Source organism: Trinickia dabaoshanensis, assembly GCF_002879885.1.
GTDB classification, from domain to species: domain Bacteria; phylum Pseudomonadota; class Gammaproteobacteria; order Burkholderiales; family Burkholderiaceae; genus Trinickia; species Trinickia dabaoshanensis.
Genome location: NZ_PNYA01000040.1, coordinates 1 through 57671 on the forward strand (window position 1 = coordinate 1; position 57671 = coordinate 57671).

Here is a 57671-nt window from a genome sequence, read left to right on the forward strand (position 1 = left end):
GCGGGGCACTGGGCGGGGTCTTGTTGCTCGTGACCCCATCGTCGGTATTCGCCCGGCTCGTTCCGTGGCTCGTGCTGTTCGCCACCGCCGTGTTCGCTTGGGGCAGCTTCGTTCGCCGCGCGCAGGAAGCCAAGACGCATCTTTCGCCCGCGGTCGCGGCCTTCGTTCAATTTCTGATCGCCATTTACGGCGGCTACTTCGGCGGAGGGATCGGGTTCCTGATGATGGCGGCGCTGACGATGGCGGGACTGCCCACGCGCAACGCGGGTGCCACCAAGAACGCATTGGCCGGCGTGATGAACGCCGCGGCTGTCGCGATTTTCGTCACATCCTCGATGTTGCATTGGCGGGAAGCCATCGTCCTGGGGACAGGTGCCATCGCCGGCGGTCTCGCCGGAGTATGGGCGCTGCGCCGCGTCAACGAGCGCGTCCTGCGCATCGCGATCGTCTGCATCGGCGTTGCGTTGACGGTCGGTCTGTTCCTCAAACCGATCGGCTAAACGATCGTGCTCGAGGCGCCTCGTTCGCGAGCATGGCGGCGACGCTCGTCGGGGGCCCTACCACGATGCGTCCGATCAAGGTCTTGCCTGCCCAGCATAGCGCCCGGCCCCAACGCGGCAGACGAGTCCATGCAACCGCGTGCACGTGATTCGTCTCGGGATCGATGCTCGGGATAGTCAGTGACTCGTCACGCACGCGTGTTCTGGCGCGCGCTTGGGATTCCAGCGTCGCGGCCGACGGCCTACAATGCGCCGATGGACCGATGGATTGCCGCCCTACCGATGTACAACGTCACGCAGCAGCACGAACGCCTGTGGCGCGCGCTGCTGACCGACGCCTTGGCGGCGTTCTCGCGTGCCGGCGGCCCAAGAAACGTCTCGTTACCCAACGCGCCGTACGGTGAACTGGCACAGCTTTGGCGCCGTAGGGATGTGTTGCTGACGCAAACTTGCGGCTTCCCGTATCGCGTGCTCGGGCTGCATGAAGCGGTTCACCTGGTCGCGACCCCGGTGTTCGACGTCGAAGGCTGCGACGGGCCGCGCTACCGCAGCGTGTTGGTCGTCTCGACCGCCGCCTGGGAACGCGGCGCGAAAGCGTTGACGTCCTGCTTCGGATTACGCGCTGCCTGCAACGGCGCGGATTCGCACAGCGGCATGAATGCGCTGCGCCACGCCGTTGCCGAATACGCGCGCGACGGGCGCTTCTTCTCCTCGGTCCTGTGGACCGGTTCTCATTCGGAATCACTGAAGGCCGTAAGCGACGCGCGCGCGGACATCGCCGCCATCGACTGCATCACGCTCGCTTTGTTGCGCGACGCTCGCCCCGATTTGCTCGACGACATCCGCGTGATCGGAATGAGCGCCAGTGCGCCGGGCCTACCGTTGATCGCGTCCCGCGCACTCGGAAAAAATCATCTCGAGCCGTTGCGCGACGCCCTGAGCCACGCGGTCGAAGGCGATCCGGACCGTGCGCGCGCCTTGCGGCTGCGTGGTTTCGTTGCGCTATCCACCGAAGACTACGCGGACATCGAGCGCATGGCGAACGAAGCCATCGCGCTCGGATACCCCACCTTGCGCTAAACGATTCACCGCATTCATTGCGTCTCTTTCCAGAGCGCGCAAGGCAAGGCGACGCTCGCGGTCGTCGGCGCAATTCATTCGATTCGAATGACCTGAAGGCGATCGAGCGTCACGCAGGCTGTTACCGTGCGCTCGATCGGAACCGGCTTTGGAACGTTAAAACGTCACGCCCGCCACCAGCATCAGGTTGGCGTAGGGCGTGCATTCGCCCGTGCGCACCACGGCGCGGGCACGGTGCGAAAGGCGCTTCAGTTCTTCGTGCGTCACGACTTGGCGCGAACCGATCCGGCCGGCCCATTCGCTCGAGAGCCAAGCGTCGTTGCGTGCGAGCGTTTCGCTGGCGACGATATGAGACTCGACCTGCATCTCGCTCAGCAAAACGCGAATCGTCGTGGCGAGATCGGGCACACCCGGCGTCAGCGCAAGGTCGATGATCTCGGGCCCGGCCCCATGCGGCGCGGGCATCCCCGCGTCGGCGACGAGCACCATGTCGCCGTGGCCGAGCGTGGCGACGAGGCGCGAGAGCGCGCTATTGAGCAAATCGGTCTTTTTCATATTCGTCAGTCGGCCCAGCGGGGCACTTCGTGCAAAGCAGGAATCGAGGTCTGCGCGCCCGCACGCGTCACCGACAGCGCGGCGGCGGCCTGGCCGAACCGCACGGCCTCGTCGAGCGAGCGCTTCGCGGCAAGCGCGGCGCACAGGCCGCCCACGAACGTATCGCCCGCCGCCGTCGTATCGACCGCGGCGACCTTCGGGGCCGGGTAGTGCTTGCCGGCTTCGCCTTCAGCGAGTACCAGCACGCCGCGCTCGCCGAGCGTGACTATGACGTTGCGCGCACCCTGCTCGCGCAGCTCCGCCGCGGCAGCAAGCGCGCTCTCGGGCGAATCCACCGTCACCCCCGACAAGACGGACGCCTCGCCTTCATTCGGAATCAAATAATCGGCGCATTCGAGCCAGTCGCGCGGCAGCGGTCCGGTTGCGGGCGCCGGATTGAGCACGACGATGCGACCGTGCCGGCGCGCGGCCCGCATCGCGGCAAACACCGTCTCGCCCGGCACCTCGAGCTGACAGACGAGCACGTCGGCCTGCTCGATCGTTTTCTCGTGCGCGGCGATCGCGCTCGTCGTCAACGCGCCGTTACTGCCGGCCACGATGACGATCGCGTTCTGCCCGGCATCGTCGACGACGATCATCGCGACGCCCGTCGGCAACGCCGCATCGGTCGCGACGGCGCTGCAGTCGATACCGTCCCGGCGCAACCCGGCGACCAATTGCGCGCCGTTCTCGTCGTTGCCTACGCAGCCGATCATCGCGACGTGCGCGCCCAAGCGTGCCGCGGCCACCGCCTGATTGCCGCCCTTGCCGCCCGCGACGTTGGCGAACGTCCGGCCGGCCAGTGTCTCGCCGGCGCTCGGCAAGCGCGGCGCGCGAATCACGAGATCCATGTTGAGGCTGCCGACCACGGTGACGCGGCCCGCATCTCGCTCTCCTGCTGTTGTGCTCATCAATGTCATGGGGCAATGTGATTGGATTTATATCCCGCCGGCGCACGCAAGCGCGTACTCGACTCGCGCACGATCAAGCGCGGCTCGATCATGAGCGTGCGGGCGGGACCCGTAACCGTACCGTTGATGCGTTCGAGCAACGTATTCGCGGCCGCGTCGCCCAGACGCAAGATCGCCTGGCCCACGGTGGAGAGCGCCGGATACACGTAGCGGCTCATCTCCACGTCGTCGAATCCGACGATCGAGCAATCGGCCGGAATGCGCAACCCGCGCTCGGCGGCCGCGCGCAGCGCGCCCATCGCCATGAGGTCGTTGCTCGCGAAAATCGCCGTCGGCGCGAGCGAATCGAACAGCTCGCAGGCCGCCGCGTAACCGCCCGGGGCCGTGAAGTTACCTTCGACGATCGCACCGGGCAAAACCTGCACGCCGCGCTCGGCCATCGCGCGCCTGAACCCCGCTACCCGGATCGCGCTGACCGCCGTATCGCTGGCCCCCGCGATACAACCGATCCGCGTGTGGCCGAGATCGAGCAAATGTTGCGTAGCCATCATCGCGCCCGCCTCATGATCGATCTGCACGAGATCGGCATCGAGCCCGGCAATGGGCCGATCGACGATCACGACGGGCACGCGCACCGCTCTCAAGTCGTCGGCGACCGATTCGTCGTCGTCGACGGACGCGACGATCACGCCGTCGATACGGTTTTGGTGCAGCGCCCGCAGACATTCGCGCTGCGTGACGAGGTTATTGTCCGAATTGCACAGAAAGACGCAGTAACCGCGCCGCCGCAGCGATCCCTCGATCCCGCGCGCGAACTCGGCGAAGTACGGGTTCGTGTTGTTCGGTACGACGAGCCCGATCGTCGAGGTGGTCTTCGCCTTCAGCGAGCGTGCCGGCGCCGAGGGCACGTAGTTCATTTCGGCAATCGCCGCCAGCACGCGCTCGCGCTTTTCGTCGCTGACGGGCCGTGTGTTGTTCAGGACGTGCGACACCGTGGTGTACGACACCCCCGCTCGCTTGGCTACGTCTCGGATAGTCCACATGATGAGCTCGCGCGCGCCGTCCTGCTTAGGCCCGGCTCGCGCCGCGCCGGCTCCGGTAGGTATCGAGCACCACCGCGATCACGATCACCATGCCGGTGATGATCCGCTTGGTGGGCTCGTTCGCGCCGATCTGCGCGAGGCCCGCCGCGAGCACGGAGATGATTAGGACACCGAAGAACGTGCTGATGACCGAACCGCGCCCGCCCATGAGACTCGTCCCGCCGATCACGACCGCCGCGATCACTTGCAACTCGATACCCACACCCGCGTTCGGGTCGGCCGCCTCCAGGCGCGAGACCTGAAACAGCGAGGCGAGCCCGGCGAGCGCGCCCATCAACGCGAACACGATGACCTTGTAGGGACGCGGATCGATGCCGGCCAACCGCACCGCGGTTTCGTTCGTGCCGATACCGATGAGGCAGCGGCCGAACACGGTACGGCGCAACACCAACTGGGCAACCACCATGACGATCATCGCGATGACGAAGGCAGGCGAGATGCCGGCGGCGAACGGATTGGCCAACCAATCGAAGGTACTGCCGATATACGAGGTGCGAGAGTTCGTCAGTTGATACGCGAGCCCGCGCGCCATTTCGAGCACGCCGAGCGACACGATGAACGACGGGATGCGCCACGCAACGGTCACGAACCCGGTCAAGCTGCCGGCCAGCGCCGCCACGACGAGCCCGGCGAACGCGGCCGGCAGCGCGCTCCAATGCCATTGCAGCGCCACGACGCTCACGGCCGACGCGGCGAGCGCGAGCACGGAGCCGACCGATAGATCGATCCCGGCGATGATGAGCACGAACGTCATACCGACCGACATGACGACGAGATCCGGAATCTGATTGGCGATCGTCACGAACGTTTCGTACGTGAAGAAATGCGAACTCAGCGTGGAGAAGAGCGCGATCATCGCGGCGAGCGCGCCGACGAGGCCGAGGTAGCTCGTCAGTTCGACGCGGGCCGCGCCCTTGAGTTTGGGCGCCGCGGTCTCGAGGGGCGTGTTGGAGGAAATCGTCATGATGCTTCTCTCGTCAATAGTGCGTCACGTTTCGCGTAGCCCGAAAATGCGGCGGCCAGCAAATCGTCTTGAGTCCATTCGTCGCGTTCGAAAATACGAACCAGCTTGCCCGCCGACATGACGCCGATTCGATCGCAAATGAGCATCAGCTCGCGCAACTCGCTCGAGACGACGACGAGCGCCTTACCCTTTTTCGCTTCTTCCCCGAGCAGGCTGTAGATCTCGAACTTCGCGCCGACGTCGATGCCGCGCGTGGGTTCGTCGAACAGCAAGACGTCCGCGTCGCGTTCGAGCCAGCGCCCGATCACGACCTTCTGCTGATTGCCGCCCGAGAGTTCGCCCACGGCCTGCTGCTCATCGGCGCAGCGTATTCGCATCGCGTCGATGTGGCGTTGTGCGAGCGCTCGTTCGCGCCGCCCGTCGATCCAACCGAGGCGCGAGACGGCGCTGAAATTATTGAGGGCGATGTTCGAGGCGATCGACTGCGTGAGCATCAGCCCTTCGCTCTTGCGATCCTCGGTGATGAGGGCCATGCCCCGCTTCACCGCATCGGCCGGGGAGCCGATCGACACGCGCTTGGGCGGAATCCCGATCGACACCTCGCCGCTATCCTTGGCATCGGCGCCGAAGATCGCGCGCAACAGCTCCGTGCGCCCCGACCCGATCAAACCGCTGATGCCGAAAATCTCCCCGCTCTTGACCTCGAACGAGACATCCTGAACCAGCGTGCCGCGCGTGAGCTTCTCGACGCGCAGCATGGGCGCGCCGATCTTGCGTTCGCCGAACTCGATCGTCTCGCCGATATCGCGGCCGACCATCTGCGTGACGAGCCGGTCGGTGGTGTACTCGGCGATCGGCCCGACGCTCACGAGCTTGCCGTCGCGCAAGACGGCAACACGCTCGGAAATACGCGCGAGCTCCTCGAGCCGATGCGAGATATAGACGATCGACACGCCGTCTCGCTTGAGCCGTTCGATCTGATGAAACAGCAAATCGACCTCGCGGCCCGTCAGCATCGCCGTGGGCTCGTCGAGAATCAGCACGCGGCAATCGCCGATCAAGTTACGCGCGATCTCGACGAGTTGCTGGAAGCCGATCCCGAGTTCGCTAACGGGCGTATCGGGGTCGAGCGCTTCGAGCCCGACCCGAGCCATCGCTACACGAGCGTCTTCGCGCAGTCGCTTGCGCGAGATCCATCCGATTCCCTTGACGGCCGGAAGACGGTTCAAGAACAGGTTCTCGGCGATGGTGAGCGTGGGCAGCAGGTTGAGCTCCTGCATCACCATCCTCACCCCGAGCGCCTCGGCTTCGCTGCGGCTCGCGGGCGCATACGGCTGCCCGCGATAATGCATGACGCCTTCGGTCGGCTCGACGAGGCCGCTGATGATCTTCGACAGCGTACTCTTGCCCGCGCCGTTCTCCCCCGTGAGCGCGAGCACTTCGCCCGCGTTCAAGGTGAGATCGATGCCCGTCAGGACGGGCACCGCGTACGTCTTGCCCACCCCGCCGACCGTGAGCACGGGGCCGCCGTGCGGCACGGCGGCCGTTGAAACTGCTTTCATGCACCCTCCTTCGCAAGCGCACCAGCGCGAAGGCCGACTCCCGTGTTCCGGCCTGACGATACGTCGAACTTACTTCTTGACGATCAGTTCGACCGGCGTTTCGACGAGGCTCGACAGCTCGCTTTGCTTCTTGTGTCCCTTGATCGCCTTAAGCGCCGTATCGATGCCGAACACGGCCTGCTTCGCGGCGAACTGATCGACGGTGGCCAAGACGCGGCCGTCGGCCAGCATCGGCTTGACGGCGGCGATGTTATCGTAGCCCACCACCGCCACCTTGCCCGCGCGGCCCGCCGCACGCACCGCCGCAACCGCGCCGAGCGCCATGTTGTCGTTGCCGCACAGGAGCGCCTTCAGGTTCGGATCGGCGTTGAGCATCGAGGACGCCACCGCGTTGCCCTTATCGATTTCCCAGTCGCCCGACTGCACGGAGGCGACCTTGATGCCCGCCGCCGCCATGGCGTCCTTGAAGCCGGCCGTGCGCTGCTGCGCATTCGTCGTCGTCGACACACCCTCGATGATGCCGACCTCGTCGCCCTTGTTCAGCTTCTTCGCGAGATAGTCGCCGGCCAGGCGCGCGCCCTTACGATTGTCGGGGCCGACGAACGGCACCGTGAGGCTCTTGGACTTCAGCACGTCCGGATCGAGCCGGTTGTCGATGTTCACGACGATGATGCCGGCGTCGATCGCTTTCTTGATCACGGGTACCATCGCCTTCGAATCGGCGGGCGCGATCACGATGGCATCGACCTTCGATACGATCATTTGATCGACGATCCGGATCTGCGCGGCCGTATCGGTTTCATCCTTGATGCCGTTCGAAATCAGATCGAAATCGGCGGCGTGATGCTTTTGGTAATCCTTCGCGCCGTCTTCCATCGTCAGGAAGAACTCGTTGGCCAGCGATTTCATGACCAAGGCGACTTTCGGCTTGTGCGCGGCATCTTGCGCGTGCGCGCCAACCGGCAGCACGACGGCGGCAGCCAACCCGATGCATGCAGCCAGCACGCGGCGACGGACGGGGGTCTTCATACGGTGTCTCCTGAAATCGTTCGATTTGGTTGTTCGTTGCGGCTGCCTTGCTGTTAACCCGCAACCGGTTGCGCAACCGGTTGCGCAACAAAAATCGTCGAAATGACGAGAAAATGATGCGCGCAACCGGTTGCGGATCGAATGTTCGGGGAGACGTTTCGCAAAGTCAACCGTTCGTTGTTGTGCGGTGCGCCATCGCGCCGGTTGACGTGGGTCATCGAGCGCGCCCGATATCGGCCGATGATGGGAGGACGAGAAATCCGGCGCCTTGTGCGCCGTACAGAGGCGCGCAATGACCGAGCACCCGGATTACGAAGATCAAGCCGACGACGCGCAGGCGTCGGAGCGAGTCGACAAGCTCATCGCGAGCGCGAGCTACCGGCAAGCCGACGAGGACAGAGCGTTTCTCATGCGGCCCGAGATGTGCGGCGTGCGCCTGCAACTGGACTTTTGGAAAACCGAAGAGAGCTTGCTGCGTCACGGCATCGAGCACACCGTGGTCGTCTACGGCAGCACGCGCCTCGTCGAGCCGCGCGCCGCCCGGCAACGGCTCGAGCTTGCGCAACGCTCGCTGGCGGAGGCGCCCTCCGACGTTGGCCGCGCGCGCGCCGTCGATGCGGCGAAGCGTCTGCTCGACAAAAGCCGCTTCTATTCGATCGCCCGGCGCTTCGGCCGGCTCGTCGGCAGCCGGCGCGCCACCGCCCTGCTACCGAAGCTCGCCGTCGTGACGGGCGGCGGCCCCGGCATCATGGAGGCGGCCAACCGCGGCGCGTTCGAATCCGGCGCGCCCAGTATCGGGTTGAATATCTCCTTGCCGAACGAGCAACGGCCCAATCCCTATATCAGCCCAGACTTGTGCTTCAGGCTGCACTATTTCGCGATCCGGAAAATGCACTTGCTCGAGCGCGCCAAGGCCGCCGTGTTTTTTCCCGGCGGCTACGGCACGTGCGACGAACTGTTCGAAGTGCTGACGCTCTTGCAGACGGGCAAAATCACGCCGCTGCCCGTCGTGCTGGTGGGTGAACGCTATTGGCGCCGGGCGATCGATTTCGACTTCCTCGTCGATGAAGGAACGATCGCCAAGCATGACTTGGACTGGTTCGCGTTCGCCGAATCGGCCGATGAGATCTGGGAGTCGATTTCCCGCTGGCATTGCGCGAGGCATTGCCTGGACGAGGTGTGACCGGCGGCGCGCCGCCGCCATTCGCGCGGCGCAGGTTCTCTTAATGGCCTCAATGGCTGCGATGGTCGGTCGGCTCGTCATCCATCCCGGCGCGGGGATTCAAGAGCATCACGAATCCGGCCACGCCCGCGATCACCGCGGCCGCGCCGTAGCGCAAAAAACTCTCCTGATCGAATACCAAGCCGCGAATTGCAGCGAAGATGCCCGCGATCGCAACGAAGATCGAGACCGTAGCAAATGAAACTCGGTATCTCGCTCGCATCATCGCACTCCCTCATCCGGCAAAGCGCGCCGATTTCATCGGCGCCGTTGGCCACTGCGGGCCGCCTCGTTCGTGCCGCGCATCGGCGTTCGAACGACAGTGTCTATCGTCCCCTTCTGCAGGGCCGAGCGGTTGATATGCGTCAACCGATAGGCGCTTCGCCGTTCGTATGATGACGAACGTGCACGCCGCGCCGCCCAGCCCGAGAACAAAGACGAAGCACGATCGCGTGCCGAGGCGCGCGCAGTTCGAATGCAACCGACGAAACCGAGATCGAACCATGGAAAACGCGGACGAAAACCTGTTGCGCGACCGCCTCATCGACAAGTTGGCCGGTGCCGACTCGGCGACCCACCATCACGACCGCTACGAAGCTTTCATTCGCGACGCGCGGCGCCACCCGGCGCTGCGCACCGCGATCGTCCATCCTTGCTCGACCGAGGCGATCCGGGCCGCGGTGGAAGCGCGCGAGGCGAATTTACTCGACCCCATCTTGATCGGCCCCGAAGCGAAAATCCGCGCGGCGGCCGACGCCGCCGGGCTTAGTCTCGACGGCATCGCGATCGAGCCGGTCGAGCATAGCCATGCCGCTGCCGCTCGGGCAGTCGAATTGGGGGCCGCGGGCAAAGTCGCGGCGCTGATGAAAGGCAGCCTGCATACCGACGAGTTGCTCGCCGCCGTGGTGGCGCCTGGCTCAGGTCTGCGCACGGAACGCCGCATCAGCCACGTGTATGCGATGGACGTTCCCGCCTATCCGAAGCCGCTCGTCATTACGGATGCCGCCATCAACATCGCGCCCACGCTCGAGCAAAAGCGCGATATTTGCCAAAACGCCATCGACTTCTTGCGCGCGATGGGCGTCGATAAGCCGCGCGTCGCGGTGTTGGCCGCCGTCGAAACGGTCAATCCCAAGATGCCCTCCACGCTCGATGCGGCGGCGCTGACCGTCATGGCCACACGTGGACAAATCACGGGCGGACTCGTGGACGGCCCGCTTGCGTTCGACAACGCGGTCAATCTCGCGGCCGCGAGGACGAAGGGCATCGTCTCGCCCGTCGCGGGCCAAGCCGACATCCTGCTGATGCCCGATTTGGAAGCGGGCAACATGCTGGCCAAACAATTGATGTATTTCGCGGGCGCCGATGGAGCGGGCCTCGTGCTCGGCGCGCGCTTGCCGATCATTCTCACCAGCCGTGCCGATTCGCTGCGCGTTCGCCTGGCATCGGCCGCGCTCGCCAAGCTGCTCGCGGAACGCACGGCGAAATCGAATTTAGACGAGGCGGCCGGCGCGCCGTTGTAAGCATCGCTTCGCCTATCCCCGAGACACTGAGCGTAAGCCGTCGCTCATTGCAATTCGACCCCGTGCCAATCCGTGCCACCCGGTGCCACCCGTGCCATTAACCGCTTCGCATCGCTATCCGATTCCGAATCGCTGATCGGCTTTAGCGCGATCGCCGGCGGATTTTTGCGCGCCGTGCGTCGTCTTCCAAATCGCGAGTGCTTGACTATACTTCCTACAATACGATGAGTCCGGTCAATCCGGGCGAGTTGCCGGCGCAATCGAGTCATTGCGTTTGAACCAACCATCGGCCTGCCACCACCCGGGTCGCCGATCGCCGCGCGGCGACCGCCGCCGCGCTTCGCTCTCGAAGGACACGTCGATATGGCGCTGCTGACAATCCGATGAACGCTATCGCTGAGTTTTTCGCCACGGCGGGATTCATGCCGCATGGTTATTGTTTTCTGTGGTCGCCGGGCCTGCTTTGGACTTACGTCGGCGCGGACGCGGTCATCGCGTTGTCGTACTACTCGATTCCGATTGCACTTTGGACTTTCGCGAAACGCCGTACCGAATTGCCGTTCAGTTGGCTGTTTTTTATGTTCGCGTTATTCATCCTTGCATGCGGCACGACGCATCTAACGGCAATTTTGGATATATGGCAGCCTGCGTATTGGCTCGACGCGAGCATCAAAACCATCACCGCAGCCGCCTCGCTCGCCACCGCGATCGTCATCTGGCCACTTATTCCGAAGGCGCTCGCGCTGCCTAGCCCTGCGCAACTGAAAGCGGCTAACGACAAATTGCTTGCCGAGATTGCGGCGCGGCGCGAGACCGAGGCCCAATTGCAAACCCTGAATCGCGAATTGGAGCAGCGCGTCGCGCAGCGCACGGCCGAACTCGAGCACGCACTCCAATCGCTTCGCGACAGCGAGACGCGTTTTCGCACCACGTTCGAGCAAGCGGCCGTCGGTATCGCGCATGTCGATACAAGTGGACGCTGGATGCGCGTCAATCAAAAGCTGTGCGACATCGTCGGCTACACGCGCGAGGAATTACTGACACAGACCTTCCAAGACATCACGCACCCGGACGATCTCGACACCGACCTCGCGCAGATGCGGCAGATTCTCGATGGGCACCTCGACACTTACACCCTGGAAAAGCGCTACCTGAGCAAGGATGGGCGCGAGTTGTGGATCGCGCTGACCGTGGCATTGGTTCATGACGAGGCGGGTTTGCCCGACTATTTCATCTCCGTCGTAGCGGACATCGCCGAAAGAAAGCGCGCCGAAGAAGCACTGCGCGTCTCGCGCGAACAGCTACGGCACCTTTCCGCGCATATTTTGCAGATCCGCGAGGAGGAGAACAGGCGCATCGCCCGCGAACTGCACGACGATTTCGCGCAGACATTGAGCGCGCTAAAAATGACGATCGCCATGATGGAGAACGGATTGCCCGACGAGGAAGCGGCCCCGTCGGCCACGCGTAATCCGAACGCGGCATCTACGCTCGTCGACAAACTGATCGATTCCGTCAGGCAAATCGCGGCGGAACTGCGCCCCGCCATGCTCGACGACCTCGGGCTCATTGCCGCGATCGATTGGCTGACCAACGAATTTTCACGGCGCCACAACGTGCGCGTCGTCCGCCATATCGACGCGCAAGCGGTCACCTTCAACCGGGCGGGCCGGATCGAACTGTTCCGTATCATTCAGGAAGCGTTGGCGAACGTCGCGCGGCATTCGGGCGCGACCGAAGTCGCGCTCGATCTCGCGTGCGACGACGCGCATTGCATCGTCCGTATCGCCGATAACGGACGGGGTGCCGAGTTCGACGTGCATAGGAGCGCGCGTGCGTTCGGGCTGCTCGGCATACACGAGCGTGCGTCTCTTTTAGGCGGAGATATCCAGATCAGCACCTCGCCGGGAGCAGGCTTCGTTTTGACGGCCACCTTGCCGCTTTCCTTCATCGAGGCCGAGGAAGTCGAATAGCCTTCGCACTCGCCGACCGCGACGTTTCATTCTTGCGACGCTTTCGTGCGCGCTCGCACGTAGAAACGCGGCGCCCGCGTCCGCATGAAATCGTGCGCCAGGGCCGACGCCCATTGCTATCGAGAGAAGAACGACCGTCGCCGTTCGACGCCGCCATCGATTTGCCCGCATTGAAAACGCGCCCACGATCGCCTCATGTTTCGAGCGCGAAACGTCTAGCCGGCCGATTCGCGGGCCGGCGCCGGTTGCTCGCCCCCAACAGCGCGTCACGCTTGAAATCCGCGCCAATGGCATGGTGCCTGCTCTACTCCGGCCACTGAACCTCACGCGATCCCCCGTTTGTGAGGAGGCCGATATGAAGTACTTTTTAATCGCTCTGTTGAGCTGTCCGGTGTTGCTCGCCTACGAGCTCAGACCCGTGCAGATGCACGAGGCGTTCGTTCAGGCGCTGCAATTCGTGCTCTCGCATATTACGAGTTGATATCGAGGAGCGGGACCGCGGCTGCCTCCATGCGCCTCGCCCCAATTTCATATACGAATTGCGTTGGGGCCAATGAGCGGACAAGCCGCGCGCTTACCAAACGCCATAAAACACCCCGGCATTTTTATACTGGTGCGTGCCGCGTTGGACGTCGTCGAGCGTAACCGTCGAGCGATTTTTCAGGCCGAGCGTCCAGCCGAGCAACCGCTCGCGCATCGCCTGGCGCACGGCGTCGAATGCCGGGTCGGCGCCCAGGTCGACAAACTCGTCGGGGTCCGTTTTTAAATCGAAAAGCTGGGGCGCGTATCCGTCCCAGTGGATGTACTTCCATCGATCGGTACGCACCATCCAGCCACGGCATGCATCGGGCCGGCGCCCCAAGATCAGGCGCGCCTGCCGATAGCTGTAATCGAGTTCCGAGAAGACGGCGTCACGCCATGCCGCGCCCGTTTCCGTAGCGCGGGTCAGCGCCAACAGTGAACGTCCTTCGATGCGATGCTCGGCCATCGGCATATCGAGCGCATCGAGGATCGTCGGCACGGTATCGATCGCCTCGACGAAGCGCGGATCCGATCGGCCGCGCGTCGCATCGGCTGCGGGCGACGGATCGTGGAGGATATAGGGCACCCGCTGCACGGTGTCGTAAAACAGCTCCTTTTCTCCGAGCCAGTGATCGCCTAAGAAATCGCCGTGGTCGGCGGTGAAAACGATCAACGTATCTTTCCAGCGCCCAAGCTTGTCCAACGTTTCCCAGAGCCTGCCGAGATGATCGTCGAGTTGGCTGACGAGCCCTTGGTAGGCGGGACGCACGTTCGCGATCACGTCGTCGCGCATGAAATTGGCGCATTCTTCCTGCTGAAAATAAGCGCCCGTGACCGGATGCGGCGCGCGGCGCTCTCGTTGCGCGCGGCGCACGGGCAAGCATTGATCGAGCGTGTACTTCCGGTGGTACGGCGCCGGCGCCATATACGGCCAATGCGGCTTCACGTAAGACAAGTGCATCGCCCAAGGCGCGTCCCCTTGCTGCTCGATGAAGCGAATGGCTTGGCCGGTGCTATAGGCCGTCTCCGAATCGGCTTCGCGCACGCGCGCCGGCAAGTGCACGTTGCGCATCTTCCAGCCGCTCACGATACGCCCCTCGTGGTCCTGCGCAGAGATGACGAACTCGGTCCACGGATCGTCGCTCACGTAACCCCGCTCGCGCAGATAGTCCGCGTAACCGCCCGCCGGTTCCGCGTGATGCCCGTCGTAGCGATCGACAAGCGTGAAGTGCCCCTCGCGTAGCAACGCACTCAATGCATTGCCGCCGTCCAGCCCGAGGCGTTTCAACCCTCGGTCATCGGGCATCACGTGCGTTTTGCCGACCAGTGCGAGCTTCATATCGCGCTCGGCAAGATATTCGCCGAGCGTAAGCTCGTCGATCGACAGCGGGACGCGGTTCCACGTCGCCCCATGGCTCGCGACGTAACGGCCCGTATAGAACGACATGCGCGACGGGCCGCACACGCCCGACTGCACGAACGCGCGATCGAACTTCACGCCGCGTTGCGCCAAACGGTCGATATTCGGTGTGGCGAGATAAGGGTGGCCATAGCAAGACAGATGATCCGCTCGCAGTTGGTCGCACATGATGAAAAGCACATTGCGTATCGACGACATCGTAGGCATTCGAATCGAGAGCTTCGGAGAGAGTCAGCGCGAAACCGCGCCATCGCTTGCCGTTATGCGTGCAGCCACCGAGCGGCGCGCGAGATCGGGCATCGGCCGCAGCGCGACGAGGCCAACGAGCATCGCCGCCGTGACGAAGTACGCCGGCATCATCTTGTTGCCGGTCGCGTCGATGAGCCAGGTGACGAGAAACGGCGAAAAACCGCCGAACAGCGTGGTGGCCACGTTGTACGAGATCGACAACCCGGTTGCGCGCACTTGGGCCGGGAACAACTCGGCGAGCGCAGTCGAGGCCGGTCCCAGCGCGGCGGCCATTAATACGGCGAACACGAGTTCGACCGAGAGCAGCCGCGGCAAACTCGGCCCGGCAACGAGCCAGACGAACAAAGGGTAGATGGTCAGCACGTACAGCGTCATCGATGCCCCCATCACCGGCTTGCGCCCGATACGGTCCGATAGCAGACCGAAAAACGGCGTCAAGATCATCCGCAACGTGCCCGTCGCCACCAGCACCGTGAACGGCGCGGACACGGGCAGCCCGAGTTGCCGTACCGAGTACGCGGGCAAATAGACGTTGAGCACGTATTGCGCGACCGAACTGGCCACGACGAGCCCGAACGCAATCCACAGCGCGCCTCGGTGTTCGCGCCAGACTATCGCGAGCGTCGAGGCGCGCTTGCCGAACACGGACGCGGCACCGGGCCCACGCGCGTTCTCGCCGGCCTCAACGGCAGGCGGCTCGTGCAACCGCGTACGAATATAAAAGCCGACGGGACCGATCAAGAGGCCGAACAGAAACGGAATACGCCATCCCCACGCATCGAGGGCACCGGCGCTGAGGCCGCGCGTGACGAGCGCGCCCATCAGCGCCGCGCTCACCGCCGCGACGAACTGGCCGAAGTTCTGCCAACTTCCGTAGAAACCGCGCCGGTGCGCCGGTGCGTATTCGATCAACATCGACGTGGCGCTGCCGAACTCGCCTCCCGCCGATAGCCCCTGCAGCAGGCGCGCCAAGACGACGATGATCGGCGCGGCAATACCGATCGTCGCATAGCCGGGCGTGAAGGCCATCATCGCCGAGGACAGCGTCATAAGCGCAATCACGAGCGAGAGCGCCGCTTTGCGCCCGGCACGATCGGCATAGATGCCGAGCAAGATTCCGCCGATCGGGCGCATCAAAAACGCGCTGCCGAACGTAGCCGTGGTCATCAGCATGGAGACCGTCGGATCGGAGGACGGAAAGAACTGCCGCGCGATCACAACCGACAAAAAGCCGAAGACGATGAAGTCGTACCACTCGAAGGCGTTGCCGATCGTGCTGGCAACGATGGCGTGGCGGTTCGCGCGGGGCAGCGCGGGGGGATTCGGCATGTCTGTCTCCGGTTGGCGGCCGTTCTCGCGGTTGAGCGCGGCGGCGTCTCGTGTTTGGGTTGTCTCTTTGCGCGTGTCCCTCGCGGACCGACGAGCCGCATGGCGAGGTGGGCACGCATCGTCGATTCTCCGGATTTACATCACGACGGTCCAATGAGATATTCCCGTCGATTCATGAGATAAAGGTTATGGATTGTGATTTCCGGATCGACTGTTTCTCCGGCGGCGCCGCTCGATCGGACCGCGATCGAAAGCTACTTCTCTCGTCAACTCAAGCTGCGCCATTTGCAATTGTTGGTGGCGCTCGCCGAGCGGCAGACGGTCGGCAAAGTCGCAAGCGTGCTGAACGTGACGCAGCCCGCGGTCTCGAAGATGCTCGGCGAAATGGAGAAAGGCATCGGGGTCGCCCTATTCGAGCGCGACGGCCGCCGGATACGGCCCACGGCTCATGGAGAATGCCTCGTTCGCCATGCGCGCGAACTGCTGCTGCTCGCACAGCGCGCCAGCGAGGAGCTTCATGCAATGTCCGGCGGCACGGACGGCCGCGTCGAGGTGGGTGTGCTGTCGGTGGCCGCGCCAATCCTCATACCTGCGGCTGTGGCGCTGTTCAAGCAGCGCGCGCCCACCGCGACGGTTTGTCTGCACGAAGGTACGCTCGATCAACTCGTGCCGGCGCTGCGCGCGGGCCAGCTCGACATGATCGTGGGGCGGCGCGCGCGCGGGCTTGCCGCGCCGGAATTCATGACCGAATCGCTGTTCGACGACCCCACTGTCATCGTCGTCGCGCGCACGCACCCGCTTGCGCGCCGCAAACGCGTCAAATGGGCTGACTTGGCCGGCTTGGCGTGGATCGTACCGAGCGCCGGCGCGCCGATGCACCGGCACTTGCTCTCCGTGCTCGAAGCCCATGGGGTCGGCACGCCGATCAATACGGTCGAGTCGGTGGTGATCGACGCCAACGTGGGCATGCTGCAAGCGTGCCCGATGCTCGGCCTGCTGCCGCGTTCGCTTGCCCGGCATCACGAGGAGAGCGGCGTGCTGAAGATCCTTCCACTGAGTCTGGGCGCGGCGCTCGGACCGGTCAGCACCACCTGGTACGCCGATGCGCAAGACACGCCGGCGTGCGCGCTCTTTCGCTTGTGTTTGGCCGACGCAGCCAAACAAACACGCATTTGAGCCGGGTACGCATCGCCCTTATCATCCAAGTACGCAGCGCCGTTTCGATTCTCGATCAACGTTAGGAGTGAGCATGCCGAGCCGCACCCCGGCCGCCCTATGGGCCCAGCAATTCACGCGGTCGTCGGCATCGAAGACGAGTCTGCAAGACCAAATCCGGCAGATGCTCGTCGCCGCCATCCTCGACGGCCAACTGCCGCCCGACGTCGCCCTGCCCTCGAGCCGCGAGCTGGCCGACCAACTCGGCGTCGCGCGCAATACGGTCGTGCTCGCTTATCAAATGCTCGTCGAGGAAGGCTATCTAATCTCCCGCGAACGCAGCGGGCACTTCGTCCACCCGGAAATGCTGCGCGGCGCGGCCGCCTCGCGTTCCGCGGCGCCCGCACCGGCGCCTCGCGACGACGACATGGCGGCACGTCCCGTGTGGCGGCAACGTATCTCGAATCCGCCGTCCCAGCAGCGCAATATCGTCAAGCCCGCCAACTGGCAGCACTACGAATTCCCCTTCATCTATGGGCAATTCGATCAATCGCTCTTTCCGACCAACGACTGGCGAGAGTGCTGCATGAAAGCGCTGTCGATCATGGAGATCCGCAACTGGGCGCCCGATTTGATCGAGCGCGACGACGAATCGCTGATTCAACAGATCCGCACGCGCGTCTTGCCTCGCCGCGGCGTATTCGCGATGCCCGACGAAATCATCATCACGAACGGCTGTCAGCAGGCCCTGTACCTCATTGCCGATTTGCTCTGCGACGAAGACACGACCGTCGGTTTCGAAAACCCGGGCTACCCCGACGCGCGCAACATCTTCGAAAATCGCAATGCACGGCTGCTGCCGCTGCGCGTGGACAGCAACGGCATCGCGCCGGAGGCGCTCGGCGATTCGCTCGCTCGATGCGACTACGTCTACGTGACGCCGAGCCACCAGTGCCCCACGACCGCGACGATGCCGCTCGAGCGACGCCGCGCGCTGCTCGATTGCGCGCAAAAGCACGATTTCGTCATCGTGGAGGACGACTACGAAAGCGAGAACACTTTTTCCGGCACGCCGCATCCGGCGTTGAAGAGTCTGGACACCGCAGATCGCGTGATTTACGTGGGTAGTCTCTCGAAGACGTTCGCGCCGGGTCTGCGTCTGGGCTATGTCGTGGGCCCGCGCGAACTCATTCGCGAGTTGCGCGCATTGCGGCGGCTGATGGTGCGCCATCCCGTGGGCTACGTGCAGCGCGCATTCGCCACGTTCCTTGCGTTGGGACATCACGATGCGTTGTTGCGGCGGCTCGCGCACGCCTACCGCGATCGCTCGCAGGCTCTGATGGCGGCGCTCGACGCGTATCTGCCGCAAGCACGCTATGTACCGATCACGGGCGGTGCATCGTCGTGGGTCGAAGGCCCCGAATGGCTCGATGCCGAGCGTCTTGCCGCCGACGCGCAAGCCGTCGGCGTGCTGATCGAGCCCGGCAACGTGTTTTTCATGAACGACGACAAAGAGGCACGCCGCTATTTCCGCATGGGCTTCTCGGCTATCGCGCCGGAGAAGATCGAAGCGGGCGTGCGCGCCCTCGCGCAATGCGTGGGCGCGCAGCTAACGGGGATCTGATTCAGCGGACGTAAGCGACGGTCAAGATGCGCGCTGGTAGTAAATGTTCTGCGGATGGCGCGCATCGGCGAAGAAGAACCAGCGTTCGGCGAGCAGTCCCGCGTATTGAATGACGAATGCGCCGGCGAGCGCCGCGGCCGCCACGCCCGGCCGCACCGCCCACACGCCCGCCCCGATCAGTACGATCGGCACCGCGAAGGCACCCAGCAAAAAACCGATCTTGACGACGTGCAGCGTACCGGCGCCGCGCCCGTGGAAAAACTCGCGCGTATTGAACGCGCTCGCCGTGAAGCCGCGCGAGGTTTGCGTCACCTTGCCGTTGCGAATGCCGGTCGCGCTTTGAACGGTGGACTTCGGTTTCAACCGTGCGTTGCGCGCAAGCGAAGCGAGCCGTGTCGCACAGCCCGCGAGCGTCAGCACGCCCGCGCACGAAGCGAGGCCACCCACGAGCGTCGGCGCGAGCCATGCGGCGCAGGCCGTTGCCAGCGTGCAGCCCGATGCGCAGCCGAGCAGCACGAAATTCACGAGCGTGAGCGGGCTCGCCCACTCCTGCAGGAAACGCAGACACGCATAGATCATCCCCGTACAGACGAACAGCGCGAAGCTGGCCAAGGCGGCGAGCGCGCCGATCGTCAACTCGAGCGCAACGCTCGCACCTACCCAATGCGCCGCGCCGTACGCCGCCGCGAGCGCCAAGAACACCGGCAGCGCAATGCATTCGCGCGATAGCCACGACGTCCGCCACATCGCGATCGCCCGCCAGGCGCGTTCGGGATGCCCCAGGTGGAAGAACGACGCCAAGAGGCCGAGCATGCCGAGCACGACCGTCAAGGCGGCGCCGAAAACGTAGAACCCGGAAGGCACATCGAGCCCCAACACGCCCGATGCGACTTGCACGCCGACGAGCGCGAGCAACAGCCCCTGCGCCGCGCCGCACAGCGTCGTGAGAAAAATGACCGAGAAAGCAGGCCGCATGAGTCAACTCCATCAATACCGATAAGGGGCGTTCGCTGCGAACCAGCCGTTACCGATGCACGGCCAAGGCCGCGAGATCGACCTCGCCGCGCTCGAACCGCGCTTCGAACGACTCGTCCTTCGCGCCCGCGCTCGCACCGCTGCCGCACCCGCCGCTTTTACCGCAACCGCACGACGATTCCGTCTTTACGCGCGGCAGGTAATGGTTCGAGGGCTTCGTGTCCCACTCGGGCATCAGTTGATAACCACCGCGTTCGCGAATCGCGCGCGACACGTCCGATTCCGGGTCGTGGATATCGCCGAAGATCCGCGCCGACGTCGGACACGCGAGCACGCACGCGGGCTTGCGATCGCGTTCGGGCAGCGCCGGGTTGTCGATCCGGTCGGCGCATAGCGTGCACTTGGTCATCTCCTTGCGGCCTTCGTCGAGCTCCCGCGCGCCGTAGGGACAGGCCCACGCGCAGTACTTGCAGCCGATGCACTTGTCGTAGTCCACCAACACGATGCCGTCCGACTTGCGCTTGTAGCTCGCGCCGGTCGGACAAACGGGTACGCACGGCGGGTCCTCGCAATGCAGACACGATTTCGGGAAATGGATCGTGTCCGTCATCGGAAACACACCGGCCTCGTACGTCTGCACCCGGTTGAAGAACGTGCCCGACGGGTCGTCGTCGTAAGGCCGAGCGTCGGTCAGGCTGCCCGCCTCACCCGACGTATTCCATTCCTTGCAACTCGTCACGCACGCATGGCACCCCACGCATACGTTCAGGTCGATGACCAGCGCCATCTGCGTCATTGCTCGTCTCCTTGTTCGCGACCTACGTCGCCGTGCGCCACGCCGAACGAAGCGGCCCGGCGCAACCGCGCCGCGAATTCGCCCTTACCCGCGAAATAGGCCTGCACACGTTGCACGACGCTAGTCGACCCGGGCATCGGCCGCATCGGCGCGAATTGCGGCAGCGTCGTGGACGCCTCGGCCTCGGCGAGATAAATGCGCACACGCACGTCATACCAGCCGGCTTGACCCGTGATCGGGTCGGAGTTGGACATGCGCTCGCCGCCACGCGTATCGCTCGGCAATTCGTCGGCAATGACGTGGTTCAGCAAAAAGCCGCGCTGCGATTCCCCGGCATTGGGACTCAAATTCCACGCGCCGGCGGCCTTGCCGATCGCATTCCACGTCCAAACGGTCCCGGGCTCCACCGCTTCGCTATAGCGCGCCCGGCAACGCACCTTGCCCCAAGGCGACTCGACATAGATCCATCCTCCATCGTCTATGCCGGCGCTCGACGCCGTCGCCGGATTGACGAACAAGTGGTTCTCGCCATGAATTTGGCGCAGCCACGCGTTTTGCGAATCCCAGGAGTGATACATCGCCATCGGCCGCTGCGTAATCGCCGCCAGCGGGTAGCGATCGAGATCGGTCACGCCCTGCTCGAGCGGCGGATACCAGAACGGCAGCGGGTCGAAGTAGCGTTCGATGCGCGCGCGCAAGTGCTCCGGAGGCTGCCGCCCTTGCGTCTTGCCTTGCGCGGCGAGGCGAAACGTCTGCATCACCTCGGAATAGAGTTGGATCACGATCGGCACGCCGAACTTGCGCATCCCGTTATCGACGGCCCATTGCATATACGGCCCGTTCCAGTTGCGCATGTACTGCAGCGATTCAGGCAATCGATGGTGGTAGACGCAATTATTCTTCGCGTACTGCTCCCACTGATTCGGGTTCGGCTCGCCCACCACGGCTTTCGTCCCGTCCTTGCCGCGCCATCCGATCAGAAAGCCCGTGCCGGAATCGGGCGCCGTCTGAAAGTTGACGACGAAGTCCGGATAGTCGCGAAACTTGCGCTTGCCGTCGCCGGTCGTGAAAGCCGGCAGCTTCAAACGGCCGGCCAGCTCGATCAGCACTTCTTGGAACGGCTTGCATTCGCCCGTCGGCGGCACCACGGGAACGCGCACCGAATCCACGGGGCCGTCGAACTCGGAGATCGGCCGGTCGAGCACCGACATCACGTCGTGCCGTTCGAGGTAAGTCGTATCGGGCAGGATCAAATCGGCGAAGGCGGTCATCTCCGATTCGAATGCATCGCACACGACGAGGAACGGAATCTTGTATTCGCCGTCCTCGCGTTTGTCGACGAGCATCTTGCGCGCTTGCCCCGGATTCATCGACGAATTCCAGGCCATGTTCGCCATGAAGATCATCAGCGTGTCGATCGGATACGGATCGCCGCGCCATGCGTTCGTAATGACCGAATGCATGAGCCCATGCACGGCGAGCGGGTACTCCCATGAAAACGCTTTGTCGATGCGCGCGGGCGAGCCGTCTTCGTAGACGAAGAGATCGGACGGCGCGGCGGGCCAGCCGAGCGGCCCCGTCGCGAGTGGCGTATTGGGCTTGATGACAGCGGGATCGTTCGGCGGTTTCGCCGAAGGCGGCGCCGCGCGTGGGTACGGCGCCTTGTGGCGGAAGCCGCCCGGACGATCGATCGTGCCGAGCAGCGACATCAACACAGCCATGGCGCGAATCGTCTGGAAGCCGTTCGAGTGGGCGGCCAGTCCGCGCATCGCGTGGAACGCGATCGGCGCGCCTTCGACGGTATCGTGGGTCTTTCCCCACGAATCGGTCCATTGAATCGGCAGCACGATGCGCTGCTCGCGCGCGGCCGTGGCCATCTCGCGCGCGATCCGCTCGATCGTCTCCGCGGCGATGCCGGTGATATCGGCCGCCCACTGCGGCGTACAGTGCGCCACTTGTTCGCGCAACAACGCAAACGACGGCGCAACGGGCGTGCCGTCATCGAGCACATAGCGGCCCTCGAGCGCCGGGCTCGCATCGGCCGCGTGATTCGGCACGGCGCGGTTCGTTACCGAATCCCACCATAGATGATTCTGCGGAAAAAGCGCATTGACCTCGGGCACGCCACGATCTCGCACGAACAGCCCGAACGTGTCGCTCTCTTCGCGTAGATCGACCAGTTCACCGGCATTCGTAAAGCGCTCCACGAACGCTCGATCGTAGGTGCCCCGCTCGATCAACTCACGGATCAGCGCCATAAAAAGCGCGCCGTCGGTACCTGGACGAATCGCGATCCATTCGTCCGCGATCGCGGCGTAACCGGTGCGCACAGGATTGATCGCAACGAAGCGCCCACCGGCACGCTTGAATTTCGACAACGCGATTTTTAGCGGATTGGAGTGATGGTCTTCCGCCGTGCCGATCATGAAGAACAGTTTGGCGTTGTCGAGATCGGGACCGCCGAACTCCCAGAACGAGCCGCCGATCGTATAGATCATGCCGGCCGCCATGTTCGCCGAACAAAAACCGCCGTGCGCCGCATAGTTCGGTGTGCCGAACTGCTTGGCGAACAAGCCCGTCAGCGCCTGCATCTGATCGCGGCCCGTGAAAAGCGCGAACCGCTTCGGATCGGTTGCCCGCAGATGCGCGAGGCGCTCGCCCAGCATGTCGAACGCCGCGTCCCACGAGATCGGTTCGAACTGGGCGTCGCCGCGCTCGGTACCCGCTTTGCGCAACAGCGGCCGCGTGAGCCGCGCCGGCGAATACTGCTTCATGATCCCCGAGGAGCCTTTCGCGCAAATCACGCCCTGGTTCAACGGATGATCGGGGTTACCGTCGATATAGCGCACCTCGCCGTCGCGCACGTGCACGCGTATGCCGCAGCGGCATGCGCACATGTAGCAGGTCGTCGTCTTGACCTCGAGCTTCTCGTTTTGCGTGCGCGCATGATGGTCCATCGTGACTCCTCTTTCGGGGACACTACCGCCGCTCGCATCGAGGGCGGTAATTCGGTAGGTCTATGCTACGTGCGAGCGGTGCCGACAAAAAGTCGTATTCGATGATCGAAACTATCGGCTGGCGCGATAGATCATTGCTGCCAATTCGAAACGAGTTCGTGTTCGTCGATACGCCGTGCCCGCCGCCGAATGCAGATCCAATAAGCCGCGAACACGATCGCGAGGCTCACCACGCCGAGCCACAGCGGCTTGCGCTGCTCGGGAATGAACGCCATGGCGACCAAGATACCGAGCATCCCGGCAATCGATAGCCACGTCAGATACGGAAAGCCCCACATCTTCACGCGCAGCCTGGCGGTGGCGGATTCGTCCAGCCGGTTGCGCAAGCGCAGTTGCGAAAAGGCGATCAGCACGTACACGAAAATGGCGACCGTACCGTACGAATCGACGAGAAAGGCGAACACCGTGTCCGGCGAGATATACGACATCACCACGGAGCCGTATCCGAATAGCGTGCCGAGCAAGATCGCGCGCACCGGCACGCCGCGAGCGTTGACCATAGCCAGCGAGGCCGGCGCATCGCCGTTGCGCGTCAATGCGAACAGCATGCGCGACGCGGCGTACAAGCCGGAATTGAGGGCCGAGAGCACGGCCGTCAGCACGATCGCGTTCATGATGTTCGCGGCGGCGGGCAGGCCCATCGCCGTGAGCGCGCTGACGTAAGGCGTGGCCATGGCCGGCGAATTCCACGGCACGAGCGCGACGACGAGCGCGACCGAGCCGACGTAGAACACGAGCACGCGTGTAATGACGGAATTCGTCGCCTTGGCCACCGCTTTCGCCGGTTCGCGAGCTTCGGCCGCCGCGATCGTGACGATTTCCGCGCCGAAGTAAAAGCCCGTCGCCGCGACCGCGCCGCTCATGACCGGCCCGAAGCCGAGCGGCATGAACCCGCCGTGACCCAGCAGTGTCGGCAGAACCGAACCGGTATGCATGGACGACGGCCAAAGTCCGCACACGTAAAGGCCGCCGAGGAACAAGAAGACGATGATCGCGCCGACCTTGATCGACGAGAACCAAAACTCGAACTCGCCGTAGCTGCCGACCGAGATCAAGTTCGTCGCCGTCAGGACGATCAACAGACCGAGGCTAATCAGCCAAGCGGGCGCATCGGGCAACCAGAACTGAATGAGCTTGGCGCCGGCCACCGCTTCCAAAGCGACCACGATGACCCAAAAGTACCAGTACATCCACCCCGTCAAGAATCCCGCGAGCCGTCCCGGCCCGCGCCGGGTCGAGAACGCGAGGCGCGCGTATTCGTAGAACGAACCGACGGCCGGCATCGCGCACGCCATCTCGCCGAGCATGCGCATCACGAGGACGACGAGTCCGCCCGTGATCAGAAACGAAAGAATGGCCGCGGGGCCCGTCTGCCGAATCACGACGCCGCTGCCGACGAACAGGCCCGCTCCGATCACGCCGCCAAGCGCGATCATCGTCATATGGCGCTGCTTCAGTCCGCACTTCAAATTGCCATCGTCCGTCGAATGCATGTCTTCTCCATATCGTAATGAATGTCTACCACGGCCAAGCGGCTGCCCCGGGGCGTATGCACGCCCCGTCGCAACGATCGGCTCACCGGTTTTTATGGTCTGCGGCGCGACGGCCGGCCGTTATGCGGCCGACGTCGCTTGCATGAATGGATCGATCGCCGCCGTAACGGCAATCGACGAAAGTGGCGCTAAGGCGTAATGCGCAAGCCCGTCAGGGCCGTTCGTCGCGCCTGAAGTATTGGAGGTAAAGCAAACGCTGTCCGATCCGCCGAAACGGCGCGAACGGATGGCCCGGCAACGGGCTCGTGAAGATCGGCAGCGTCAGATGCGCGCTCTTGCCCGCGATACGCTCTGCGAGCCGGCGGCCCGCTTGCTGCGAGTACGACACGCCGTTGCCGCCGTAGCCGAGCGCGTAGTAGACCGATTGCTTGGGATCGGGCTGGCAGATGCGCGGCATCATGTCGTGACTGACATCCACCCATCCCCACCACGAATAATCGATTTGCACGCCGCGCAAAGCCGGGAACTTGCGAGCCATGCCTTCCTTGAGCAAATCCAGATGGCGCGGATGCGGCGCATCGCGGCCGGTGATCGCGCTGCGGCTGCCGATCTGCAAACGCCGGTCCGGCAAAAAGCGATAGTAAAAGCGCAGCGTGCGGGTATCGGTCAGCACTTGCGTCGTGCGGAAGTTGCACGCGCGGATTTCCTCGTCGGTCAGCACGCGCGTGACCATCGAGTTCGAGAGAATCGGCATCACCTTGCTGCGCAACGACGGATGCAACGTCTGGGCCGTATAGGCTCCCGTCGCGATACCCACGGCTCGGGCGCGCACGATCCCGCCGGGCGTATGAAGGTGGTGAATACCGTTGATCGTTTCCCAGCCGAGCACCGGGCTGCTCGTATGCACCTTCGCGCCGGCCTCGCGTGCCAGACGCAGATAGCCGAATGCAAGCTTGGCCGCATGAATGCCGATGCCTTCGGGTTCGTGCAGCGCACCGGCCGCCTCGTGATCGTTCAAAAATTCCCGGCGGAACGTCTCGGCGCCGAGCAGCTCGGACGGGTAGCCGAATACGTCCTTCCAGACCTTCGCTTCGGCCGCGAGCTTTTCCATGATGCGCGGTCGATGCGCGATCAGGAAGTGGCCGCCCGGCTGCGGATCGCAATCGATCTCGGCCACGAACGATTTGAAATGATCGAAGCCTTCCAGGATCTCTTCGTGCAACTTGAGGGCGACACCTTTGCCCCAGCGCTCGACCCATTGCGAACGCGATAAGCGGCCCGATGCGTTTTGCGCCTGTCCGCCGTTACGGCTGCTGCAGCCCCAGCTCGTCCGGTTCGCTTCGAGCACCACCGCTTTGATACCGTGCTCGCGCGCAAGACATAGGGCCGTGGCGAGCCCCGTGTAGCCGGAACCTACGATCGCCACGTCGACATCCATGTCCTTCGTGACCGGGCCGTCGTCGGGCGGCGGACTGCCGGCGGTCGCGATCCAGTACGTCGGCGCATAGTCTCGTCCTTGCCCCGGCCCCGGCGATACGAGCGGGTCGTAGGTCGGATCGTAGCGCCGATCGGCGGTATCGCCCTGCGCGAAACCGCTCGTGGCCCGCTCGACTGAGGTGTATTCCATGTACCTATCTCCTGATTGTTCTATTCGATCGACCTCGTGTCGATGCATCGACGCGGCGATCCGTCGAGGAAAGTGTAGGTAGGCAGATATCGGCGAGGTAGAACCAGTGGCGGGTATTCACTTGGACCAGCGCGCGCCGAATGGAAACGTAGCGCGATCGGCACGGAATGTTCCGCCGGCGCTCATCAGCAAAAACGAGCATAGGCGCAGCGCGCTTCTTGGCTCACGCTACGAACTGAAACAAAATGGTTCATTGGCGATCGACGGCGAGCGCTCCGTATGTGCCGACACACGCCGACACACGCCGCACGCGCCACTACCCGCCGTCCTCGCAGGAGACTCATGTCCGCCACCGTCACCGAACCCGTGTCCGCGCCGGCCGAGGATGCGCGCGTACTGCGTGCGCTCGCGGTCCTCGAAGCGCTGGCGTCGGCCGGTCAACCGTACACGCTGTCGCAGTTGGCCGTGCGTCTGCGTATCCCCAAAGCCACCTTGTTGCGGATGATCGAATCGCTCGAATCGCGCGGCTACGTCATGCACGTTCCCGATTCGCGCGGGCACGATCGGGCCATCACGCTCGGGCCGCACGCGGCGCAATTCGCGCTCTCCGCGCTCGCGAACAATACGTTCACGCGCGCGTGCAGGTCGGTGTTGCGCGCGCTCGTCGAGATCTTGGGGGAGACGTGCAACCTCACCGCGCTCGATAACGATGCGGTGCTGTACGTGGAGCGTGTGGAGACGACCGAGCCGTTGCGGCTCGAGATGCGTCCCGGTATGCGGGTGCCGTTGCATTGCACCGCGAGCGGCAAGCTATTCCTTTCGCAAATGACGACGCTGGAACGCAATGCGATGCTCGAACGGCTGACGTTGAAGAAGATGACCTATCGAACGTTGATCGACCCGCGGCAACTCGTTGCCGAACTCGAGCGCTTGGGCCCACGCGGTGTCGGCATCGACAATGAGGAATTCGTGCGGGGCATGGTGGCCGTGGCGGTGCCCGTTCGCGCCGCCGACGACGGACGCGTGCTCGCTTCGCTGGCCGTGCACGCGCCGACCGCGCGCGCGACGCTGGACGACTTGCTGGAGGCCGTGCCGCGAATGCGCGAAGCAGCGGCGCGGCTCGCCCCGCTGCTATCGGTCGCCGAAGCCTAGCCGAGGGCAGCAGGAAGCCGGCGAGCGAGGCCGGCCTCGCCGTTCATTGCATTGCGGCTGCATTCCGGCTACATGCCCGCTCAATGCGCGAGAATGCCCATCGCCTGCTTCTTCAACTCGAGAAAATGCGGCTCGAAAGCCACTTGCGGCGTGCGCGGCCGCTCGAGTTCGATCGGTACATCCAAGGCGACGCGCCCCGGCCGGGACGACAGCACGACGAGACGCGTGCCGAGAAAAATCGCTTCGTCGATATCGTGCGTGATGAAGACGATCGTGCATCGCAGTTGATCCCACAGCGCGGTGAGGAACGTTTGCATTGCACTGCGCGTTTGAGCGTCGAGCGCACCGAACGGCTCATCCATCAGCAGCACCTTCGGTTTCATGACCAGCGCCCGCGCAATCGCCACGCGCTGCTGCATGCCGCCCGACAGTTGATAGGGCCTGTGCTGCGCGAAGTTTTCAAGTCCGATCGTCCGTAGGATGTCGTTCGATGCCCGGCGGCGTTCGTCCTTCGGTACCGAATGCAGCGACAAGCCGAACTCGATGTTTTCCTGCACGCTGAGCCATGGAAACAACCCGGCCTGCTGAAACACGACCACCCTATCCTCTCCAGGCTGCGCCTTCACCTCGCCGTCGATGAAGATGTTGCCCTTCGAGGGCAGCGTCAAACCGGCCAGCAGATGCAGCAATGTCGTCTTGCCGCAACCGGAAGACCCCAGCACGGTGACGAACTCGCCGCCCTGGAATTGCAGATTGATGTTTTCGAGCGCCGACACGGCGCCGAACGTCTTGTACAGGGAATCGATGACGATATTCAAGTGCGTCTCCTGCTGACCGGGTAAGCGCGTGCATCGAATTCGATGCGCGATTCAATGGGCGAGCGACTGCGAATACTGCGGTGCGACATTGCTTTCGAAGCTCGCCGGCTCGCTTTGAATGCGTCCGATCGAATGCAATACCTTGGCCGTGTTGACGAGCGTTTCATAGGTGGCCGACGTCTTCACGCCCGCGCCCGATCCCATGACCTTGGGCGTCGTTTGATCGGCACCGGAAAAGAGCTCGTAGCCGGCCAACTCGCTTTGCGCGACGGGCACCGTCACGCCGGTTTGACGGGCCATCTCGGCGAGCGCTTTGTCGCGATCCTTTTGCGTGACCTGATAGCCCGCATCGAGCGCCGCCACGAAGCCGCGCACGAGATCGGGGTGCGCTTTCGCCCAGTCGGCATTGGCAATGCAAACGTTATAGCTCGACGCGCCGCGCGGTAAGTCCCCATCGGTTTTGATCGCCTTGCCGCCCGCCGTGCGCAACGCGCTGAATACGGGGTCCCAGACGATCGCCGCGTCGATCGCGCCCGTGACCCAAGATGTACGCATTTGCGGCGGCGCCATGTTGATTTGCGTGACCGACGAATACGGCACGTGCGCCTGGGCGAGAAACGTCGCCAATTCGAACGAGGCCTGCGAGCCGGCCACGATGGCGATCTTCTTGCCTTGCAGGCCCGCTACGTCGTGAATCCCGCTTTCCGGCTTGACGACGATGCCGGCCGCGTTCGTGTAGCGCTCCTGGTTGTAGACGATCGTCATCGGCAAGCCTTGCGCGATCGCGGTGACGAGCGGCGGCACGCCGAGGCCGCACATGAACGACAAGCTATTGGACGCAAGCGCGCTCATCGCCGCGGGCCCCGAGCTGAACAGCTTGTACTCGACGTCGGCATTCATATGACGTTCGAAAAGATGCTCGGCCATCGACACCATGTACGGATCGGCGCCGTTGTCTTCGTAGCCGATGATGACCTGCGGCTTGCTTTGCGCGTGGATCGAGCCGGCGCTCATCGCACAGCCGAGAAGCGTGGCCGCCATGGCGGTGCGGATCGCAAATTTCGTTTTCATGCTTCGTCTCCTCAGATGGTTCGAATCACTCGTGGCCGCGCCAGGGCACGATCCAGTTCTCGAGCTTGCGTATCACCAACTCCATGGCATAGCCGATCACCCCGATGATGACGATGCCCACGATGACCACGGCCACTTGCAGTGCTTGTCCCGCGAATTGCACGAGCCAGCCGAGCCCGCTGCTGGCCGCGATCAGTTCCGCCGCCACCAAGCAGGTCCAGGCGACGCCGATCCCCACGCGCATCGCCGTGAAGATCTCCGGCATCGCGGACGGCAGCACGATCCTGCGAAAGATTTGCGCGTTGGTCGCGCCCAAGGTGCGCGCCACGGCAATGCGCAGCGGCGGTGTGCTCTTCACGCCCGACATCGTGCCGATGATGATGACCGGGATCGTGCCGACGAGGATCAGGATGGCCTTGGGCAACTCGCCGATGCCGAACCAGACCACGAGCAGCGGAATATAGGCGAGCGGCGGCACCGGCCGCACGAACTGCAAGAGCGGATCGATGATGTCGAAGACGACCTTGTTGCGCGACATGAGCAGACCGACGGGCACGCCGATCAAGACGGCCCCGACGAACCCGATCACGATGCGAAAGCAACTGATCAGGATGTCGTCGAGCAGCGACTGTCCGCCGTAGCCGTTGCGCACGATCTCGACGAACGCTTGCCAGACTGCCACCGGAGAAGGCAGCGCGAACGCCGGAAACACGCCGGCCATCGACACCGCCTGCCAGATCACGACGCAAATCGCAATGACCGCCGCGGTCAACCAATACGAACTCATGCCGGCCCGCACGCGGCGCAATTTGGGCTTCGGCTCGCCGGACGCCTCTCGGCGTTCCATCGTTTTGCCGTGTTCGGGAAGGGCTCTTACTCTCACTGACGTCTCCTGAAGTTCTCGATGCGATGCCCAAGACAACCACTAAAAGTATAGTCAGCGCGACCGTGCATCCCTGTCGGTCCGGAGCCCTTCGCTCGCTTGCCGGCGCGTTGGTTTAGTGAAGGATTGTCAATCAATAAGGTACCCGGTAGTGCCACGTGAAAGGTTCCGATGGGTCCAGCGCGGAGGGCCGCCCGTAGCCGTCGTCCGAGCGCCGCGCCGCGCGCTGGCCCCACTGAAATACGCGAACTGGCGCTACCTTCGTATACCCGCACCCTTTAACGTCTCCCTATCCGCAACTCGGGCAACTCGGTAACTCGGGCATCGCCCGTATCGCGCATTCGACAGGAGACATGTATGACCGACACATCCCTCGCCCCATCCCAGGTGACGGCCGAGACGCTCGCGGCGTTTTCCGACGCCTTCAACCGCCATGACGCAAACGCGCTGATGGGCTTCATGACCGAGGATTGCGTGTTCGACGCCGCCGCGGGTCCCGACGTGCACGGCATACGCTTCGTAGGCCGTGACGCGGTGCGCGTCGCGTTCGAAGCCGTTTTCGCGAGTTTCCCCGACGCCCACTGGGGCCAGGGGCGCCATTACGTCATCGGCGAGCGCGGCGTCTCCGAATGGGTCTTCACCGGCACGCACACGCAGGGCTGGCGGATCGAAGCGGAAGGCTGTGACTTGTTCGAGTTTCGCGACGGGCTCATCGCGCGCAAGCGTGCGTTCCGCAAGGAGCGCCCGAAGCAGCCTGCTTGACGGGCGCGACTTCCCATCGCCCCGCTCGAACCGAGCGTTTTGAAACGAATCATTTCATTTCATTCCGAATTCGCGTGGGTCTTCAGGGAATGACTTGACCCGAGTTCGGCACTGCCTAGTATCTGGAACGACCTAGTTCCGTCAAATGACCATCGGAGACACCCTATGAGCGAGCAATCCACCTCCCAGCGCGCGACGGCCAGCGGCCCGCAAGACATGACGCCGTCCGAAGCCTTCGTCGAAACGCTCGCGGCCAATGGCGTGACCGACATGTTCGGCATCATGGGCTCGGCGTTCATGGACGCCATGGACATCTTCGCGCCCGCGGGCATCCGCCTGATCCCGGTCGTGCATGAACAAGGCGCCGGGCACATGGCCGACGGCTATGCGCGCGTATCGGGCCGCCACGGCGTCGTAATCGGGCAAAACGGCCCCGGCATCAGCAACTGCGTCACGGCGATCGCGGCTGCTTATTGGGCCCACAGCCCCGTCGTGATCGTCACGCCCGAGGCCGGGACCATGGGCATCGGCCTGGGCGGCTTCCAAGAAGCGAATCAATTGCCGATGTTCCAGGAATTCACGAAGTATCAGGGCCACGTCACGCACCCCGCGCGCATGGCCGAATTCACGGCGCGCTGTTTCGATCGCGCGCAGGCCGAGATGGGCCCCACGCAGTTGAACATTCCGCGCGACTACTTCTACGGCAAGGTCAAAGTCGAGATTCCGCAACCGCGCAAACTCGATCGCGGCCCCGGCGGCGAGCAAAGCCTGAACGAAGCCGCCGAATTGATCGCGCAAGCGAAGTTCCCCGTCATCATCGCGGGCGGTGGCGTGGTCATGGCCGATGCCGTCGACGAATGCAAGGCCTTGGCCGAGCGCTTGGGCGCCCCGGTCGTCAACAGCTACTTGCACAACGACTCGTTCCCCGCGAGCCACCCGCTCTGGTGCGGGCCGCTCGGCTATCAGGGCTCGAAAGCGGCGATGAAGTTGCTCTCGCGCGCCGACGTCGTGATTGCGCTCGGCTCGCGTCTGGGGCCGTTCGGCACCCTGCCCCAGCATGGCCTCGATTATTGGCCGAAGGACGCGAAGATCATCCAAATCGATGCCGATCACAAGATGCTCGGCTTGGTGAAGAAGATCTCGGTCGGCATCTGCGGCGACGCCAAGGCGGCCGCCGGCGCGCTTACGCAGCGGCTGGCCGAACGCGTGCTGGCAAGCGATGCGACGCGCGGCGAGCGGGCCGACCAGATCGCCGGAGAAAAAGCCGCTTGGGAGAAGGAGCTCGACGGCTGGACGCACGAACTCGACGGCTACAGTCTCGACATGATCGAGGAGCAAAAGCACGAGCGCACGTTCAACGGCGGCCGCTATCTGCATCCGCGCCAAGTGCTGCGCGAACTCGAGAAGGCGATGCCGGCGGACGTCATGGTCTCGACCGATATCGGCAACATCAACTCGGTCGCCAACAGCTACCTGCGCTTCGAGAAGCCGCGCAGCTTCTTCGCGGCGATGAGCTGGGGCAACTGCGGCTACGCGTTCCCGACCATCATCGGCGCGAAAGTGGCGGCGCCGCATCGTCCGGCCGTCTCCTATGCGGGCGACGGCGCGTGGGGCATGAGCCTCATGGAGACGATGACGTGCGTGCGGCACGGCATTCCCGTGACGGCCGTCGTGTTCCACAACCGGCAATGGGGCGCGGAAAAGAAGAACCAAGTCGACTTCTACAACCGCCGTTTCGTGGCCGGCGAGCTCGATAACCAAAGCTTCGCAGCAATTGCGCGGGCGATGGGGGCCGAAGGCATCGTCGTCGATCAGTTGGAGGACGTCGGGCCGGCGCTCAAGCGTGCCATCGATATGCAGATGAACGAAGGCAAAACGACGATCATCGAAATCATGTGTACGCGCGAACTCGGCGACCCGTTCCGCCGCGACGCGTTGTCCAAGCCGGTACGCCTGCTCGAGAAGTACAAGGATTACGTCTGAGGATCGCCGTGAAAGCTCTGAACCGCATCATCGAAGCCGCGCGCATGTCGCCGATGCGCATCGTGCTCAGCGAGGCCGAAGATCCGCGTGTGCTCACGGCCGCCGTTCGGGCGAGCCGCGAGGGCATCGCGCGGATCGTCTTGGCCGGCAATCCGGACGCGATCCGCGCGGCGGCCGCGCGCGAGGGCCTCGCCTTGGAGGACATCGCGCTCGTCGATCCGGCCGAATCGGAATGGCGAGCGCCGTTCGTCGATGAGCTCGTCGCATTGCGCGGCAGCAAAGGCATGACGCGCGAGCGAGCGGAAAGCGAGGTACTCAATCCGCTCGTTTTCGCGGCGTTGATGGTGCGGCGCGGCTATGCGGACGGGTCCGTGGCGGGGGCCGTCCACACGACGGCCGACGTCGTGCGCACGGCGATTCAGTTGATCGGCATCGAGCCTTCGTTCAAGCTCGTGTCGAGCTTCTTTCTGATGATGCTGTGCGAGCCGTTCCATCGCTACAAGGGCGGTCTCGTGTTCTCCGATTGCGCGCTCGTGGTCGATCCCGACGCGCAGCAGCTTGCCGAAATCGCGATGGCCGCCGCCGACAGCGCGCGCAGTCTCTTGATGGAAGAGCCGCGCGTGGCGATGCTCTCGTTTTCGACGAGCGGCAGCGCGCATCACGCGCACGTCGACAAGGTGATCGAGGCCACGCAGCGCGTCAAAGCGCTGCGCCCCGGCCTTGCCATCGACGGCGACGTGCAACTCGATGCCGCGATCGTCGCCGAGATCGCCGAGCGCAAGATCGAACACTCGCAAGTGGGCGGGCATGCGAACGTGCTCGTCTTCCCGAATTTGGACGCCGGCAACATCGGCTACAAGCTTGCCGAGCGAATCGGCGGCGCGAAGGCGATCGGACCGCTGCTGCAGGGACTGAACTACCCCGCCAACGATCTTTCGCGCGGCTGCAGCGCGGAAGACGTCTTCCACGTGATCGCCGTCACGGCCGTGCAAGCCCAGGCCGCGCACGAACGTCAAGCCCATCGGTCCACGGAGCCGCATGCGGCTTGAAGTACCGGCAGCGGCGCGCTAACGGCGCGCCGCGATCCATTGCGCCAGCCCCACCAAGCGGGCCATATCGATCGGCACGGTGGGATCGAGCGCCGCGCAGTGACGATAAAAGTATCGCGGGTTTTGCCCCAGCCCGAGCCCGATCACTTCCACCTCGCCCGATCGCGCTTGCCGATCCAGCACGTCTTTCAGATGCGCGTCGAGGTACGACCCACCGTTCGCCTGCGCGGTTGCCGCATCCATCGGACTGCCGTCCGAAATCACGACCAAGATCCGGCGCGCGCTAGCGTGCGCGGCGAGCCGCGAGCACGCCCATTGCACCGCTTCGCCGTCCACCCCTTCGCGGAACAAATCCGGCTTGAAGAGCGCCGCGATCGACGCGCGCGCGCGCCGCCAACTGTCCTCAGCGTCCTTGAACACCATATGGCAAAGCTCGGTGAGCCGCCCGGGCCGCGGCGGGCGGCCGCGTGAGAGCCATTGCATCCGCGCGCGGCCGCCGTTCCATGCGCCGGTCGTGTAGCCGAACACTTCCGTCGAAACGCCGGCCTGCTCGCAGGCACGCACCAAGACGTCGATGAGCATCGCTACCGGTTCGACGTGCGCCTTCATCGAGGCCGAGCAGTCGGTTAGAAAACCCACGACGCAATCTCCGCGCGGACGCATCCGCTCCCTCATGAATACGCGCCGCTCGGCCGGCGAGGTGACGATTTGTGCGAGACGTCTGCCGTCGATCCGCCCATCGTCCTCGCCGAACGACCACCCGTCGCGCTCGGGAATGGCAAGCGCCGCGCGCAGGACGCGCGCGATCCGCGCGACGTTGATACGCTGCGTGGCAATGCGTTCATCGAGCCGTTCACGGTATTCGCGCAGCAAGGCTTCTCTGACCAAGGTGCTCGCGCGCACCTCTCGATCGAATTGCGTCGTATACGCGCGATAGGTAGGCGCACCGGCGGCGGCATGCCCGCTCTCGTGCTCGCCCGAACCGCCCGGCGCCGGCTCGCCCTGCTCATCGACGTCGAAATCGAAATCGACCCACAACGAAAACGACGTCAACGCGTCGAGGGGTTCACGCGCGCCGGTTTCGGTATCGGCCGCGAACATCTTACGTTCGTGCTCGAGCATCGAAGCAATGCGCTGAGCCAAGGCGCGGGCATGCGCCGCGAACTCGCGTTGATCCTCGCGATGGCGGCGCAACGCAGCAAGCTGTGCGCCGATCGCGGGCACGATGGCCGCGCGCGTCGCCTCGATCAAGTCTTTCGTTTCCTCGAGTACGGGCCATCCCGTCACTCGCGACCAAGCGATCTGTAAGACGGTGTAGACGAGGATACCTAGCTGGCCATCGACGAGTCCCGAACGGCTGTATGCACGCAGCCAACCCTCGAAGCGATGTCGAAGGTTTTCTGCGAGGCCGACCAGCGCCGGCGGCGCGAGCGCCTCGCAACGCATCTGCTCGAACAATTCGAACAGTATTCGCTCGACAGGGGCTTCGGGCAACATCGATCGATGCAACGCGGCGTCGGAAAAGACGAGCCGCATGGCAGCGCCGTCAGCCGCGCCGCGCAGGGCCGATAGACGTTCCTCGAACGCATCGGCGCGCACGTGCGGCGCGTGAAGCGGCAACGGTCGAGACTGGCGGCAAAGACGGCCGTCCCGATAGTGCAATGCGCGATCGCCCGAGAAGGCGCGCACGACCGCCGCGCACAGCGCCTCGTTGCGCAGGGCGACGGATAAGGCATCCACTGTCTCGCTCATGCGCCAGGCGACGGTGCGCCGCCCTCCGATTCGCTTTCCACCGCTTCCGGCTCCAACTCGACGCCGAAGCACCGTTGATAGAGTTCGGCGACGATCGGCCACTCGGATTCGTCGCATTTGTTCAAAAAGGTCAGGCGAAACGCGAGCATCGGATCGCGGAAGATTTGGCAATTCTCCGCCCAATCGATCACCGTGCGCGGCGACATCAGCGTGGAAAGATCGCCCGTGGCAAAGCCCTTGCGCGTCAGCGCGGCCATACCGACCATCGCTTCGACGAGCGCGCGGCCCTCGCTGTCCGCCATCTCGGGCACGCGCGCCAGCACGATCCCGGCCTCTTCCGCCGGATCGAGATAGTTGAGCGTCGCCACCACGTTCCAACGGTCCATCTGCGCATGATTGAGCATCTGTGTGCCGTGATACAGACCGTTCAAATTGCCGAGGCCGACCGTGTTCGTCGTGGCGAACAAGCGGAAATACGGATGCGGCCGGATCACCCGGTTTTGATCGAGCAGCGTGAAGCTGCCGTCGCGCTCGAGCACCCGCTGAATCACGAACATCACGTCGGGACGCCCCGCGTCGTATTCGTCGAAAATCAGCGCGACGGGCCGTTGCAGCGCCCACGGCACGATGCCCTCCTGAAACTCCGTGACCTGGCGCTCGTCGCGCACGACGATCGCGTCCTTGCCGACGAGATCGAGCCGGCTGATATGACCGTCGAGGTTGACGCGCACGCAAGGCCAGTTCAAACGCGCGGCGACCTGCTCGATATGTGTCGACTTGCCCGTACCGTGCAGCCCTTGAACCATTACGCGGCGATTGCGCGTGAAGCCGGCCAAGATCGCCAACGTCACCTCGGCGTTGAAGCGATAAGCCGCGTCGATATCGGGCACGTGCTCGTCACGCTCGCCGAACGCCGGCACCCTCAGATCGACGTCGATGCCGAATCGCTCGCGAACCGACACCGTGCAATCGGGCGTCCCCTGCATAAAATCCTGCGTCACGCTCTCTCCTCGCGATCGTTCGATCGCCCAGCCGCTCCAGTCCGCTCCACGCCCACTCTCGCAGCGAAGTCTATCGGCACGCGGCCCCCGCCGATAGGACCAGTGGGCCGGTTTCGGCTGGTACAGCCCCGAGTGGGGGCCTTTTGATCCCGATTCGATACTTTCCGTTTCAGTTTGGCCGCGCGCGGCGCTTGCGCGCTTGCGTGCGCCGCCGTCATCCACGACATTGAAGCGAAAACCGGGAGAGGCCGTTCATGGAACTGGAAGTCGACTACTTGATCGTCGGCGCGGGATCGGCGGGCTGCGTGCTTGCCAATCGCCTGAGCGCGGACCCGCGCAATACGGTGTTGCTGCTCGAAGCGGGCGGTGCCGATACGAATCCTTGGATTCACGTGCCGGTGGGCTACTTCAAGACGATGCACGACCCCGACCTCGATTGGTGCTATCGCACGGAGCCCGACGAGAACGTCGACGGCCGCCGCATCGATTGGCCGCGCGGGAAAGTGTTGGGCGGATCGAGTTCGCTGAACGGCTTGCTGTACGTGCGCGGGCAGCGCGAAGACTACGACCGATGGGCCGCACTCGGCAACCGGGGTTGGGGCTATGCCGACGTGTTGCCGTACTTCAAGAAGTCGGAGGACCAGGAGCGCGGGGCCGATGCTTATCACGGCGTGGGCGGCCCGCTCAAAGTCTCCGACCTGCGCCTGCGCCGGCCGATCGCCGATCGCTTCATCGCGGCCGCGCAGGAGATCGGCATTCCGTTCAATCCCGATTACAACGGCGCGAGCCAGGAAGGCGTCGGCTACTTCCAGCAAACCGCGCACAAAGGCTTTCGCTGGAGCACCGCCAAGGGATTCTTGAAGCCGGCGCGCAGCCGCGCCAACCTGCACGTCGCCACGCGCGCCCAAGCCTGTCGCGTGCTGATCGAAGGCAATACGGCGGTTGGCGTCGAGTTCATCCGCGACGGCCGGCGCACGATCGCGCGCGCACGTTGCGAGGTGATCCTCGCGGCGGGCGCCATCGGCTCGCCGCAGCTTCTTCAGCAATCGGGCATCGGGCCGGCGAACCTGCTGCACCGTGTCGGCGTCACCGTCCATCGCGATCTGCCCGGCGTAGGCGCGAATCTGCAAGACCATCTGCAAGTTCGCCTCGTCTTCCGCACGCGCGAACGAACGCTGAACGACGAAGTCAATCATCCGCTGCGCAAAGCTTGGATCGGCGTGCAATACGCGCTGTGGCGCACCGGGCCGCTGACGCTCGCCGCCAGTCAGGTCGCGATCTTCACGCGCTCGAGCCCGAACGTCGAGCGGCCCGACATCCAATTTCACATGCAGCCGCTCAGCGCCGACAAACCCGGCCAAGGCGCACATCCGTTTTCCGCGTTCACGGCGTCGGTGTGTCAACTGCGCCCGTTCAGCCGCGGCCGCATCGAGATCCGCTCGGCCGATCCGCTCGAGTATCCGCTCATCCATGCCAACTATTTGTCGGACGAGCGCGATCATCCGGTCGTCGTCGGCGCGATCAAGGTCGCGCGCCGCATCGCCGCCGCGCCGTCGCTCGCGCCGCATATCGTCTCCGAATACGTACCGGGCACCGAGTACGCGAGTGACGCCGATTTGCTCGACGCCGCCCGGCGATTCAGTCAGTCCATCTATCACCCCGCCGGCACCTGCAAAATGGGACACGATCGTCTCGCCGTCGTGGACGACCGGCTGCGCGTGCATGGCGTCGCGCGGTTGCGCGTGGCGGATGCGTCGATCATGCCCGAGCTCGTCTCGGGCAACACCAACGCGCCCGTCATCATGATCGCCGAGAAGGCCGCCGATATGATCCTCGAGGATCATGACGGCCGTGTCGTAGCGAAACCCGAACATATCGAAGCCGGCGTTTGAGCGCTTTTCGAGCGCCTAACGACGCCAGCGCAGCGGCCGGCGCAACGTGTGCCTCTCCATCCGCACGGCGGGCACCGCGTCGAGGAACGCGAAAGCGCCGCGCTCGGCCGGGCCTTCGCTGCGCTCGCGCTCCTCGTCGGCATCCACGGTTCGACTCGTATCGATAAAGAGCGCCGCCACGGCTCCGATCGCAAGCAATCCCGCGGAAACGGCGAACGGTACGTTATAGCTGCCGGTGTGCTCGATGAGATAGCCGAAGACGACCGGCGAGAGCATCCCGGCCACGCCGAAGCCGGTGTTCATCATCCCGCCGGCGGTCCCGGCGTACTTGCCGGCGATGTCGAGCGGCAACGTCCACAAAACCGGATTGGTGATTTCGAGGAAGAAGAACGACCCGCTCAGCAACCATACGGCCGTCAACGGATCGGCCACCGAAATCATCGGCAACAAGAACGCGAGCGAGCCTCCCAAGCCGACGACGAGCACGGAACATCGCGCAAACCGAAGCCGCCCCGTTGCCTTGAAGATACGGTCCGACACCACACCGCCGAGCGTGTCGCCCACGACACCGGCCAGCAGCGGCAATGCGGTGAATAACGCGAGATGCTTGAGGTCGAAACCGCGCGACTCCTTGAGATAGGACGGCAGCCACGTCAGGTAAACCCATAGCAGCCAGCCGTAGCAGAAATCGACGAAGGTCACGAGCCACATGCGGCGAATCAACTTGCGCCACGGCGTGACGCAGCGCTTCGCGCGTTCGCAATCGCCCATGCGATAGCCGATTTCGGCCGTTTCCTCAGACGTAATGCGCCGGTTCTGCTCGGGCGAGTTCGTGAAGACGAACAGATAGAGCACCGTCCAAGCGAGGCTGGCGATACCGAGCAAGATGAAAGCATCGCGCCAGCCGCCCGCCACGACGACCGCCAAGACGAGCGGCGGCGTCACCGCGCCGCCCAAGCGCGCGAAGCTATGCGTGATGCCTTGAGCGAAACCGCGTTCGCACACCGGCATCCAATAGGTGAACGCACGCGTGGCCGTCGGAAACGCCCCGCCCTCGCCGATCCCGAGCGTGAAGCGTAGTGCCACGAGCATGGCGACGCTGCCCGCAAAACCCGTGGCGAGCGTGGCCGCGCCCCAAATCAGCGAAAGCACGGTCAGCACGAGCTTAGGGCCGAATTTGTCCGACAGCCACCCGCCCACGATCTGCATGACCGCATACGGATACGCGAACGCGGAAAAGACCAGGCCGAGTTGGACGGTCGTGAGCCCCATTTCATGACGGATCAGTGGTCCCGCAACCGCGATGTTGACGCGGTCGATGTAAGAGATGAAATACATGAGGCACATCACCGCCAAGATGATGTGGCGCGTTTTGACGCGCTGTGCACGCTGTTTCATACGGTTGTCTCCTACCGTCTCTATCGTTGAGTTTCGTGCGTGGCGGCTCACGCGTCGATGCGTGGCCACCCCAAGCGCCCACCGGTATCAGTCGGGTGCCGGTTCGACCAACTTCAAGCGCTGCACCTTGCCCGACGGCCCGCGCGGCAATTCGCTGACGAATCGGATCTCCTTGGGCGTCTTGTAGCGGCCCAATTCGCGCAAGCAGTGGGCGAGCAGTTCCTCGGTACCGGGCGCGCCCGTTCCGTTCGCCGCACGCCGCACGACGAACGCCACGATCTCCTGGCCATAGGCCGAATCGGGCACGCCCACCGCCGCGGCATCGAGTACGCCGGGGTGACGCAACAACGCCTCGTCGATCTCGCGCGGCGCGATGTTTTCGCCCCCTTTGATGATCAGCTCCTTGGAACGCCCGTTGATGTAGAAGTAGCCGTCTTCGTCGCGATAGCCGAGGTCGCCCGTGCGCAGCCAGCCGTCTTTTGTAAAGGCCTTGGCCGTCTCGTCGGGGCGCTTGTAGTAGCCCCGCATGACTTGTTCGCCTCTGAGCACGATCTCGCCCGGTTCATTGGCCGCGCACTCGCGGCCGTCGCGATCGATCACCTTCGCCTCGCCGCCCGAGGGCAGCCCGATACTGCCGATGCGCCGCCGTGCCGGTTCGTAAGGATTGCTAAATACCGGGGCCGCCGTTTCGGTCATGCCCATCGTTTCGATGATGCCGATCCCGAAGCGCGATTCGAACGCACGGTGGTGATCGCTCGGGAGCGCGGCCGACGCGCTGCGGCAAAACTTGAGCGCGGACAGGTCCAGCCCGCTCGGTTCGTCGCCGCCCAGCAGATAAGCGACGATCGTCGGCACGACGTTGATCCACGTACAGCCGTGGCGGGCCACGTCGCGCCAGAACGTGCGCGCGGAGAAGCGCGGCGTCATGACGACCGATCCCGCGTGAAAAAGCGGCGCGAGCAGCGTCACGACCAAACCATTGATGTGATACAGGGGCAGCGACGCCAGAACGCGATCCTCGGTACCCAGCCGATGCTCCGCGCTGATGTTGCGCGCGTTGGCGATCAGGTTCCCGTGACTGAGCAGCACCCCTTTCGGTGCGCCCGTCGTGCCGGAGGTGTACATCAACAGCGCGATGTCGCTCGGCCCGCAACGAGGGCCCGATACGTCGGCCAGACCGTCGTCGCCGCCCTCGTGAACGGCACATGCGGGCAAAGCGGGCAACTCGAGCGCATCGGGCGCCGTATGGACGATCGCGACCCGCCGGCGCGATTCGGCGCATGCCGCAGCCAAGGCGTCCTTCGTTTCGTCGCAATCGAAGATCATGCGGGTGTCCGAATGCTCGACGATGTAGCGAAGCTGCGACGGTTGGCACAGCAAGTTCAGCGGATGCACCACGAGGCCGCTGTACATGGCGCCGAGCAAGAGCGCGGCAGTCTGAATGCCGTTCGGCATGAACACCGACACGACATCGCCGGGACGCAGCCCCGCCAGATGAAATTCCGATTCGAGCGCCCTACAACGTTCGCGCAGCACGGCAAAGGTGACAGCGGCACCGCTTGCTTCACGGCGATCGCCATCGTCCGTGCAGTTCAGCAAGAACGGTTTGTCGGGATACTGCTCGGCACGTGCGTCGATCAGCGCCCGCACCGTCATAGGCATGCTCATCGACCGACCCTCCCGAAATACTCACCGAGCAATTCATCGACGTCCGGCACTTGCTCCTCGATCGGATACGCCACGCGCGTCACGTTCAAGTACTGGCGGAAAGTCAGATTGCTCGAGAAATTGTTTCGGCCCCACGTCCCGCAACCCATCGACAGTGAAAACGGCAACCCGTTATCGAAGTTGCCGCCCGTCGCGAAACAGTGCGCCTGATTGACGATGACGCGCGCGACCGGCAACTGTTCGCCTAAACGGATGGCAAACTCGGGTTGCGCCGTATGAAGGCCAACCGAATGGCCCGCGCCCATGTACGCATAGATATCGCGCACGATCCGGGCTGCATCGTCGAAGTCCCGGGCTCGGTAAACCGCCAAGACAGGCGCGAGCTTTTCCCCCGAGAACGGGTGATCGGCGCCGAAGCCGTCCTCCTCCACCATCAAGAATCGAGGCTCGCGTTCGGCCACTGTCTCGAGTCCCGCCGTGAGGGCGATCCGCGTCGCGGACTTCGCCGTGCAGCGCTCGGAAAGCTTGCCGTCTTGCCACATCGCCGCTTGCAATTGCGCCTTTTGCGCCGCGTCGAGCAGCACGCCGCCGCTGCGTTCCAGCTCGCCCAGCATGGCGTCGTAGATGGCGTCCTGGACCACGACGCTGTTTTCCGACGAGCAACTCGTCGCGTTGTCGAACGTTTTGGAGCGGGCGATCTTGTGCGCCGCATCGTGCAGATCGGCCGAGCGCTCCACGATCGAAGCGACGTTTCCCGCGCCTACCCCGAACGCTGGCGTGCCGCTGGCGTAAGCCATCCGGACGTTCGCTTGCGAGCCTGTCGCGACCACGAGATCCGCCTGTTGCATCAGTGCGGCGGTCGCGGCCTTGCTGACCGGTTCCGGTACGATTTGAACCAGTGCGGGATCGAGCCCGGCTTTTGCAAACTCGGCGTGGATGAAATCGATCAGCAGCGCGCACGACGAATAGCCCTTCGGCGAAGGGGCGACGATCACCGCATTGCCGCATTTGAGCGCGTTGACGATCTTGTTCGCCGGCGTGGCTGCCGGGTTCGTCGACGGCGTGACCGCGGCCACGACGCCTACGGCGCGCGCGATCTCGACGATTCCCTTCGCGCTATCGCGCGCGATCACACCGCAAGTGGGTTGTCCGCGCAGGTCGCGCAAGAGCCCTAAAGTCTTGCGAAAATTCTTGCGGAATTTGTCCTCGACGTCGCCGAGCCCCGTATCTCGCACCGCCAACTCGGCAAGCGCGCGATTGCGCGTGGGCTCCATGATTGCCCAGGCGGCGGCGTTCGCCGCCATGTCGAGCACCGGCTGACCGGCGAACTCGAACTTCCTTTGCGCCTCACGGGCGCGTGCAACGAGTTCGGCGATGCGCTGCCCGACCTCCTCCCGCGCCCGCACGTCGGCGGTTTCGGCCACTGTAGCCCTAACGTTCATATACCGCGCTCCCGATCGAATGAACAACGAATTGGCGTACTGCCAATCTATTCGGAGCAAGCGCCCTTGCGTGTCCCGTTTCCCGCGCATTCGTCGACACCGTCGAGCCACGCAGCGGAAACATCGAATTTCGGGACTTCCCTAAGTCCCGAAAGCCGCGCGATCCGATACACAATGCGGTAACGCGTAGCGCGATCGTCAGGATCGAGCGATGCAAGACGGGAGACGTGATGTCGACATCGAATCAATCGAACGCCGCGGCCGTTCGCGCGTTTCGCGTACTGGAGACGCTGGCGCAGGCGGGGCAACCGCTGTCCATGGCGGAACTCGTCCATGCACTCGGCCTGCCCAAGCAAACGGTGCATCGCATCCTCGTTCAATTGACCGACGCTTGGCTCGTGACGCGGGGCGCCGGCGACAAACGCTATGAATGCTCGCCGCGCGTGCGCATGCTGGCCGTCAACGTCCTCATGCACGCCGGCCCCGCGGCGGCGCGTCATGTGTTGTTGGAAGAGTTGGTGGCGAAGGTAGGCGAAACCTGCAATTTGACGATGCTCTCGGGCAACGACGTGGTCTACGTCGATCGAGTCGAGACCGAATGGCCGTTGCGCATGCATCTACAGCCGGGGTCGCACGTGCCGCTGCATTGCTCGGCGAGTGGAAAACTATTGATCAGTTTTTTGCCGAAAGATCGCCGCGAACGGATGATCGAGACGCTGCCCCTGCGCGCTTATTCCGAGCGCACGATCACCGACCGCGACGCGCTGCGCCGGGAACTCGCAGCGACGCGGCGGCGCCGCCTTGCGATCAACGATCAAGAACATCTGCAAGGGCTCATCGCGATTGCCGTGCCCGTATTGCTCGACCGCAACCGCGCCTGCGCGGCGATCGCGGTGCAAGCGCCCGTCGGCCGGGTGACGCTCGACGATCTGCTGGCATTCGAGCCGGAACTGCGGCACGCCGCCGAGGAAACGGCGAGAACCTTTCGCGCGTGACGCCGGCTCGTCGGCGCCGTTGTGTCACGCTCACGTCACGCTCACGTCACGCTCACGACGCGCTCACGGCGTGCTCGTCGCCCGAGGCCGCATGGGCGCCGCGGCCGCGTTCGATCGCACGAGCCGAGTAAGCCGAGACGAGTGCCGAGAACAAGACATAGGCGCATACGGTCCACCACTTTCCGCCGCTCATCTTCCACAGCGCGGTGGCGATGATCGGTGTCAAGCCGCTCGCAAAAATGCCCGAGAACTGATAGACGAAAGAGATGCCCGTATAACGCACATTGGCTTCGAACAGTTCCGAGAACAGCGCGGCCTCGGGACCGTAGACCATGGCGTAGCAAATGCCGAACGGTATGACGATCGCGAGCCAGATCAACAACGTATTGCCCGGATGGCTTTCCATGAGCCAGAACGCGGGATAGACCGCCGCACCGCACAAGAGCGATCCCCACATATAGACGCGGGCCCGGCCGATGCGATCGGAGAGTGCGCCGAACAGCGGAATGAAGAAGCACATGACGAGCGCGGCCATCATGACGCCGACGAGCGCGTCGGTGCGATCCATCCCGATGTGTTGCGTGAGGTAACCGATCGAGAAGACCGCGAAGATATTGAAAAAGACGCCGTCGATATAGCGCGCGCCCATGCCGACCCACAACTCGCGGCGATAGTTCGCGAGCATTTCGAGGCACGGTAGTTTCGCTTCGCGGCGCGTGCGCTTGAGCGCCATGAACTCCGGCGTTTCCATGACCTTCAAGCGGATATAGAGGCCGATCATGACGAGCAGCAGCGATGCGCCGAACGCGATGCGCCAGCCCCATGCGAAGAACGCGCGTTCCGAGAGCAGATGCGAGACGGCCGCGACCATACCCGAGGCCAGGCACAGGCCGATCGACAAGCCGATTTGCGGCAGGCTCGCGTACAGGCCGCGCTTTTTAGGCGGGGCATACTCATAGGCCATCAATACCGCCCCGCCCCATTCACCGCCGAGGCCGATACCTTGCAGCACGCGCAGCGAGAGCAGCGCGATCGGCGCCCATACGCCGATTTGCGCATAAGTCGGCACGAGTGCGACACCGGCCGTCGAAATACCCATGATGAAAAGCGTGAGGATCAGCGCCGACTTGCGGCCGATGCGATCGCCGAAGTGGCCGAACAGTAGGCCGCCCACGGGGCGCGTGACGAATCCCACGGCGAACGTGGTGTAGGCGAGCAGCGTCGAGACGAGCGGATCGCTGCTCGGGAAATACAGCTTGTTGAAAATGATGCCGGCCACTACGCCATAGAGAAAGAAGTCGTACCACTCTACCGTCGCGCCGATCACACTGGCCAGTGCGACGCGGCGAATCATGCGGGTATCGATGCGGGGATCGGATCTCATGAAACGGCTCCTCCAATGGATGTCCGTGTTCGTGGGCCCCTTGGTCGTCTCCTCCGGGGCAATGGTCGTCCCGGGCGGCGAGGTGTGGCTGAGCGCGACTCGGTCGGTTTTTTCTATTTACCGAGCCGAAATCTAGGCTTCAAGAGAAATTGGGAAGCGCGATTCGTTATGGGACAAAAGAGGGAAAAACGTTTCAGTTTGGAAAGCACGAGGACTACTTGGCGGGGCGCCTCGCCGCTAGACAACGGCAAGGCGCTCCTCTTCTACTTTCCAGCGATTACGAGTGCGTCGCGACGATCTTGCGGATCGCGTTGTTCAGCGTATCGGCCACGTACACATTGCCGGCTGCATCGACAGTGAGTCCCTCAGGGCTATAGAAGGCGGCAGCGGTACCCTGACCGTTCGTCAAAGCTTGGGCACCTGAGCCCGCCAGCGTGGTCACGTTCCCCATCGAATCGATCTTTCGAATGAGATTGTTACCCGTATCCGCGACATACACATTCCCGCTCGCATCCACGGCAACGCCGTCCGGCTTGTTGAACGAAGCGGCAGTGCCTTTGCCGTTGGCGGCCCCTTGGGCACCCGAACCGGCAAGCGTCGTTACGTTTCCGCTCGGATCGATCTTGCGGATCACGTTGTTCCCCCCATCGGCCACGTACAGATTGCCGCTCGCGTCGAGGACAATGCCATGCGGCGCATTGAACGACGCGGCCGTGCCCAGTCCGTTAGCCGAACCTTGGGCGCCCGAACCCGCGAACGTCGTGACGTTGCCGCTGGGATCGATCTTGCGGATGAGATTGTTTCCGTCGTCCGCCACGAAAAGGTTTCCGCTCGGGTCGATGACGATACCTGCCGGGAAGTTGAACGATGCGGCTGTGCCACGGCCATTGGCGGAGCCCGAAGCGCTGGAGCCTGCGAACGTCGTCACGTTGCCGCTTGTATCGATCTTGCGGATCGTGTTGTTGCCCGAATCCGCGACGTAGAGGTTGCCGCTCGAGTCGAGCGTGAAGCCGTTCGGGAAGTCGAATTTCGCGGCCACCCCGTTGCCGTCGACGTTACCGCCCGTACCCGCTCCGGCCACCGTCGTGACGTTTCCATTCGTGTCGATCTTGCGGATGAGGTGGTTACCCGTATCGTCCACGTAGATATTGCCCGCCGCATCGACGGCCACGTCGCATGGATCGTTGAACTTTGCACTCGCTACAGGTCCGTTCGTCGCGCCCCATTGGGTCGATCCCGCCACGGTCGATACCTGTTCGACGGTCGCACTGGTCGTGGGCGTACTTCCGGAGGACACGCCGGTCGCGCTATTGCCTCCTCCGCAAGCGGCCAAAGCGAACGTGAGAGTAGCTGCCGCGGCGAATTCGGCGGTCCAGCGGAACAAGGGGTGACTACGCATCAGGTAAAACTCCTCTTTGCTTTTAATAGACGGGGTAGCTATGCCGCCCCAAATGAATTCGATAAAGCGCACGCGCGCATCCAAACACCGCACCGACAAAACGGTGAATGCTCGGATTGTGATTGCGGGGTGCTTTTCTCAGAAACGCTCGATTCCGCCGGCAAACACCGGTCGATTCAAAAGCGCTACGCAGTAACGCGTGCGGGCGGCGAGCCGGCGCAGCGCGATCGGAGGCAGGCGTGCACGCCGCGCCCGCAGCTTTCGCGTGATGAACTTTGGAAAGGAATACCGACGGAAACATCGCATTGCGCGACGAGTCGAACGTTTGAACTGCTGCTTTGCATCTGTCTAGGCCCCGGGAATAGAAAGTGTTTATTAATAGTCTTGTGGAATTTTCGTAAGAGTTCTTGGACTCATTGCTCAGAGAATATAGCACCGTCCGATGCGTTCAGTGTCCGCCTTCGTGGAATACGACACGGATTAGCGACAAGAGGATTGACAGATCCCGCCTAGATCGTATTGGTGGTTGTGCGATAGCCGCACCGACAAAAAAAGCCCGGAAACACGAGTTTCCCGGGCTTGAGTTCCACCAGCGACACAGATGGCGGAGGAGACTACCTTGTTTCGCGGCGCCGCCGCGTCGTACGAGCGGCCCCACGCGATAAACCGTTCTTAGATGGCCCAGCCACCGAGGTAGAACGCCACCAGCACGATTGCGATCGACACCGTACCGATATTGAGCTTACGGAACTCGCCGCTCACGATGCGTCCGATAACGAGCGTCGCGAAGCCGAGCATGATGCCCGTCACGATATTGGCCGTGAGTACGATGAAGACGGAGGTGACGAGGCCGGACATGGCATCGACCATATCGTCCATGTGCAGCTTGCTGACGTTCGAGAGCATCAAGAGACCCACGTACATCAGCGCGGGCGCCGTCGCATACGAGGGGACGAGACCCGCGAGTGGCGAAAAGAACATCACGACGAGAAAGAGCAGCCCGACAACGGCGGCGGCCAAGCCCGTCTTCGCCCCCGCGGCCACACCCACGCTCGACTCGATATAAGCCGCCGCCGGTGCGCCGCCGAGAAAACCCGAGAAAATCGAACTCAGCGAATCGGCCGTCAGCGCGCGGCCGCCGTTGATGATGCGGCCGTTTTCATCGAGTTGGCCGGCCTGCCCCGCCACGGCGCGAATCGTCCCGGTGGCATCGAACACCGCCGTCATCACGAGGGCGAATACGCTCGGCAGGACCGCCACCGACAACGCGCCTTTGATATTCATCGCACCGATCAGCGACGCATGGCCCGCCGAGCTCAGCGAAGGAAACGCGAAGATGCCGTGATACTTCACGCTCGGATCGAGCACAAGGCCGATCGCCGAGATCGCTACGACGACGAGCAAGATGCCGCCCGGCACGCGGCGTTTCTCCAGCCCGAAAATCGCCGCCAACCCAATCACCGACATGATCACCGGAAACGCACCGACATGTCCGAGCGCCAAAGGCAAGCCCCCGCCGGGATTCTTGATCACGAGGCCGACGTCGTTCGACGCGATCAAGAGCAAGAACAGGCCGATGCCGATACCGGTGCCGTGCGCGACGCCCGCGGGCAGATTGCGCAAGATCCACGAGCGCACCCCGGTCACCGAAATGGCCGTAAAAACGAGCCCCATCAGGAAGACGGCGCCGAGCGCCACCGCGGGGGCGATGCCCTTGCCCAGCACGAGGCCGAACGCGGTAAACGCCGTGAGCGAGATTGCACAGCCGATCGCGATCGGCAGTTTCGCCCATAGTCCCATCAACAACGAACCGAATGCCGTGGTCAGACAAACGGCGACGAACACCGCACTCGTATCGAAACCGGCTTTGCCGAGCATGCCCGGTACGACGAACACCGAATAGACCATCGCCAGGAAGGTCGTGATGCCTGCGACGATCTCGCGGCGCTGCGTACTGCCTTGCGCCGAGATCCCGAAGTATCGATCGATGACACCCATATGGCCGAACTCGTCTCTAGCGCCGACGCCGACGGTCGGCTGCGCGGGGGTATCACTCATGAGCTTGCTCCTTTATCAGCATGCTGAAACGGCTCGTGCAGCCGTCGTCAGGTTTGTCTCGGATCTAATAGGTTTTGGCTTGTCGGCAACGTCTTGGAACGGGACAGGCGCTCGGCGCCTCGTCGCTTCGAAACCGTGGTGTATTCGTTCTGGCGCTCTACGACGCGCTGTTTTATCCACCACGTCATTCGCACTTCGCCGTTGCGAAGGTTAGTTGAACGGCCTTTTCCGGCCTATCAGGAGGGGAACATGCAGCACATGTGACAGCGCTTATATCCCCGTGAAACCGGGGTTTCATCGTCGCGGACCACGTGTTTACGCCTAGTGTGAAACTGTGATGACGATTATTTGGCAGGCTTGATCGGCAAGCGAGCGTAGGCATGCAGGCCGGCGCACCGTCGCCATGGCGAGAGACGGAGCGGCGGCGCATCGCACCGCCGCTCAAAAAAGCGCTAACGTGAACGGCGCCGCGTTACACCGGCGACGGATTGCGCTCCGCAAACCCTTCCTGATGCCAATACGGGTACACGGGACGTACCTTGCTGGCCTCGTCGAGCCGGGCGACCTGCTCGGCCGTCAGGTTCCAGCCGACGGCGCCCAGGTTCTGCCGCAGTTGTTCCTCGTTACGCGCGCCGATCAGCACGGTCGAGACCGTCGGGCGCTGCAGCAGCCAATTGAGCGCGATTTGGGGCACGGTCTTGCCGGTCTCTTCGGCGATCGCATCGAGCACGTCCACCACGCGATAAAGGTATTCGTCCGGCACCGGCGGCCCGTAGTCGGCGGTCTTGTGCAGCCGGCTCAGTTCGGGAATCGGCTGACCACGCCGGATCTTGCCCGTGAGCCGCCCCCAGCCGAGCGGGCTCCAAACGACTGCGCCCACGCCTTGGTCCAGGCCCAGCGGCATCAGCTCCCATTCGTAATCACGCCCGATCAGCGAGTAATAAGTCTGGTTCGCGACATAGCGCGGATAGCCGTAGCGATCCGCCACGTCGAGCGACTTCATCAGATGCCAGCCGGAGAAATTCGACACGCCCGTGTAGCGAATCTTGCCGGCACGCACGAGGTCGTCGAGCGTGGAGAGCACTTCTTGCACGGGCGTCTTCGCATCGAATCCGTGCAGTTGAAACAAATCGATGTAGTCGGTCTGTAGCCTTTTGAGCGAGGCATCGACCGTCTTGATCAGATGGTGGCGCGATGAACCCACGTTATTCGGTTCGTCGTCGAATCGAAAAGTCGCTTTCGTCGACACGAGCACGCGATCGCGGCGGCCCTTGAGCGCTTCGCCGAGAATCGATTCGGACGCGCCGCGCGAATACACGTCGGCCGTATCGAACATCGTCACGCCCGCGTCTAAACAGATATCGATGAGCCGGCGCGCTTCGGAAACATCCGTTTCCCCCCACGCTTTGAACAACTCGCCTTTGCCGCCGAACGTGCCGGTACCGAAACTGAGCGCCGGGACCTTCAATCCCGATGCCCCGAGATGCCGATATTCCATGCTGCCCCCTATCGAAGAACGAGGAGCTAGGCTACCGCAATCGCGCCGGATCTGCTCGTCAGCGCTCCGGGATTGCCCGCACTCGGCCCCTCTCGCGTTCGGTATTTTGTTTTGCGACCCTTAACCCCGCGACAAAACGCGCCGATATATTCGTTGACCGTGTTTGTTTCAGTCCGCTTGATTCGCGCCCCCGCTATGCCGAAAACCGAACCGCAAGACGATGCGACGCCTGCCTCGTCCAGCCTCGAGTGCGACACGCGCTTCCATATCGATCCCGAACTCGTGACGGTCGCGCTGACCGGCAGCGGGACCGGGCTCTGGGACCGTGACGTCGTCACGGGCGAAATCCGCTATTCCCCGGCCTGGAAGGCGATGCTCGGCTATGCGCCGCACGAATTGAGCAACCGGATCGAGGATGCCTATGTTCGGGTTCACCCTGACGATCTCGCCCATGTTCGCGCAACGATGCAAGCGCACTTCGAGAGCAAGACCGACAGCTACGTGGTCGAGCATCGCATTCGATGCAAGGACGGCAGTTACAAGTGGATCTGCAGCCGCGGCAAAGTGATCAGCCGCGGCAGCGACGGCCGTGCGCAGCGGATGATCGGCACGAGCACCGACATCACCGCGCTGCGCGAGACGGCGACGAACCTGCAGCACACGATCGATCTGATCACCAACCTCACCAACGAAGTGCCGGGGCTCGTGTTTCAGTACCGCCGAAGCGTCGACGGCCACGGGTCGGTGCCTTACGCGAGCGACGGCATTCGCGACATCTACGAGCTGGCGCCGGAGGACGTCGCGCGCAACGCCGATGCGATCGAAGCGAGAATCGACCCGCGCGACCTGGACGTCTTCCGGCAATCGCTGCTCGACTCGGCCGCACACCTCACGCCGTGGCACCTGGAGTACCGCGTGAATTTGCCCCGCCAAGGGTCGTGCTGGCGCCAAGGCGATGCGCGCCCGCAACGCATGCCCGACGGCAGTACGCTCTGGCACGGATTCATCTCCGACGCCACCGAGCACAAGCGCATCGAAGCGGAATTGCATGAGCTCGCCACCGTCGATCATTTGACGCAGCTTTCGAACCGGCGCCATTTCACGGCGCAAAGCGAAGCCGAATTCACGCGGATCCGCCATGCGCCCAACGAAATCGCCGCGATGCTCATGTTGGACCTCGATCATTTCAAGCTGCTCAACGATCGCTGGGGGCACGCGCTCGGCGACCTGGCGCTCAGCCATTTCGCCCGTCTGCTGCGCGCCGAGGCCCGCACGGGCGACCTCATCGGGCGCATCGGCGGCGAGGAATTCGCCGCGGTGCTGCCCGGCGCATCGATCGAGGACGCAGTGACGTTCGCGCGCCGTATCCAGCAGCGCGTCGAAGCGTCGCCGCTCATGAGCGGCGAGACCCGCATCGCGCTGACGGTCAGCATCGGGATCGACCGGATGCGTCCCACCGACGCGGGCGCTACCCAAGCGCTCTCGCGCTGCGACAAGGCGCTTTACGTCGCCAAAGAACGCGGACGTAATCGAATCGAAACCTACGAAGAATCGCCGGCCGGCGAAGCGAACGGGCGATCTTCTTGCAAGTGAAACGCATTACGCGCAATTACCCGCAATTACCCCTTGCCGACAGGTTCCGACTTTCCTATGATCAAATCCCATCTATAAGGATTTCGTCGAATGCACTGACGTAGTCGTCTCTGCATGCGTGCGGCGCGGCCCGCGCGTTCATCAAGGGCGTAGGGAAATGGCGATTCTAATAAGCGAGCTGACGGGGCAATCATGCTTGCTGAGGGCGAATCATGTCCTCGGCCGGGATTCGAATCGCTGCGACACCGTTATCGCGCTCCCATTCGTCTCGCGCATCCATGCCACCATCCGGTGGAGAGCCCCCCGCTGGGAATTGCACGTTCACGGCCGCAACGGGGCGCTCGTGGGCGGCACCTTCATCGGCGAAGGCCGGCATGTCGTGCTGCAACTCGGCGACATCATTCATTTCGGCAGCGCGGCCTGCGCGCCATGGCAAGTGGCGAATCTCGATGCGCCCGCCGACGGCCCCGCGCCCGATACGACCGCGGCGCTGCCGCGCCCCGCGCAGTTCGAGTCGATCGCTCAGCGCATCGAATGGCGCGTGAGCCGCGACGAGGAACATGTCTCGGCGACGTTGCATACGCGCGGCGCGGCGCTCGATCTCGGCATGCGCGCCCATCATTACTGCCTGGTCACGCTCGCCCGCAAACGTCACGCGGACGCCCTCGCCGGCTATGACAACGCCTCGCAAGGTTGGATCGAACTCGAGGTGCTCGCGCATATGCTCGGTCTCGACCTCTCGCACGTGAACGTCCAGATCCATCGGGCGCGGATGCAGTTCGGCGCCGTGCTCACGCCCGGCTCGCCCGAACTCGTGGAACGCCGGCGCGGCGGCGTGCGGTTCGGCGCGTTGCCGTTCAGCATCGTGCGCGCCGATACGCTCGAATGCCAATCGCCGACGGACGAATTCCCCGAGAGCCGGCCCGCGCCGGCGCTATCGCTCGCCGCATCCGAGCTCGCGCGCGCCTCGGCGAATTAAATACGCCATGGCCCGCGCTCTCGTCTCCACGGGCGCAACGCCCGGCCCCGCCGGCCTCGCGCCCACGATGGCGGATGGCGTCGCCTACACGGCCGAACTCGCCGCCACGCACCGCTACCGGCTCGGCGCGCTGCTCGGCGAAGGCGCCACCGGCGTCGTCTACGAAGGTTGGCGTGCCGACACCGGCGAACGCGTGGCCGTCAAGCTGCTGCGCGAGGACGCCTCGCGCGATGCCGACGAACGCATGCGCTTGCGAGCGCGCTTCCAGCGCGAAACGCAACTGTGCGCGCGGCTCGCCCACCCCCATATCGTTGCGCTGCTCGATAACGGCGAGACGGCCGACGGCCGGCTCTTCGCGGTGTTCGAACACGTGCCGGGGGAAACGTTGCGGGCCATGCTCGCGGCCCACGGCCCGCTCCCGGCGGAAACGGCGGGCCATTTGATGGCGCAGGTGCTCGACGGATTGGCGCATGCGCACCGCGGCGGCGTCGTTCATCGCGATCTGAAACCGCAAAACGTAATGGTGACGCGAATCGACGGCGCGCTCCACGCCAAGATTCTCGACTTCGGCATCGGCGCGCTGCTTCCGAACGCTGGACTCGCCGACGAACTGACGCTTACGCGCACCGACGAAGTCTTGGGCTCGCCGCGATATTGCTCGCCCGAGCAACTGCGCGGCGAACCGCCTACCGCTAAAAGCGACTTCTATGCCTGGGGCTTGGTCGTCATCGAATGCCTGACGGGGCAGCCTGTCATGCAAGGAGCGACGGTCGCCGAGATCCTGTATCAGCAATTGAGCCCCGTCGACGTCGCTTTGCCGCCCGCGATCGCCGCGCATCCACTAGGCGCCGTGTTGCGCGAAGCCCTCAATAAAGATCCGAAACAGCGCGCCGAATCCGCGGAGGCGCTCGCCACCCGGTTTCGCGCCGTACATTTCGCCGCGCTCGTCGGCGCGCTGCGCTATCGGCCCGTTCGCCGCACGCCATTGGCTTGGCATCGGCAAGAGAACGGGATGCCCCCGCCGGCCGCGGCTGCGGCCGCCGAATTCCGCCAGGTCACGGCGCTCTGTTGCAGCGTATCGATCGTGGCCGACGAAGAGGCCGGCGCGCAGGCGCTCCTTTCCGAATCGCTCGACGCCTACCAAGCTCAATGGCTCACCCGCTGCACCGACATCGCGATCCGGTATGGCGGACACGCGGCCGGCGTGCTCGGCGAGTTGCTGCTGTTTTACTTCGGTTATCCGGATGGCATCGATCGGCCCGCTCAACGCGCCTGCCGCGCTGCGTTGGAAATGACCCGCCACGCGGCGCAATCGGCCGGCAGCATGGGGGCACGAGACGCACAACCGCTACCGGTCGCGCCGGACGGGCCCGCCGTTCGCGTCGAAATCGCCGCGGCCATCCACGCCGGAACGATATCCTCGAACGCCGGCACGCTGCCGGGCGGAATCACGGCAAGCGCGGTCGTGCGCCTGCAGCGCATGGCGCAGCCTGGGCATATTCTGCTCAGCGAACAAGCCGCGCGCCGCGTGGAGCGTCATGTCGATTCCGTCGCGCTGCCGCTTCGCTTCGCGCTTCCCGGCGCCGCGCCGCAACCGGTGCGCGAATTATTGGGCGAGCGCTACGAGCATGCGCCATTCGATGCCCTCGAACACGGCGACGCGCACCCAATGGTCGGCCGCGAGCGCGAATTCGCGGCGCTGATGCGCGCATGGGACAGCACATCGCGCAACGTGCGCGCGAGCGCGAGCGCCCAGCGCATGACGCTCGTCGTGGGCGACGCCGGCATGGGCAAATCGCGCCTCGTGCACGAGCTTCGCGAAGCCGTGCGCTCGCGCGGCCATGGTTACGCGGATTGTGCCTGTCTGCCCGATCAGACGAACCACGCGCTCGCGCCGCTGCTGCGCTTCGTCAAGGCGCGCTGGCATTTGGACATCGACGATCCCGCCGCGGCCGATCCGCTGGTTGCGCTCGAGCAGGCGTTGCGCCTGGACGAGAACGAGCGGGCGGCGGCGCGTGCGACGTTGTCGGCATGGCTCGGCCGGCCGCTCGGCGCCGATCTGTCGCGCTGGTCGGGCGCGCGCCAGCAACAAGCCCTGTTCGACATGCTGTGCCAGTTGCTCGCTTCGCTGAACCCGCAAGGCCCGGTGCTGCTCATCATCGAGGACGTGCAATGGATCGACGACAGTACGATCGCGTTTCTCGACGCGCTCACGCGTCATCCGTGCTCGGCCAGCGTGTGCATCGTGCTGACCACGAGGCCCGAGGCGCTCGAGCGCTGGAAGCATCGCGCCGAGCGCATCCCGCTTAGGCGGCTCTCGCGCGCCGCGGCCTACCAACTCGCCACCGCGCTGACGCCCGGCATGAACGCGGATACCGCCGCGCTCGATCGCCTCGTGCGCCGCGCGGGCGGCATTCCGCTGTTCGTGGAAGAACTCGTGCGCGAACTCGAATCGCGCGGCGCGTTCGCCGAGCAAGCCGAGCCCGGCGCCAACGGCCCGGCCGCCGCCGAGACGGACTCGCTTCCGGGCAGCTTGCGCGAGGTGCTCGAGCTTTCGCTCGAGCGCGTCGACGGCGCCCGCGATACCGTGCAGCTTGCTGCCGCGATCGGTTTGGAATTCGACGCGCGGTTGCTGACGAGGGCCTCGCCGCACGACGCATCGATCGTCGAGGACGACCTCAGACGCTTGCTCGAGGGGCGCATTCTCTACGCACAACACCGCTTGGATGGCGTCGCATTCGTATTCCGGCACGCGTTGCTGCGCGACGCCGCTTATGAATCCATGCCCGCGGCGACACGGCACGCATGTCATCTTCGTATCGCGCACGCACTGGCGCAACGCGTGCACGAAGCCGATTCGCTCGAACGCTGCGCAGCCACCGCGGGACATTTCGCACGCGCGCAGGCCTATGCGCAGGCCGTTCCCTTCGGCATGACCGCCGCTCAGCGCGCACTCGAACGCGCGCGGCACGACGATGCGATCCATTACGCGCGCGCCACGCTCGAATGGCTGGGCCAGTGCGACTACCCGGGGCACGATCGGGATTGCGTCGCCATCGACCTCGCGCTCTCGCATGCGCTGATGGCCCGCTACGGATGGGGTGCGCCGCACGTACGCGAGAGCGCGAACAGGATGCACATGCGCGCCGCCGCGTTGCAGGACCCCACGCTGGCAGGCCGTGCGATGTGGACCATCGCTTTACACCATCATGTGGCCGGGGACCGTGCCGAGTCGCACCGAATCGGAACGCAACTCACGCAATTCGCGCGCACCTCGCGCCGAGACGATCTCGCCGTCGTGGCCGATACGATTTGCGCCATGAACGATTGGGTCGACGGCCAATACTTCCACGCGAGGACCGCGCTCGAGGCGGCGCTCGATGCGCATCGCCCCGCGCGCGATCACGACCATCGCCGCGTCTTCGGGCTCGATACGCGGGCATGGGCCATGTCCGCGCTGGCGGGCGTGCTCTGGTGCATGGACGGCGACGACGCACGTGCGGTTGAGCAAGCCCGCGAAGCCGTGCACGCCGCCACCTGCAGCGATCACCTGCCCACGATCGGCGTGACGATGATGTACCTGGGCCGCATGCAGCATTGGGTGGGCGACCGCGACGGCGCCCGCGTCACGTCGTCGGCCATCATGGATCTATCGAGAATTTACGGGTTGAACGCCGTCGAGCGTTACGCCGCGATCCTGCAGGCATGGTGCGTGGACGATCGCGAGACGGCGATCGCCAACGTGGACGCGCTCAAGCAAACGGGCTGCATGCTGGGCCTGACCTTCTATGCCTCGCTCGTCGCCGAGTTGGATGTGCGGCGCGGCGATTTCGCCCATGCGCTCGTCGTGCTGGACGAGTGCCTCACGCTGTGCGAGCGCACCGGCGAACGCTACTACCAGCCGCAATTGCTCGTCATGAAGGCCCGCTACCTGAGAGAACAACGCGATGACTCATCGATTCCGGCCGCGCAGGCGTGCTGCATGCAAGCGATCGACGCAGCCCGCCAAGGTTCGATGTGGCACATCGCGAAAATAGCGCAGACCGAACTGCGCATGCTGCAAGAAGCAGCTTATTCAACCACTGGAGAAGCGCAATGACCTCACCCACGATCTTGCCGTCTTACGATCAGTTCCTGGAGTTTCGAGCCGTGATCATCGAAGCGATCGCACTTGCGTGGCGCGATCCCGCCTTTCTCGCGGAACTGCGCGAAGCCCCGAAACGGGC

43 protein-coding genes and 2 pseudogenes (1 of these 45 running past the window's edge) are annotated in these 57671 nt (G+C 64.1%); 18 read left to right on the plus strand and 27 right to left on the minus strand.

Annotation, left to right across the window (positions count from 1 at the left end):
• The coding region (locus C0Z18_RS30000) for a sulfite exporter TauE/SafE family protein (protein WP_102649088.1) at nucleotides 1-500 on the plus strand (500 nt) is incomplete at its 5' end.
• 31 nt (nucleotides 501-531) lie between these two features.
• Here C0Z18_RS30000 and C0Z18_RS33715 read toward each other — a convergent pair.
• A pseudogene (locus tag C0Z18_RS33715) lies at nucleotides 532-693 on the minus strand (fatty acid desaturase); the annotation flags it as partial.
• 62 nt (nucleotides 694-755) lie between these two features.
• Between C0Z18_RS33715 and C0Z18_RS30005 the strand changes: the two are divergent.
• Nucleotides 756-1580, plus strand: a complete 825-nt coding sequence (locus C0Z18_RS30005) for a phosphate/phosphite/phosphonate ABC transporter substrate-binding protein (RefSeq protein ID WP_102649137.1) — start codon at nucleotides 756-758, stop codon at nucleotides 1578-1580.
• Between the two features lie 156 nt (nucleotides 1581-1736).
• Here the strand turns inward: C0Z18_RS30005 and rbsD are convergent, their stop codons facing one another.
• The 6 genes from rbsD to C0Z18_RS30035 form a co-directional block, all read right to left on the minus strand.
• Nucleotides 1737-2135, minus strand: coding sequence for a D-ribose pyranase (gene rbsD, locus C0Z18_RS30010; RefSeq protein WP_102649089.1), 399 nt, complete (start codon nucleotides 2133-2135; stop codon nucleotides 1737-1739).
• Between the two features lie 5 nt (nucleotides 2136-2140).
• Entirely contained in the window at nucleotides 2141-3094 is a 954-nt protein-coding gene (rbsK, locus tag C0Z18_RS30015) for a ribokinase (protein WP_408647169.1), read from the minus strand.
• Nucleotides 3091-4131 carry a LacI family DNA-binding transcriptional regulator gene (locus C0Z18_RS30020; RefSeq protein ID WP_269845342.1) on the minus strand — a complete coding sequence of 347 codons (1041 nt, stop codon included), beginning with the start codon at nucleotides 4129-4131 and terminating at the stop codon, nucleotides 3091-3093. The genes rbsK and C0Z18_RS30020 overlap by 4 nt, the downstream gene beginning before the upstream one ends.
• A 22-nt stretch (nucleotides 4132-4153) precedes the next feature.
• On the minus strand, nucleotides 4154-5152 hold the full coding sequence (locus tag C0Z18_RS30025) for an ABC transporter permease (protein ID WP_102649091.1): 999 nt from the start codon (nucleotides 5150-5152) through the stop codon (nucleotides 4154-4156).
• The gene (locus tag C0Z18_RS30030) at nucleotides 5149-6714 is read right to left on the minus strand and encodes a sugar ABC transporter ATP-binding protein (protein ID WP_102649092.1); all 1566 of its coding nucleotides are present in this window, start codon (nucleotides 6712-6714) and stop codon (nucleotides 5149-5151) included. The genes C0Z18_RS30025 and C0Z18_RS30030 overlap by 4 nt, the downstream gene beginning before the upstream one ends.
• A gap of 69 nt (nucleotides 6715-6783) precedes the next feature.
• Nucleotides 6784-7743, minus strand: coding sequence for a sugar ABC transporter substrate-binding protein (locus tag C0Z18_RS30035; RefSeq protein ID WP_102649093.1), 960 nt, complete (start codon nucleotides 7741-7743; stop codon nucleotides 6784-6786).
• Nucleotides 7744-8035: 292 nt separating this feature from the next.
• On the opposite strand from C0Z18_RS30035, the gene C0Z18_RS30040 reads away from it, so the two are divergent.
• Nucleotides 8036-8926 carry an LOG family protein gene (locus tag C0Z18_RS30040; RefSeq protein WP_102649094.1) on the plus strand — a complete coding sequence of 297 codons (891 nt, stop codon included), beginning with the start codon at nucleotides 8036-8038 and terminating at the stop codon, nucleotides 8924-8926.
• A 49-nt stretch (nucleotides 8927-8975) separates the two neighbouring features.
• Here the strand turns inward: C0Z18_RS30040 and C0Z18_RS30045 are convergent, their stop codons facing one another.
• Nucleotides 8976-9191 (minus strand): DUF2964 family protein, encoded by a 216-nt coding sequence (locus C0Z18_RS30045; RefSeq protein ID WP_102649095.1) that lies wholly within the window; start codon nucleotides 9189-9191, stop codon nucleotides 8976-8978.
• 343 nt (nucleotides 9192-9534) lie between these two features.
• Between C0Z18_RS30045 and C0Z18_RS30055 the strand changes: the two are divergent.
• The 3 genes and pseudogenes from C0Z18_RS30055 to C0Z18_RS33810 all read left to right on the plus strand — a co-directional run.
• A pseudogene (locus tag C0Z18_RS30055) lies at nucleotides 9535-10488 on the plus strand (bifunctional enoyl-CoA hydratase/phosphate acetyltransferase); the annotation flags it as partial.
• Nucleotides 10489-10871: 383 nt separating this feature from the next.
• Nucleotides 10872-12461 carry a PAS domain S-box protein gene (locus C0Z18_RS30060; RefSeq protein ID WP_102649098.1) on the plus strand — a complete coding sequence of 530 codons (1590 nt, stop codon included), beginning with the start codon at nucleotides 10872-10874 and terminating at the stop codon, nucleotides 12459-12461.
• Nucleotides 12462-12816: 355 nt separating this feature from the next.
• The gene (locus tag C0Z18_RS33810; RefSeq protein ID WP_269845341.1) at nucleotides 12817-12942 is read left to right on the plus strand and encodes a hypothetical protein; all 126 of its coding nucleotides are present in this window, start codon (nucleotides 12817-12819) and stop codon (nucleotides 12940-12942) included.
• A 93-nt stretch (nucleotides 12943-13035) separates the two neighbouring features.
• On the opposite strand, the gene C0Z18_RS30065 is transcribed toward C0Z18_RS33810, so the two are convergent.
• Both C0Z18_RS30065 and C0Z18_RS30070 read right to left on the minus strand, forming a co-directional pair.
• Nucleotides 13036-14601, minus strand: a complete 1566-nt coding sequence (locus tag C0Z18_RS30065) for a sulfatase-like hydrolase/transferase (RefSeq protein ID WP_102649099.1) — start codon at nucleotides 14599-14601, stop codon at nucleotides 13036-13038.
• A 33-nt stretch (nucleotides 14602-14634) separates the two neighbouring features.
• Complete coding sequence (locus C0Z18_RS30070) at nucleotides 14635-15981, minus strand: MFS transporter (protein ID WP_102649100.1); 1347 nt, start codon at nucleotides 15979-15981, stop codon at nucleotides 14635-14637.
• A gap of 195 nt (nucleotides 15982-16176) precedes the next feature.
• On the opposite strand from C0Z18_RS30070, the gene C0Z18_RS30075 reads away from it, so the two are divergent.
• Nucleotides 16177-17157: a LysR substrate-binding domain-containing protein gene (locus tag C0Z18_RS30075; protein WP_233217548.1), complete on the plus strand. Its 981-nt coding sequence runs from the start codon at nucleotides 16177-16179 to the stop codon at nucleotides 17155-17157.
• Between the two features lie 73 nt (nucleotides 17158-17230).
• A complete protein-coding gene (gene pdxR / locus C0Z18_RS30080) occupies nucleotides 17231-18760 on the plus strand; it encodes a MocR-like pyridoxine biosynthesis transcription factor PdxR (RefSeq protein ID WP_102649102.1) in 1530 nt (509 codons plus the stop codon).
• 21 nt (nucleotides 18761-18781) lie between these two features.
• Here the strand turns inward: pdxR and C0Z18_RS30085 are convergent, their stop codons facing one another.
• The 5 genes from C0Z18_RS30085 to C0Z18_RS30105 all read right to left on the minus strand — a co-directional run bounded on the left by C0Z18_RS30085 (nucleotide 18782) and on the right by C0Z18_RS30105 (nucleotide 26668).
• Nucleotides 18782-19735: a dimethyl sulfoxide reductase anchor subunit family protein gene (locus C0Z18_RS30085; protein ID WP_102649103.1), complete on the minus strand. Its 954-nt coding sequence runs from the start codon at nucleotides 19733-19735 to the stop codon at nucleotides 18782-18784.
• A 49-nt stretch (nucleotides 19736-19784) separates the two neighbouring features.
• Nucleotides 19785-20531: a 4Fe-4S dicluster domain-containing protein gene (locus tag C0Z18_RS30090; protein WP_102649104.1), complete on the minus strand. Its 747-nt coding sequence runs from the start codon at nucleotides 20529-20531 to the stop codon at nucleotides 19785-19787.
• Complete coding sequence (locus C0Z18_RS30095; protein ID WP_102649105.1) at nucleotides 20528-23488, minus strand: molybdopterin oxidoreductase family protein; 2961 nt, start codon at nucleotides 23486-23488, stop codon at nucleotides 20528-20530. Before C0Z18_RS30095 ends, C0Z18_RS30090 begins: the two co-directional genes overlap by 4 nt.
• A 131-nt stretch (nucleotides 23489-23619) precedes the next feature.
• Nucleotides 23620-25041 (minus strand): amino acid permease, encoded by a 1422-nt coding sequence (locus tag C0Z18_RS30100; RefSeq protein ID WP_102649106.1) that lies wholly within the window; start codon nucleotides 25039-25041, stop codon nucleotides 23620-23622.
• 211 nt (nucleotides 25042-25252) lie between these two features.
• The gene (locus tag C0Z18_RS30105) at nucleotides 25253-26668 is read right to left on the minus strand and encodes an NAD(P)/FAD-dependent oxidoreductase (protein WP_102649107.1); all 1416 of its coding nucleotides are present in this window, start codon (nucleotides 26666-26668) and stop codon (nucleotides 25253-25255) included.
• Between the two features lie 342 nt (nucleotides 26669-27010).
• On the opposite strand from C0Z18_RS30105, the gene C0Z18_RS30110 reads away from it, so the two are divergent.
• Nucleotides 27011-27820, plus strand: a complete 810-nt coding sequence (locus C0Z18_RS30110) for an IclR family transcriptional regulator (RefSeq protein ID WP_102649108.1) — start codon at nucleotides 27011-27013, stop codon at nucleotides 27818-27820.
• An 80-nt stretch (nucleotides 27821-27900) separates the two neighbouring features.
• On the opposite strand, the gene C0Z18_RS30115 is transcribed toward C0Z18_RS30110, so the two are convergent.
• From C0Z18_RS30115 to C0Z18_RS30125, 3 genes are read right to left on the minus strand one after another with little or no spacing between them, the layout of a single operon-like run.
• Nucleotides 27901-28638: an ABC transporter ATP-binding protein gene (locus C0Z18_RS30115; protein ID WP_102649109.1), complete on the minus strand. Its 738-nt coding sequence runs from the start codon at nucleotides 28636-28638 to the stop codon at nucleotides 27901-27903.
• Between the two features lie 51 nt (nucleotides 28639-28689).
• Nucleotides 28690-29709 carry a taurine ABC transporter substrate-binding protein gene (locus tag C0Z18_RS30120; protein WP_102649110.1) on the minus strand — a complete coding sequence of 340 codons (1020 nt, stop codon included), beginning with the start codon at nucleotides 29707-29709 and terminating at the stop codon, nucleotides 28690-28692.
• Between the two features lie 25 nt (nucleotides 29710-29734).
• Nucleotides 29735-30592, minus strand: a complete 858-nt coding sequence (locus tag C0Z18_RS30125) for an ABC transporter permease (protein WP_233217549.1) — start codon at nucleotides 30590-30592, stop codon at nucleotides 29735-29737.
• A 357-nt stretch (nucleotides 30593-30949) separates the two neighbouring features.
• On the opposite strand from C0Z18_RS30125, the gene C0Z18_RS30130 reads away from it, so the two are divergent.
• The 3 genes from C0Z18_RS30130 (at nucleotide 30950) to pta (ending at nucleotide 34386) form a co-directional block, all read left to right on the plus strand.
• Nucleotides 30950-31354 (plus strand): nuclear transport factor 2 family protein, encoded by a 405-nt coding sequence (locus C0Z18_RS30130; RefSeq protein WP_102649112.1) that lies wholly within the window; start codon nucleotides 30950-30952, stop codon nucleotides 31352-31354.
• A gap of 165 nt (nucleotides 31355-31519) precedes the next feature.
• On the plus strand, nucleotides 31520-33337 hold the full coding sequence (xsc, locus tag C0Z18_RS30135) for a sulfoacetaldehyde acetyltransferase (protein WP_102649113.1): 1818 nt from the start codon (nucleotides 31520-31522) through the stop codon (nucleotides 33335-33337).
• An 8-nt stretch (nucleotides 33338-33345) separates the two neighbouring features.
• Nucleotides 33346-34386, plus strand: coding sequence for a phosphate acetyltransferase (pta, locus tag C0Z18_RS30140; RefSeq protein ID WP_102649114.1), 1041 nt, complete (start codon nucleotides 33346-33348; stop codon nucleotides 34384-34386).
• Nucleotides 34387-34404: 18 nt separating this feature from the next.
• On the opposite strand, the gene C0Z18_RS30145 is transcribed toward pta, so the two are convergent.
• A complete protein-coding gene (locus tag C0Z18_RS30145) occupies nucleotides 34405-36138 on the minus strand; it encodes a cobaltochelatase CobT-related protein (protein WP_102649115.1) in 1734 nt (577 codons plus the stop codon).
• Nucleotides 36135-37124, minus strand: a complete 990-nt coding sequence (locus tag C0Z18_RS30150) for an AAA family ATPase (RefSeq protein WP_102649116.1) — start codon at nucleotides 37122-37124, stop codon at nucleotides 36135-36137. The genes C0Z18_RS30145 and C0Z18_RS30150 overlap by 4 nt, the downstream gene beginning before the upstream one ends.
• A gap of 269 nt (nucleotides 37125-37393) precedes the next feature.
• On the opposite strand from C0Z18_RS30150, the gene C0Z18_RS30155 reads away from it, so the two are divergent.
• Nucleotides 37394-39031 (plus strand): GMC family oxidoreductase, encoded by a 1638-nt coding sequence (locus C0Z18_RS30155; protein WP_102649117.1) that lies wholly within the window; start codon nucleotides 37394-37396, stop codon nucleotides 39029-39031.
• Nucleotides 39032-39046: 15 nt separating this feature from the next.
• Here the strand turns inward: C0Z18_RS30155 and C0Z18_RS30160 are convergent, their stop codons facing one another.
• The 3 genes from C0Z18_RS30160 to sauS all read right to left on the minus strand — a co-directional run bounded on the left by C0Z18_RS30160 (nucleotide 39047) and on the right by sauS (nucleotide 43539).
• Nucleotides 39047-40429, minus strand: a complete 1383-nt coding sequence (locus C0Z18_RS30160; protein WP_102649118.1) for an MFS transporter — start codon at nucleotides 40427-40429, stop codon at nucleotides 39047-39049.
• Between the two features lie 87 nt (nucleotides 40430-40516).
• Nucleotides 40517-42097: an AMP-binding protein gene (locus tag C0Z18_RS30165; RefSeq protein ID WP_102649119.1), complete on the minus strand. Its 1581-nt coding sequence runs from the start codon at nucleotides 42095-42097 to the stop codon at nucleotides 40517-40519.
• On the minus strand, nucleotides 42094-43539 hold the full coding sequence (gene sauS, locus C0Z18_RS30170) for an acylating sulfoacetaldehyde dehydrogenase (protein ID WP_102649139.1): 1446 nt from the start codon (nucleotides 43537-43539) through the stop codon (nucleotides 42094-42096). The genes C0Z18_RS30165 and sauS overlap by 4 nt, the downstream gene beginning before the upstream one ends.
• 230 nt (nucleotides 43540-43769) lie before the next feature.
• Between sauS and C0Z18_RS30175 the strand changes: the two genes are divergently transcribed.
• Nucleotides 43770-44534, plus strand: a complete 765-nt coding sequence (locus C0Z18_RS30175) for an IclR family transcriptional regulator (protein WP_102649120.1) — start codon at nucleotides 43770-43772, stop codon at nucleotides 44532-44534.
• Nucleotides 44535-44586: 52 nt separating this feature from the next.
• Here C0Z18_RS30175 and C0Z18_RS30180 read toward each other — a convergent pair whose 3' ends face one another.
• From C0Z18_RS30180 to C0Z18_RS30195, 4 genes are all read right to left on the minus strand, one after another.
• Complete coding sequence (locus tag C0Z18_RS30180; protein ID WP_102649121.1) at nucleotides 44587-45918, minus strand: MFS transporter; 1332 nt, start codon at nucleotides 45916-45918, stop codon at nucleotides 44587-44589.
• Between the two features lie 277 nt (nucleotides 45919-46195).
• A complete protein-coding gene (locus C0Z18_RS30185; RefSeq protein ID WP_102649140.1) occupies nucleotides 46196-47317 on the minus strand; it encodes an NHL repeat-containing protein in 1122 nt (373 codons plus the stop codon).
• A gap of 672 nt (nucleotides 47318-47989) precedes the next feature.
• Nucleotides 47990-49375, minus strand: a complete 1386-nt coding sequence (locus C0Z18_RS30190) for an NCS2 family permease (RefSeq protein ID WP_102649122.1) — start codon at nucleotides 49373-49375, stop codon at nucleotides 47990-47992.
• 472 nt (nucleotides 49376-49847) lie between these two features.
• Nucleotides 49848-50873 (minus strand): aldo/keto reductase, encoded by a 1026-nt coding sequence (locus tag C0Z18_RS30195; protein ID WP_102649123.1) that lies wholly within the window; start codon nucleotides 50871-50873, stop codon nucleotides 49848-49850.
• A 195-nt stretch (nucleotides 50874-51068) separates the two neighbouring features.
• Between C0Z18_RS30195 and C0Z18_RS30200 the strand changes: the two genes are divergently transcribed.
• The 4 genes from C0Z18_RS30200 to C0Z18_RS30215 all read left to right on the plus strand — a co-directional run.
• A complete protein-coding gene (locus C0Z18_RS30200) occupies nucleotides 51069-52466 on the plus strand; it encodes a GGDEF domain-containing protein (protein WP_102649124.1) in 1398 nt (465 codons plus the stop codon).
• Nucleotides 52467-52623: 157 nt separating this feature from the next.
• Entirely contained in the window at nucleotides 52624-53445 is an 822-nt protein-coding gene (locus C0Z18_RS30205) for an FHA domain-containing protein (RefSeq protein WP_102649125.1), read from the plus strand.
• 7 nt (nucleotides 53446-53452) lie between these two features.
• The gene (locus tag C0Z18_RS30210; RefSeq protein WP_102649126.1) at nucleotides 53453-57544 is read left to right on the plus strand and encodes a TOMM system kinase/cyclase fusion protein; all 4092 of its coding nucleotides are present in this window, start codon (nucleotides 53453-53455) and stop codon (nucleotides 57542-57544) included.
• Nucleotides 57541-57671, plus strand: partial view of a BMA_0021/BMA_0022 family TOMM bacteriocin gene (locus tag C0Z18_RS30215; protein WP_102649127.1) — the start only. Its footprint extends 223 nt past the window's final position; the window shows 131 of its 354 coding nt (coding positions 1-131); it begins with the start codon at nucleotides 57541-57543; its stop codon lies off the right edge, out of view. The genes C0Z18_RS30210 and C0Z18_RS30215 overlap by 4 nt, the downstream gene beginning before the upstream one ends.

Excerpts from the sequence above, each read along its gene's own strand:
- C0Z18_RS30030 (WP_102649092.1), bottom strand. The coding sequence starts at position 6,714 with ATGAAAGCAGTTTCAACGGCCGCCGTGCCGCACGGCGGCCCCGTGCTC.
- C0Z18_RS30105 (WP_102649107.1), bottom strand. The coding sequence starts at position 26,668 with ATGGAATACACCTCAGTCGAGCGGGCCACGAGCGGTTTCGCGCAGGGC.
- C0Z18_RS30065 (WP_102649099.1), bottom strand. The coding sequence starts at position 14,601 with ATGTCGTCGATACGCAATGTGCTTTTCATCATGTGCGACCAACTGCGA.
- C0Z18_RS30095 (WP_102649105.1), bottom strand. The coding sequence starts at position 23,488 with ATGGACCATCATGCGCGCACGCAAAACGAGAAGCTCGAGGTCAAGACG.
- C0Z18_RS30085 (WP_102649103.1), bottom strand. The coding sequence starts at position 19,735 with ATGCGGCCTGCTTTCTCGGTCATTTTTCTCACGACGCTGTGCGGCGCG.
- C0Z18_RS30045 (WP_102649095.1), bottom strand. The coding sequence starts at position 9,191 with ATGATGCGAGCGAGATACCGAGTTTCATTTGCTACGGTCTCGATCTTC.
- C0Z18_RS30160 (WP_102649118.1), bottom strand. The coding sequence starts at position 40,429 with ATGAAACAGCGTGCACAGCGCGTCAAAACGCGCCACATCATCTTGGCG.
- C0Z18_RS30025 (WP_102649091.1), bottom strand. The coding sequence starts at position 5,152 with ATGACGATTTCCTCCAACACGCCCCTCGAGACCGCGGCGCCCAAACTC.
- C0Z18_RS30070 (WP_102649100.1), bottom strand. The coding sequence starts at position 15,981 with ATGCCGAATCCCCCCGCGCTGCCCCGCGCGAACCGCCACGCCATCGTT.
- C0Z18_RS30090 (WP_102649104.1), bottom strand. The coding sequence starts at position 20,531 with ATGACGCAGATGGCGCTGGTCATCGACCTGAACGTATGCGTGGGGTGC.
- C0Z18_RS30145 (WP_102649115.1), bottom strand. The coding sequence starts at position 36,138 with ATGAGCGAGACAGTGGATGCCTTATCCGTCGCCCTGCGCAACGAGGCG.
- C0Z18_RS30060 (WP_102649098.1), top strand. The coding sequence starts at position 10,872 with ATGAACGCTATCGCTGAGTTTTTCGCCACGGCGGGATTCATGCCGCAT.
- C0Z18_RS30205 (WP_102649125.1), top strand. The coding sequence starts at position 52,624 with ATGGCGATTCTAATAAGCGAGCTGACGGGGCAATCATGCTTGCTGAGG.
- xsc (WP_102649113.1), top strand. The coding sequence starts at position 31,520 with ATGAGCGAGCAATCCACCTCCCAGCGCGCGACGGCCAGCGGCCCGCAA.
- rbsD (WP_102649089.1), bottom strand. The coding sequence starts at position 2,135 with ATGAAAAAGACCGATTTGCTCAATAGCGCGCTCTCGCGCCTCGTCGCC.
- C0Z18_RS30005 (WP_102649137.1), top strand. The coding sequence starts at position 756 with ATGGACCGATGGATTGCCGCCCTACCGATGTACAACGTCACGCAGCAG.
- C0Z18_RS30130 (WP_102649112.1), top strand. The coding sequence starts at position 30,950 with ATGACCGACACATCCCTCGCCCCATCCCAGGTGACGGCCGAGACGCTC.
- C0Z18_RS30195 (WP_102649123.1), bottom strand. The coding sequence starts at position 50,873 with ATGGAATATCGGCATCTCGGGGCATCGGGATTGAAGGTCCCGGCGCTC.
- C0Z18_RS30180 (WP_102649121.1), bottom strand. The coding sequence starts at position 45,918 with ATGAGATCCGATCCCCGCATCGATACCCGCATGATTCGCCGCGTCGCA.
- sauS (WP_102649139.1), bottom strand. The coding sequence starts at position 43,539 with ATGAACGTTAGGGCTACAGTGGCCGAAACCGCCGACGTGCGGGCGCGG.
- C0Z18_RS30175 (WP_102649120.1), top strand. The coding sequence starts at position 43,770 with ATGTCGACATCGAATCAATCGAACGCCGCGGCCGTTCGCGCGTTTCGC.
- C0Z18_RS30210 (WP_102649126.1), top strand. The coding sequence starts at position 53,453 with ATGGCCCGCGCTCTCGTCTCCACGGGCGCAACGCCCGGCCCCGCCGGC.
- C0Z18_RS30190 (WP_102649122.1), bottom strand. The coding sequence starts at position 49,375 with ATGAGTGATACCCCCGCGCAGCCGACCGTCGGCGTCGGCGCTAGAGAC.
- pdxR (WP_102649102.1), top strand. The coding sequence starts at position 17,231 with ATGCCGAGCCGCACCCCGGCCGCCCTATGGGCCCAGCAATTCACGCGG.
- C0Z18_RS30100 (WP_102649106.1), bottom strand. The coding sequence starts at position 25,041 with ATGCATTCGACGGACGATGGCAATTTGAAGTGCGGACTGAAGCAGCGC.
- C0Z18_RS30200 (WP_102649124.1), top strand. The coding sequence starts at position 51,069 with ATGCCGAAAACCGAACCGCAAGACGATGCGACGCCTGCCTCGTCCAGC.
- C0Z18_RS33810 (WP_269845341.1), top strand. The coding sequence starts at position 12,817 with ATGAAGTACTTTTTAATCGCTCTGTTGAGCTGTCCGGTGTTGCTCGCC.
- C0Z18_RS30040 (WP_102649094.1), top strand. The coding sequence starts at position 8,036 with ATGACCGAGCACCCGGATTACGAAGATCAAGCCGACGACGCGCAGGCG.
- C0Z18_RS30155 (WP_102649117.1), top strand. The coding sequence starts at position 37,394 with ATGGAACTGGAAGTCGACTACTTGATCGTCGGCGCGGGATCGGCGGGC.
- C0Z18_RS30185 (WP_102649140.1), bottom strand. The coding sequence starts at position 47,317 with ATGCGTAGTCACCCCTTGTTCCGCTGGACCGCCGAATTCGCCGCGGCA.
- C0Z18_RS30110 (WP_102649108.1), top strand. The coding sequence starts at position 27,011 with ATGTCCGCCACCGTCACCGAACCCGTGTCCGCGCCGGCCGAGGATGCG.
- rbsK (WP_408647169.1), bottom strand. The coding sequence starts at position 3,094 with ATGACATTGATGAGCACAACAGCAGGAGAGCGAGATGCGGGCCGCGTC.
- C0Z18_RS30035 (WP_102649093.1), bottom strand. The coding sequence starts at position 7,743 with ATGAAGACCCCCGTCCGTCGCCGCGTGCTGGCTGCATGCATCGGGTTG.
- C0Z18_RS30165 (WP_102649119.1), bottom strand. The coding sequence starts at position 42,097 with ATGAGCATGCCTATGACGGTGCGGGCGCTGATCGACGCACGTGCCGAG.
- C0Z18_RS30150 (WP_102649116.1), bottom strand. The coding sequence starts at position 37,124 with ATGCAGGGGACGCCCGATTGCACGGTGTCGGTTCGCGAGCGATTCGGC.
- C0Z18_RS30120 (WP_102649110.1), bottom strand. The coding sequence starts at position 29,709 with ATGAAAACGAAATTTGCGATCCGCACCGCCATGGCGGCCACGCTTCTC.